This window comes from Streptomyces sp. NPDC101132 (genome assembly GCF_044759225.1).
GTDB lineage: Bacteria > Actinomycetota > Actinomycetes > Streptomycetales > Streptomycetaceae > Streptomyces.
This window is the reverse complement of the sequence record NZ_JBIVYX010000005.1, coordinates 221,473-272,826: the sequence shown is the minus strand read 5'-3', so window position 1 is coordinate 272,826 and position 51,354 is coordinate 221,473. Positions and strand designations below refer to the sequence as shown.

Annotated in this window: 37 protein-coding genes; 26 read left to right on the top strand and 11 right to left on the bottom strand. The window is 73.8% G+C overall.

Annotation, left to right across the window (positions count from 1 at the left end; all coding sequences use genetic code 11):
* Positions 1-212 precede the first annotated feature (212 nt).
* Positions 213-536 (bottom strand): WhiB family transcriptional regulator, encoded by a 324-nt coding sequence (locus tag ACIQUR_RS14075; RefSeq protein WP_399946158.1) that lies wholly within the window; start codon positions 534-536, stop codon positions 213-215.
* Positions 537-915: 379 nt separating this feature from the next.
* Between ACIQUR_RS14075 and ACIQUR_RS14070 the strand changes: the two genes are divergently transcribed.
* From ACIQUR_RS14070 to ACIQUR_RS14055, 4 genes are all read left to right on the top strand, one after another.
* Positions 916-1,527: a response regulator transcription factor gene (locus tag ACIQUR_RS14070; RefSeq protein WP_003948568.1), complete on the top strand. Its 612-nt coding sequence runs from the start codon at positions 916-918 to the stop codon at positions 1,525-1,527.
* A gap of 310 nt (positions 1,528-1,837) precedes the next feature.
* Entirely contained in the window at positions 1,838-2,467 is a 630-nt protein-coding gene (locus tag ACIQUR_RS14065) for a sigma-70 family RNA polymerase sigma factor (protein WP_399946161.1), read from the top strand.
* Between the two features lie 194 nt (positions 2,468-2,661).
* Positions 2,662-4,167: an IMP dehydrogenase gene (guaB, locus tag ACIQUR_RS14060; protein ID WP_403663368.1), complete on the top strand. Its 1,506-nt coding sequence runs from the start codon at positions 2,662-2,664 to the stop codon at positions 4,165-4,167.
* A gap of 197 nt (positions 4,168-4,364) precedes the next feature.
* Entirely contained in the window at positions 4,365-5,489 is a 1,125-nt protein-coding gene (locus tag ACIQUR_RS14055; RefSeq protein ID WP_403663365.1) for a GuaB3 family IMP dehydrogenase-related protein, read from the top strand.
* 112 nt (positions 5,490-5,601) lie between these two features.
* Here the strand turns inward: ACIQUR_RS14055 and ACIQUR_RS14050 are convergent, their stop codons facing one another.
* Both ACIQUR_RS14050 and ACIQUR_RS14045 read right to left on the bottom strand, forming a co-directional pair.
* Positions 5,602-6,171, bottom strand: a complete 570-nt coding sequence (locus ACIQUR_RS14050; protein WP_403663362.1) for a hypothetical protein — start codon at positions 6,169-6,171, stop codon at positions 5,602-5,604.
* A 130-nt stretch (positions 6,172-6,301) separates the two neighbouring features.
* Complete coding sequence (locus tag ACIQUR_RS14045; RefSeq protein ID WP_403663359.1) at positions 6,302-7,531, bottom strand: nucleotide sugar dehydrogenase; 1,230 nt, start codon at positions 7,529-7,531, stop codon at positions 6,302-6,304.
* A gap of 221 nt (positions 7,532-7,752) precedes the next feature.
* Here ACIQUR_RS14045 and ACIQUR_RS14040 point away from each other — a divergent pair, with 221 nt between their 5' ends.
* From ACIQUR_RS14040 to ACIQUR_RS14010, 7 genes are all read left to right on the top strand, one after another.
* Positions 7,753-9,459: a glycerol-3-phosphate dehydrogenase/oxidase gene (locus tag ACIQUR_RS14040; RefSeq protein WP_403663356.1), complete on the top strand. Its 1,707-nt coding sequence runs from the start codon at positions 7,753-7,755 to the stop codon at positions 9,457-9,459.
* A gap of 159 nt (positions 9,460-9,618) precedes the next feature.
* A complete protein-coding gene (locus tag ACIQUR_RS14035; RefSeq protein WP_403663353.1) occupies positions 9,619-12,387 on the top strand; it encodes a protein kinase in 2,769 nt (922 codons plus the stop codon).
* A gap of 147 nt (positions 12,388-12,534) precedes the next feature.
* Positions 12,535-15,150 (top strand): protein kinase, encoded by a 2,616-nt coding sequence (locus tag ACIQUR_RS14030; protein WP_403663350.1) that lies wholly within the window; start codon positions 12,535-12,537, stop codon positions 15,148-15,150.
* A gap of 103 nt (positions 15,151-15,253) precedes the next feature.
* A complete protein-coding gene (locus ACIQUR_RS14025; protein ID WP_403663347.1) occupies positions 15,254-16,828 on the top strand; it encodes a serine/threonine-protein kinase in 1,575 nt (524 codons plus the stop codon).
* A 114-nt stretch (positions 16,829-16,942) separates the two neighbouring features.
* Positions 16,943-18,556, top strand: a complete 1,614-nt coding sequence (locus ACIQUR_RS14020; protein ID WP_403663344.1) for a succinic semialdehyde dehydrogenase — start codon at positions 16,943-16,945, stop codon at positions 18,554-18,556.
* A gap of 122 nt (positions 18,557-18,678) precedes the next feature.
* Positions 18,679-20,430, top strand: coding sequence for a GMC family oxidoreductase N-terminal domain-containing protein (locus ACIQUR_RS14015; RefSeq protein WP_403663930.1), 1,752 nt, complete (start codon positions 18,679-18,681; stop codon positions 20,428-20,430).
* Positions 20,431-20,650: 220 nt separating this feature from the next.
* Positions 20,651-22,267 (top strand): peptidase, encoded by a 1,617-nt coding sequence (locus tag ACIQUR_RS14010; protein WP_403663341.1) that lies wholly within the window; start codon positions 20,651-20,653, stop codon positions 22,265-22,267.
* A gap of 570 nt (positions 22,268-22,837) precedes the next feature.
* Here ACIQUR_RS14010 and ACIQUR_RS14005 read toward each other — a convergent pair.
* Positions 22,838-23,143 carry a chorismate mutase gene (locus ACIQUR_RS14005; RefSeq protein ID WP_399946193.1) on the bottom strand — a complete coding sequence of 102 codons (306 nt, stop codon included), beginning with the start codon at positions 23,141-23,143 and terminating at the stop codon, positions 22,838-22,840.
* Positions 23,144-23,478: 335 nt separating this feature from the next.
* Between ACIQUR_RS14005 and guaA the strand changes: the two genes are divergently transcribed.
* From guaA to ACIQUR_RS13985, 4 genes are all read left to right on the top strand, one after another.
* On the top strand, positions 23,479-25,065 hold the full coding sequence (guaA, locus tag ACIQUR_RS14000) for a glutamine-hydrolyzing GMP synthase (protein WP_403663337.1): 1,587 nt from the start codon (positions 23,479-23,481) through the stop codon (positions 25,063-25,065).
* A 222-nt stretch (positions 25,066-25,287) separates the two neighbouring features.
* Positions 25,288-26,082, top strand: coding sequence for a class II aldolase/adducin family protein (locus ACIQUR_RS13995; protein WP_403663334.1), 795 nt, complete (start codon positions 25,288-25,290; stop codon positions 26,080-26,082).
* Positions 26,083-26,162: 80 nt separating this feature from the next.
* Positions 26,163-27,431, top strand: a complete 1,269-nt coding sequence (locus ACIQUR_RS13990) for a hypothetical protein (protein WP_399946200.1) — start codon at positions 26,163-26,165, stop codon at positions 27,429-27,431.
* A 19-nt stretch (positions 27,432-27,450) separates the two neighbouring features.
* Positions 27,451-27,987 carry a DoxX family protein gene (locus ACIQUR_RS13985; protein WP_403663331.1) on the top strand — a complete coding sequence of 179 codons (537 nt, stop codon included), beginning with the start codon at positions 27,451-27,453 and terminating at the stop codon, positions 27,985-27,987.
* Here ACIQUR_RS13985 and ACIQUR_RS13980 read toward each other — a convergent pair.
* Entirely contained in the window at positions 27,981-28,226 is a 246-nt protein-coding gene (locus ACIQUR_RS13980) for a hypothetical protein (RefSeq protein WP_403663328.1), read from the bottom strand. The two genes, ACIQUR_RS13985 and ACIQUR_RS13980, sit on opposite strands and share 7 nt — an antisense overlap.
* The gene (locus ACIQUR_RS13975) at positions 28,213-29,562 is read right to left on the bottom strand and encodes a PspC domain-containing protein (RefSeq protein WP_403663325.1); all 1,350 of its coding nucleotides are present in this window, start codon (positions 29,560-29,562) and stop codon (positions 28,213-28,215) included. Before ACIQUR_RS13975 ends, ACIQUR_RS13980 begins: the two co-directional genes overlap by 14 nt.
* Positions 29,563-29,693: 131 nt before the next feature.
* On the opposite strand from ACIQUR_RS13975, the gene ACIQUR_RS13970 reads away from it, so the two are divergent.
* The 3 genes from ACIQUR_RS13970 (at position 29,694) to ACIQUR_RS13960 (ending at position 32,499) form a co-directional block, all read left to right on the top strand.
* Positions 29,694-30,986, top strand: coding sequence for a PspC domain-containing protein (locus ACIQUR_RS13970; RefSeq protein WP_403663322.1), 1,293 nt, complete (start codon positions 29,694-29,696; stop codon positions 30,984-30,986).
* Positions 30,987-31,000: 14 nt separating this feature from the next.
* Positions 31,001-31,696, top strand: coding sequence for a LuxR C-terminal-related transcriptional regulator (locus ACIQUR_RS13965; protein ID WP_403663927.1), 696 nt, complete (start codon positions 31,001-31,003; stop codon positions 31,694-31,696).
* A gap of 206 nt (positions 31,697-31,902) precedes the next feature.
* Positions 31,903-32,499, top strand: coding sequence for an NADPH-dependent FMN reductase (locus ACIQUR_RS13960; protein WP_403663319.1), 597 nt, complete (start codon positions 31,903-31,905; stop codon positions 32,497-32,499).
* Positions 32,500-32,534: 35 nt separating this feature from the next.
* Here ACIQUR_RS13960 and ACIQUR_RS13955 read toward each other — a convergent pair whose 3' ends face one another.
* The gene (locus ACIQUR_RS13955) at positions 32,535-33,584 is read right to left on the bottom strand and encodes an NlpC/P60 family protein (protein ID WP_403663316.1); all 1,050 of its coding nucleotides are present in this window, start codon (positions 33,582-33,584) and stop codon (positions 32,535-32,537) included.
* Between the two features lie 192 nt (positions 33,585-33,776).
* Here ACIQUR_RS13955 and ACIQUR_RS13950 point away from each other — a divergent pair, with 192 nt between their 5' ends.
* Together ACIQUR_RS13950 and pcrA are read left to right on the top strand one after the other, a co-directional pair.
* Positions 33,777-34,130 (top strand): hypothetical protein, encoded by a 354-nt coding sequence (locus tag ACIQUR_RS13950; RefSeq protein WP_403663313.1) that lies wholly within the window; start codon positions 33,777-33,779, stop codon positions 34,128-34,130.
* Between the two features lie 170 nt (positions 34,131-34,300).
* Positions 34,301-36,811, top strand: a complete 2,511-nt coding sequence (gene pcrA / locus ACIQUR_RS13945; RefSeq protein ID WP_403663310.1) for a DNA helicase PcrA — start codon at positions 34,301-34,303, stop codon at positions 36,809-36,811.
* A gap of 84 nt (positions 36,812-36,895) precedes the next feature.
* Here pcrA and ACIQUR_RS13940 read toward each other — a convergent pair whose 3' ends face one another.
* Positions 36,896-38,518, bottom strand: a complete 1,623-nt coding sequence (locus ACIQUR_RS13940; protein ID WP_403663307.1) for a M23 family metallopeptidase — start codon at positions 38,516-38,518, stop codon at positions 36,896-36,898.
* A 264-nt stretch (positions 38,519-38,782) separates the two neighbouring features.
* The gene (locus ACIQUR_RS13935) at positions 38,783-39,598 is read right to left on the bottom strand and encodes an esterase/lipase family protein (RefSeq protein WP_403663304.1); all 816 of its coding nucleotides are present in this window, start codon (positions 39,596-39,598) and stop codon (positions 38,783-38,785) included.
* A gap of 222 nt (positions 39,599-39,820) precedes the next feature.
* On the opposite strand from ACIQUR_RS13935, the gene ACIQUR_RS13930 reads away from it, so the two are divergent.
* Complete coding sequence (locus tag ACIQUR_RS13930) at positions 39,821-40,234, top strand: cobalamin B12-binding domain-containing protein (protein WP_403663301.1); 414 nt, start codon at positions 39,821-39,823, stop codon at positions 40,232-40,234.
* 170 nt (positions 40,235-40,404) lie between these two features.
* On the opposite strand, the gene ACIQUR_RS13925 is transcribed toward ACIQUR_RS13930, so the two are convergent.
* Positions 40,405-41,973, bottom strand: a complete 1,569-nt coding sequence (locus tag ACIQUR_RS13925; protein WP_403663298.1) for a DUF5691 domain-containing protein — start codon at positions 41,971-41,973, stop codon at positions 40,405-40,407.
* Positions 41,974-42,063: 90 nt separating this feature from the next.
* The gene (locus ACIQUR_RS13920; RefSeq protein WP_403663295.1) at positions 42,064-43,419 is read right to left on the bottom strand and encodes an SWIM zinc finger domain-containing protein; all 1,356 of its coding nucleotides are present in this window, start codon (positions 43,417-43,419) and stop codon (positions 42,064-42,066) included.
* Between the two features lie 124 nt (positions 43,420-43,543).
* Here ACIQUR_RS13920 and ACIQUR_RS13915 point away from each other — a divergent pair, with 124 nt between their 5' ends.
* From ACIQUR_RS13915 to sucD, 5 genes are all read left to right on the top strand, one after another.
* Positions 43,544-44,650 carry an AAA family ATPase gene (locus tag ACIQUR_RS13915; protein ID WP_403663292.1) on the top strand — a complete coding sequence of 369 codons (1,107 nt, stop codon included), beginning with the start codon at positions 43,544-43,546 and terminating at the stop codon, positions 44,648-44,650.
* Positions 44,647-46,932: a DUF5682 family protein gene (locus ACIQUR_RS13910; RefSeq protein ID WP_403663289.1), complete on the top strand. Its 2,286-nt coding sequence runs from the start codon at positions 44,647-44,649 to the stop codon at positions 46,930-46,932. The genes ACIQUR_RS13915 and ACIQUR_RS13910 overlap by 4 nt, the downstream gene beginning before the upstream one ends.
* A gap of 644 nt (positions 46,933-47,576) precedes the next feature.
* Entirely contained in the window at positions 47,577-48,746 is a 1,170-nt protein-coding gene (locus ACIQUR_RS13905; RefSeq protein WP_403663924.1) for a VWA domain-containing protein, read from the top strand.
* A gap of 351 nt (positions 48,747-49,097) precedes the next feature.
* Positions 49,098-50,276 (top strand): ADP-forming succinate--CoA ligase subunit beta, encoded by a 1,179-nt coding sequence (gene sucC / locus ACIQUR_RS13900; protein WP_403663286.1) that lies wholly within the window; start codon positions 49,098-49,100, stop codon positions 50,274-50,276.
* Positions 50,277-50,297: 21 nt separating this feature from the next.
* A complete protein-coding gene (gene sucD / locus ACIQUR_RS13895; RefSeq protein WP_403663283.1) occupies positions 50,298-51,185 on the top strand; it encodes a succinate--CoA ligase subunit alpha in 888 nt (295 codons plus the stop codon).
* Positions 51,186-51,354: the final 169 nt, after the last annotated feature.

The following is a 51,354-nucleotide window of genomic DNA, read 5'->3' as shown; positions in this document are numbered from 1 at the left end:
CCAACCCGCGGCCTTATATACAACACTCCCCCGGGGCGGGGGGGGCCCCCGGGGGGGGGGGCCCCCCCCCCCCCCCGCGGGGGGGGGGGGGGGGGGGGGGGGGGGGGGCGGGGGGCGCCCCCCCCCCCCGCGACACGCCCGGGGGCGTTCGCGGATGCCCGCCCCCGGCAGGGTGTGCGGAATCGTTCCTTCAGCGCCTTTCGAACACTGGTTCAGTGGGCAGCCGTGCCACCCGCTCCCGATGCGGAGATGAGCCGGTGCCGGGCGCGGCCCATCAGCTCCTCGCGCTCGTCCTCGGTCAGCCCTCCCCACACGCCATAGGGCTCACGTACGGCGAGGGCGTGCGCGGCGCATTCGGCACGCACCGGGCATCGCATGCAGACCTCTTTAGCCGAGGCCTCGCGCGCGCTCCGGGCCGCGCCCCGCTCGCCCTCCGGGTGGAAGAAGAGGGAGCTGTCGACCCCCCGGCAGGCGGCCAGCAGCTGCCAGTCCCAGAGGTCGGCGTTCGGTCCGGGGAGGCGGGAGAAATCTGCCATGGGTAGTCCTCTTGAAGCCGGTACTGAGGCGGATACGGTCCATGTCTCCACATCTACTATCCGAGTAGATGTAAATATGACTCATTGGGAATCTAGCCTCAGACACGTGCCGAACGGAAGAAAAGCCGCCAAATAGGGCATAGGTCCAGATGGAGGACAGATGGCCTGTCATGCCAGCGCTGTGTTCGCTTCCTCACGTAGAGTGCCGAAGGTGTCCGTCCGACCCGTAACTCTTTCGAGTGACCATCGTTGAGAGTGCGAAGGCGGTTGAAAGAACAAGTTCCCGGACAGGTGTCCGAGGGCATCGACCGCACAGGTGACGATACGTACCAGCCTGGAGGCTCAAGGTGACGTGCATCAGCAGCTGCGGAGGGCGGCCATGACTTCCGTCCTCGTCTGCGACGACTCCCCGCTCGCCCGAGAGGCGCTCCGCCGCGCGGTTGCCACCGTGCCCGGCGTCGAGCGCGTGACGACGGCCGCCAACGGCGAGGAAGTCCTCCGCCGCTGGGGTGCCGACCGGTCCGACCTGATCCTCATGGACGTACGGATGCCCGGCCTCGGCGGCGTCGAGACCGTGCGCCGCCTGCTCTCGGCCGACCCCGGGGCCCGCATCATCATGCTGACGGTCGCCGAGGACCTCGACGGCGTGGCCCTCGCGGTCGCCGCGGGCGCCCGCGGGTACCTCCACAAGGACGCCTCCCGCGCCGAGCTGCGTGCGACGGTCACCCAGGCGCTGGCCGACCCGACCTGGCGGCTCGCCCCGCGGCGGCTGCGGTCGGCCGAGATGGGTGCCGCGCCCACGCTCACCGCACGCGAGATCCAGGTGCTGGAGGGCATGAGCCACGGCCGGTCCAACGCGGAGATCGGGCGCGAGCTCTTCCTCTCCGAGGACACCGTCAAGACCCACGCGCGCCGGCTCTTCAAGAAGCTCGGCGCCTCGGACCGCGCCCACGCCGTGGCACTCGGGTTCCGCTGGGGCCTCGTCCGCTGAGGCCTCCGCCGCATCCGATCTGACCACAGCCCCCTCGACTCGGCCGGAACCGGTGTGCGCGAGGGGGTTGGCGGGGCAGAATCGGGTGGGGGAACCTCCCGGCGCTGGCTGGGGGAGTGTCGCTTCGGACGCGATGCCGCATGCTTGAGGAATACCGCATTCTTGAGATGTGGCGGTCCTCGGGGACCATTCGGCCGAGCGGGAGGGGAGGGCGCAGACGATGACATCAGGCGCGCCCGCTCATAACGCTTCGATGCACAACACGGGCCAGGGTGCCGCAGAAGGCCCGGCGTCGGGGCACCATGGATCGATGCGCGACGACGAGGCCCTGGGGTCCCCCACGGCCACCGGCCCTGCGGGGCCCCCCAAGGAGGGCGGCCAGGGGGCCGTCGGCGCACTGGTACGCCGGGCCGTCGAGGGGGACGAGCAGGCCACCCACGACCTGCTCGCCCACGTGCACCCGCTCGCGCTGCGCTACTGCCGCACCCGGCTGTCCCGGCTGCCCGGGGACGCGCGGCACTTCGTGGAGGACCTGGCGCAGGAGGTCTGCGTCGCCGTCCTGATGGCCCTGCCCCGGTACCGCGACACGGGCCGGCCCTTCGAGGCCTTCGTCTTCGCCATCGCCGCGCACAAGGTCGCCGACCTCCAGCGGGCCGCCATGCGGCACCCCGGGAGCACGGCCGTGCCGTCGGACGAGATGCCCGAGCGGCCGGACGACTCGCTGGGGCCTGAGGAGCGCGCGCTGCTCAGCAGCGACGCCGCCTGGGCCAAGAAGCTGCTGGCCAACCTGCCCGAGAACCAGCGCGAGCTGCTCGTACTGCGGGTGGCCGTCGGTCTGACCGCGGAGGAGACCGGCCAGATGCTCGGCATGTCGCCGGGGGCCGTCCGGGTGGCGCAGCACCGCGCGCTCAGCCGACTGCGGGCGCTCGCGGAGCAGTGAGGGCCCGCCGGGCGGTGAGCGCGCCGGGAGCCCGCGGGCCGCGCACGCGGGCGAATACCACAAGACGGCAATTTCTGCGCCCAAACTTGTAGCAAGGTACGAAAATTGCGGTCGATCTTCATCGTGGAATGAGACGCGCCGCGATCCCGTTAGCATGGACATCTGCGCTGAGCAAGACCATCTGGGAAGGTGTCATGACTGTCAACGTCGACGGAGTGCCCGACAAATTCGCCTCGCTCGGGCTGACTTACGACGACGTCCTGCTGCTGCCGGGCGCGTCCGACATGGCCCCGGACGAGATCGACACCTCCTCCCTCATCTCCCGGAACGTCCGCGTGAACGTCCCGCTGCTCTCCGCGGCGATGGACAAGGTCACCGAGGCGCGCATGGCCATCGCGATGGCCCGCCAGGGCGGCGTCGGCGTCCTGCACCGCAACCTCTCGATCGCCGACCAGGCCAACCAGGTGGACCTGGTCAAGCGGTCCGAGTCGGGCATGGTCACCGACCCGATCACCGTCCACCCCGACGCGACCCTGCGCGAGGCGGACGAGCTCTGCGCGAAGTTCCGCATCTCCGGCGTGCCGGTCACCGACCCCGCGGGCAAGCTGCTCGGCATCGTCACCAACCGCGACATGGCCTTCGAGTCGGACCGCAGCCGCCAGGTGCGCGAGGTCATGACCCCGATGCCGCTGGTCACGGGCAAGGTCGGCATCTCCGGCGTCGACGCCATGGAGCTGCTGCGCCGCCACAAGATCGAGAAGCTGCCGCTGGTCGACGAGTCCGGCATCCTCAAGGGCCTCATCACGGTCAAGGACTTCGTCAAGGCGGAGAAGTACCCGAACGCCGCGAAGGACAAAGACGGCCGCCTGCTGGTCGGCGCCGCCGTCGGCGTCGCCGGCGACGCGTACGAGCGCGCCCAGGCCCTGATCGAGGCGGGCGCCGACTTCATCGTCGTCGACACCGCCCACGGCCACTCCCGCCTGGTCGGCGACATGGTCTCCAAGATCAAGTCGAACTCCTCCGTCGACGTCATCGGCGGCAACGTCGCCACCCGCGACGGCGCCCAGGCGCTCGTCGACGCCGGTTGCGACGGCATCAAGGTCGGCGTCGGCCCCGGCTCCATCTGCACCACCCGCGTGGTCGCCGGCATCGGCGTCCCGCAGGTCACCGCGATCTACGAGGCCTCGCTGGCCGCCAAGGCCGCGGGCGTCCCGGTCATCGGCGACGGCGGCCTCCAGTACTCCGGCGACATCGCCAAGGCGCTCGTCGCCGGCGCGGACACGGTCATGCTGGGCTCGCTGCTCGCGGGCTGCGAGGAGTCCCCGGGCGAGCTGCTCTTCATCAACGGCAAGCAGTTCAAGTCGTACCGCGGCATGGGCTCCCTGGGCGCCATGCAGTCCCGCGGCGACCGCAAGTCGTTCTCCAAGGACCGCTACTTCCAGGAGGGCGTCGGCGGTGACGACAAGCTGATCCCCGAGGGCATCGAGGGCCAGGTGCCCTACCGCGGCCCGCTCGCGGCGGTCGTCCACCAGTTGGTCGGCGGCCTGCGCCAGTCGATGTTCTACGTCGGCGGCCGCACGGTGCCGGAGCTCCAGGACCGCGGCCGGTTCGTCCGCATCACCTCGGCGGGTCTCAAGGAGAGCCACCCGCACGACATCCAGATGACGGTCGAGGCGCCGAACTACTCCCGCAAGGGCTGAGCAGGCACGGAGGGGGCGGACCCGGGTGACGGGTCCGCCCCCTCCTGCGTGCCCGGGTCCGTGCGGCCGGCGTGCCGGGCACCGCGCGCCGGCCCCGGGCCGGGCGCGCGTGCGTCCGTACAGCGGTCACGGGAACGCGACCGTCCGCCCTTCGGGGATACTGGACGGGCAGAGTCAAGAGGGAAAGGCCACCACACGTGACTGAGATCGAGATCGGGCGCGGCAAGCGCGGCCGCAGGGCGTACGCGTTCGACGACATCGCCATCGTCCCGAGCCGCCGTACGCGGGACCCGAAGGAGGTCTCGATCGCCTGGCAGATCGACGCCTACCGCTTCGAGCTCCCCTTCCTGGCCGCCCCGATGGACTCGGTCGTCTCCCCGCAGACCGCGATCCGCATCGGCGAGCTCGGTGGCCTGGGCGTCCTCAACCTCGAGGGCCTGTGGACCCGGTACGAGGACCCGCAGCCGCTGCTCGACGAGATCGCCACGCTGGACGAGGAGACCGCCACCCGCCGCCTCCAGGAGATCTACGCCGCCCCGATCCAGGCGGACCTGATCGGCCAGCGCATCAAGGAGGTGCGCGACTCCGGCGTCGTGACCGCCGCCGCGCTCTCGCCGCAGCGCACCGCGCAGTTCTCCAAGGCCGTCGTCGACGCGGGCGTGGACATCTTCGTGATCCGCGGCACCACCGTCTCCGCCGAGCACGTCTCCGGCGCGGCCGAGCCGCTGAACCTGAAGCAGTTCATCTACGAGCTCGACGTCCCGGTCATCGTGGGCGGCTGCGCCACCTACACCGCGGCCCTGCACCTGATGCGCACCGGCGCGGCGGGCGTCCTGGTCGGCTTCGGCGGCGGCGCGGCGCACACCACCCGCAACGTCCTGGGCATCCAGGTCCCGATGGCGACCGCGGTCGCCGACGTGGCCGCCGCCCGCCGCGACTACATGGACGAGTCCGGCGGCCGGTACGTCCACGTCATCGCCGACGGCGGCGTGGGCTGGTCCGGCGACCTGCCCAAGGCCATCGCCTGCGGTGCGGACGCCGTGATGATGGGCTCCCCGCTCGCCCGCGCCACCGACGCGCCCGGCCGCGGCCACCACTGGGGCATGGAGGCCGTCCACGAGGACGTGCCGCGCGGCAAGAAGGTGGACCTGGGCACGGTCGGCACCACCGAGGAGATCCTCACCGGCCCGTCCCACAGCCCCGACGGCTCGATGAACCTCTTCGGCGCCCTGCGCCGCTCGATGGCGACCACGGGCTACAGCGAGCTCAAGGAGTTCCAGCGCGTCGAGGTGACGGTCGCGGACTCCCAGCACCGCCGCTGACCCGTCCCGCACGCGAGGAGGCCCGGCACCCCACACGGGGCACCGGGCCTCCGGCACGTCCGGACCCGCCGCCGGATCCCTCGGGACAGCGGCGCGCCGCAGCCCCCGGCCGTCAGGCCGAGGTCTTGCGGGTGGTCTGGTAGGCGACGACCGCACCGATGGCGAAGAAGAGGAAGTCCATCGGGCCGATGGCCTCCTTCCACGCCGCGTGCAGCGTGGAGAGGCCCAGCGAGGAGACCAGGTCCAGCGTGGTGGTGTGGAGCTCCTCGGCGCCGAGCATGGCGACGCCGTACAGCTGGCCCGCGTAGACGGCGCCGAGCGCGAGGACCGCGCTGAGGACCGGGGTGACCGGGTTCGGGCCGCCGAGCTTGCCCGCGGCCAGGCCGATCAGCAGGCCGACGCCGACCGCCGCGTAGCCGACCTGGTACTCGGTGGTGCCGATGATCAGGCCGTAGAGCGCGGCGGTGACCAGGGCCGCCAGCACCGCGGCGGCGATGCCGAGCCCGGCGTTCCCCTTGCGGGCGGGCGCGGCCGGGGCGTAGCCCCAGCCCTCCATGCCCGGGGCCGGCGCCTGGCCGGGTACCGGTGCCGCGGGCGCGGTGGCGGTGGTGACGGCCTCGGCGGTGACGGCCTGGGCCGGAGCCGCGTCGGGCGCGGCGGGCTGCGGAGCGGTGTCGCTCATGGGTGAAATCCCCCCCAGGGATTTGCGGCACGGCCGTCCCTGGGAACAGGCGTGCGGAGAAAATGTCGCCGAAGGCCAGCAGTACCGGCCCGGTGGGCAAGAGGGGATTTCTCCGGGGGGACCGGTGCGGTCAGAGGCGGTGGGCCGTGCCCACGGGGGTGGCTCCGCGGGTGTCGAGGAGCAGTTGTGCCTTCACCGCGAGGCCCTGGAGGTCGTACGTGCGGTGGTGCTGGAGGAGGATCGTCAGGTCCGCGTTGGCCGCCGCCTCGTAGAGGGAGTCGGCGCGCGCGACCGGCTGGTCCCGGACGCGCCAGCCCGCCACGTACGGGTCGTGGTAGCTGATCAGCGCCCCGAGGTCGAGCAGCCGGGAGGCGATCTCGCGGGCGGGGGAGCCCTCCTGGTCGGCCAGGTCCGGCTTGTAGGTGACGCCCAGGAGCAGGACGCGGGCGCCGCGGGCCGACTTGCCGTGCTCGTTGAGGAGGGTGGCGCAGCGCTGGATGACGTACTGCGGCATGCGGTTGTTGACCTCCTGGGCGAGGCCGACCATGCGCAGGGGGTGGCCGGGGGTGCGGGTGGGCACGGCCAGGTAGCCGGGGTCGAGGGGGACGCCGTGGCCGCCGACGCCGGGGCCCGGCCGGAAGGCCTGGAAGCCGTACGGCTTGGTCTCCGCGCACCGGATGACGTCCCAGAGGTCGACGCCGAGGTCGTGGCAGAGCACCGCCATCTCGTTCACCAGCGCGATGTTGACGTGCCGGTAGTTGGTCTCCAGCAGCTGGACGGTCTCGGCCTCGCGCAGTCCCCGGGCGCGCACCACCTTGTCGGTGAGCCGGGCGTAGAAGGCGGCGGCCGACTCCGTGCAGGCGGGGGTGAGGCCGCCGATCACCTTGGGGGTGTTGGCGATCCCGTGGGTGCGGTTGCCGGGGTCGAGGCGGCTGGGGGAATAGGCCAGGTGGAAGTCGCGGCCGGCCCGCAGCCGGGAGCCGGATTCGAGCAGGGGCCTGAGGTAGTCCTCGGTCACGCCGGGGTACGCGGCGGACTCCAGGATCACGGTGGTGTGCGGCCGCAGCCGCGCGGCCAGGGCGCGGGCCGCGTCGCCCACGGCGGACAGGTCGAGGGCCCGGTCGGCGCCCAGCGGGGTGGGCGCGCAGATGACGGCGGTACGCACCCTCCCGAGCTCCGCCGGGTCGGTGGCGATCCGGAATCCGGCCGCCGACATGCGGCGGATCTCGGCCGCGGTGAGGCTGCTGTCGGTCGCTGGGCCGGTGTCGTAGCCGACGGTCTCGATCCCGGCGGCGACGGCGGCCTGGGCGAGGGGCAGGCCGAGGTGGCCGAGGCCGATGACGGCGAGATCTGCGGGCATGGGGGTGGCCGTCCTTCCCTAACCGGAGGTGGCTGGGTGCGCAAGTCCTGTGGATGAGGGGAGCTGGCGCTATGTCAGACTAGGCGTATATATGACCGATCTGCGGCATTGTGGGACGGCGGCCACCTTGTGTTGTCCACAGGCGGTGGCCGGCCGGGGAGCGTGCGGTCAGAATCGAGGTGGGTCATGTGGGCGACCACCCCGACCAACGGGAGGCAGCGGTGAGGACGGCGACACTCGGACCCGCGCAGCGCACCGAGGCGCTCGCTCGGATGGCCGAGCGGGAACTGGACGTGCTGGTCGTGGGCGCGGGCGTGGTGGGCGCGGGCACCGCCCTCGACGCGGCCACCAGAGGCCTCGCGACCGGTCTGGTGGAGGCGCGGGACTGGGCCTCGGGCACCTCCAGCCGGTCCAGCAAACTGATCCACGGCGGGCTGCGCTACCTGGAGATGCTCGACTTCGCGCTCGTACGGGAGGCGCTGAAGGAGCGCGGGCTGCTGCTGGAGCGGCTCGCGCCGCACCTGGTGAAGCCGGTGCCGTTCCTGTACCCCCTCCAGCACAAGGGCTGGGAGCGGTTCTACGCCGGCTCCGGCGTCGCGCTGTACGACGCGATGTCGGTGTCCAGCGGCCACGGGCGCGGACTGCCCGTACACCGCCACCTGACCCGCAAGCGGGCGCTGCGGGTCGCGCCCTGCCTGCGCAAGGACGCCCTGGTGGGCGCCCTGCAGTACTACGACGCCCAGATGGACGACGCGCGGTTCGTCGCCACCCTGGTGCGCACCGCCGCCGCGTACGGCACCCTCGCGGCGAACCGCGCCCGGGTGACCGGCTTCCTCCGGGAGGGCGAGCGGGTGGTCGGCGCCCGGGTGAAGGACGTCGAGGCCGGCGGGGAGTACGAGATCCGCGCCAAGCAGATCGTGAACGCCACGGGGGTGTGGACGGACGACACCCAGGCGCTCATCGGCGAGCGCGGCCAGTTCCACGTGCGGGCGTCCAAGGGCATCCACCTGGTGGTGCCGAAGGACCGCATCCATTCGTCCACCGGGCTGATCCTGCGGACCGAGAAGTCGGTGCTCTTCGTCATCCCGTGGGGCCGGCACTGGATCGTCGGGACCACGGACACGGACTGGGACCTGGACAAGGCGCACCCGGCGGCGTCGAGCGCGGACATCGACTACCTCCTGGAGCACGTGAACTCGGTGCTGGCCGTGCCGCTCACCCGGGAGGACGTGCAGGGCGTGTACGCGGGCCTGCGGCCCCTCCTGGCCGGCGAGTCGGACGCGACCAGCAAGCTCTCGCGGGAGCACACCGTGGCGCACCCGGCGCCGGGGCTCGTGGTGGTCGCGGGCGGCAAGTACACGACGTACCGGGTGATGGCCAAGGACGCGGTGGACGAGGCGGTGCACGGGCTGGACCAGCGGGTCGCGGAGTGCGTCACGGAGGACGTCCCGCTGGTGGGCGCGGAGGGCTACCGCGCGCTGTGGAACGCGCGGGCGCGGATCGCCGCCCGTACCGGACTCCACGTGGCGCGGGTCGAGCACCTGCTGAACCGCTACGGCTCGCTGGCGGAGGAGGTGCTGGACATGATCGAGCGGGACCCGGGGCTCGCCGCGCCGCTGGGCGGCGCGGACGACTACCTCCGGGCGGAGGTGGTGTACGCGGCCTCGCACGAGGGGGCCCGGCACCTGGACGACGTACTGACCCGGCGGACCCGGATCTCGATCGAGACCTTCGACCGCGGGACCCGGTCGGCGCGCGAGTGCGCGGAGTTGATGGCTCCGGTGCTGGGGTGGGACGAGGGTCAGGTGGAGCGGGAGGTCGAGCACTACGAGAAGCGCGTGGAGGCGGAGCGGGAGTCGCAGCGGCAGCCGGACGACCAGACCGCCGACGCGGCCAGGCTGGGGGCGCCGGAGATCGTTCCGCTCTAGCGGGAGTGCCGTATCACGGGTGTTCCGGGGAACCGCGGACCCGGGACACCCGTCCGTGCCGGAGTGAGGAACAATAAGGTTCCTGCCGGGGCGGGTTGCCGTGGTCTCCGGCGGACGCCGGTCAACCCGGAGCAGGCGGCACGATCGTTGAGGGGACGCATGTCGAAGCCGGAGCACACCACTTCCGCTGGCGCGGATGCCGCCGGTTCCGAGGGTTCCGCCCGCGCGGACGGCGGTGCCGCCCGCACGGAGGCAGCCTCCCCCGGGACGGGTGCCGCGAAGTCCGCCACCGCGAACTCCGCTTCCGCCGAAGGGCGTTCCACCGGTGAGGCCCCCGCGGCCGGGCGGAACGGCTCCGGGAGCGCCGGCGCGGCCTCCGGTTCCGGGTCCGGGCAGCAGGACGCGCGTTCCCCCGCGACGGAAGGCGAGGCGGTGCCCGGTTCCTCCGGCGCCGGCCCGGCCGACGCCTCCGCAGGTTCCGCCGACCCGGCTTCCGGTGCCGCGGCCACGGCCGCCGATCTGGTGGACGCGGCCTTCGGGCCGGCCGACGCGGCCGCGGGTGCGGACGCCGCCGGCTCCGGGACGGCTGACGCTCCCGCAGGTGCCGAGGCCACCGGTTCCGGCGCGGCTGACGATGCCGCAGCTGCCCCCAAGCGGGACCCGAGGCCCGCCGCCGCGGCGGCCGCTTCCGCTTCCGCTTCCGGCTCCGGTACGGGCTCCGGCCGCGCGGCCAAGGCGGCCGCGCCCGAGTCCGGTTCGCCGGCGCCCGAGCCCGTACGGTTCGGCAAGGCGGCCCGTGACACCTCGGCACCCGCGAAGCCCGCGGCACTTCCCGCGGACCGGGCGGGCGCCGCCGGCGCTCCGGCGGCCGCCAAGGCCGTGGCTCTGGGCAAGGACACGAAGGACTCCAAGGACTCCAAGGACTCCAAGGACGCCGAGAACGCCGACGGCGTCGTCCGGCCCGCCACCGCCGATCCGGCACCGCGCGGCGGCTCGGCCGCGGCCGGCAGCGTCGCGCGCGAGGCGCGGGACAAGGGCCCGGTCGGGACCGGCGGCGGGACCGAGGACCAGGAAGGCCGGCTGCTCGCCGGCCGGTACCGCCTCGGCCGCGTGCTCGGCAAGGGCGGCATGGGCACCGTCTGGCGGGCCGTCGACGAGACGCTCGGCCGTACGGTCGCCATCAAGGAACTCCGGTTCTCCTCCGGCGTCGACGAGGACGAGAAGCGCCGCCTGGTCACCCGTACCCTGCGCGAGGCCAAGGCCATCGCCCGGATCCGGAACGACGGCGCGGTCACCGTCTTCGACGTGGTCGACGAGGACGGCCGTCCCTGGATCGTCATGGAGCTCATCGAGGGCCCGTCCCTCGCCGAGTTCGTCCGCGAGCGAGGCACCCTGACGCCCCGCCGGGCGGCCGAGGTCGGCCTCGCCGTGCTCGACGTGCTGCGCGCCGCGCACGGCCAGGGCATCCTGCACCGCGACGTGAAGCCGTCCAACGTGCTCATCGCCGAGACCGGCCGCGTCGTGCTCACCGACTTCGGCATCGCGCAGGTCGAGGGCGACCCGTCGGTCACCTCGACCGGCATGCTCGTCGGGGCGCCCTCCTACATCTCGCCCGAGCGCGCCCGCGGCCAGAAGCCCGGCCCGCCGGCCGACATGTGGTCGCTCGGCGGCCTGCTCTACGCCGCCGTCGAGGGCGTGCCCCCGTACGACAAGGGCTCCGCCCTGGCCACGCTCACCGCGGTGATGACCGAGCCCGTGGACCCGCCGAAGAACGCGGGCCCGCTGGCGGAGGTCATCTACGGCCTGCTGGTGAAGGACCCCGAGCACCGCCTCGACGACGCGGGCGCGCGCGCCCTGCTCAACGAGGTCATCGCGATGCCCGAGCCCGAGCCGGAGCCCCCGGCCGACGAGACCCGGGTCATCGCGCTGCCCGTCGTACCCGAGGACAAGCCGAAGGCGGCCGTCCAGGAGGCGGGTCCCGCGCCCAAGCCGAAGGCGAAGCCCAAGCTCAAGACGCCCAAGGCCAAGAAGCCCAAGGCCAAGCCGAAGCCCGTCCCGCCCCCGCCCGGGCCGAAGTCCCCGGTGGCCGCCCCGCTCACGGACGTCGTGCCGCGCCAGACCATCGCGCTGGCCGTCGTCGCCGTCGTGGCCGTCCTCGCGCTCATCGGCGGGGCGATCGGCTGGGCGCTGAGCGGCGACGACAAGCCGGACGAGAACAAGAACGGCAAGAACGGGCGGGCCGCCTCCCCGGGCGCGTCCCGGCCGGCCGGTTCCGCGGGCGCCTCCGCGTCGGGCGGCAACAGCAGCGGCGCCAACGGCCAGGGCAGCCAGACGAGCCAGGGCCAGGGCGCCAAGCCCTCGGCCGGCCCGGGCGGCAAGGGCACGGACGCGACCGGCGGCAACGGCAGCGACACCGGCGGCACCGGCGCGACCGGCTCCACCACGGCCGGCCAGGGCACCGGCACCGCCCTGCCCGCCGGCTACGTCAAGGTCAGCGACGCGCGCTTCCACTTCTCGATGGCGATGCCGGCCGACTTCAAGCGCAACGCCATAGCGGGCAGCAACTCGGGCGGCATCTACAACCGCGACGGCGGCTACCCCCGGGTCCAGGTCGACTACAACGACAGCCCCACCGACGACGCCCGCCTGGCCTGGCTGCAGCTCGCCGGCGCCGTCGCGGGCAGCAGCGACGGCTACCGCCTGCTGGGCATCGCCGAGAAGGAGTACCGCGGGTACCCGACCGTGGCCGACTGGCAGTTCGAGCGCGAGGAGAACGGCCGGACCGTCCGCGTCCTCAACCGCGGCTTCAAGGTCGACGCCACCCACGGCTACGCGATCATGATCACCTGCGCGAAGGACGAGTGGGACGGCGCCGCGTGCAAGACGCTGCGCGACACGGCCTTCGCCACCTTCCAGCCCCTGGACTGACCCCGGCGGCGCCGCGGGTGGACCGCGGCGCCAATTCCCCTGACCAGCACGGTGCGTGAGCTCGCCGGACCCGGCGACGCGAGTGGGTGCTGCGACGTATCGTGAGGGTGCGGTGACGGGGGAACGGCACGCTAGGGGGTAGGCGTCGTGGAGGAGTACGCGGGCAGGGTGCTGGCCGACCGCTATCGCCTGCCCCTGCCTCCCTCCGACGAGTACGAACTCGTCGAGACGCGCGCCTTCGACACCCACAGCGGGCAGGAAGTGCTGGTCCGGCAGGTCCCGTTGCCGGAGATCGTGGACGCGGAACTGCTGGAGGCGGACGGGCGTACGGCGCCGCCCGCGCCCCGCCGGGCCGCCGGCGGCGCCACCCGGCGCCCCACCGATCCGGCCGTGCGCCGGGCGATCGAGGCGGCCCAGGCCGCCGCCCGCATCCCCGACCACCCACGGCTGGACCAGGTCTTCGACGTGTTCGCCGAGGCCGGGTCCCTCTGGATAGTGAGTGAACTCGTCGCCGCCCGGCCGCTGGCGGCGCTCCTGGCGGACCGCCCGCTCAACGCCTACCGCGCCGCCGAGGTCGCCTCGGACGTGCTGACCGCCCTGCGCGTGCTGCACGCGCACGGCTGGACCCACCGCAACATCACCGTGCGGACGGTGCTGGTCTGCGACGACGGCCGGGTGGTCCTCACCGGCCTGGCCGCCGGCGCCGCCGAGGAGGCGCTGTGCGGGTACGACCCGGTCCCGCCGGCCGACTCCGGGGATACGGGGCTCCCCGCGCCCACACCCGGCTCCGCCCCGCCGCCCGCGGGCCCGACGACCAGCACCACGGCAGCCGTTCCCGCCCCGGGCACCCCGCCCCCGCCCTCCCGTACGGCCCCGGCCGCCCCGGCACCCGACCCGCGGCCCCCCGTCGCCCCCGGCTACGGCACGCCCGGCGGCGCCGACCTCAAGGCGGCCGCCCGCGCCGGGGCCATCGCCGCCTACCGCGCCGGCGCCCAGGCCGCCGCCACCCGCCGCGTACCCGAGCCCGAACCGCCGCGCCCCCAGGGCTCCAACCTCCCCCAGGGCTACTCGTACCCGTACGGCGGCCCGGAGACGGCGAACCGGCGCCTGCCCGCCCGCCCGGCACTCCCGCAGGGCTACACCCCGGCCACGGCCCCGCCCACGGGAGCCGAGCCGCCGGCACCCCGGCCCGCTGCCCCCGAGCCACCCCACCTCCCGGCCCCGCACCAGCCCCGGCAGCCGGACCGCACGCCGCAGCCGGACCGCACGCCTCAGCCGGACCCGCGGCCGGACCCGCCCCTCGCCACGGGCCCCGCCACCGGCCCCGCACCCGGCCCAGCCGCCCCCTCGGGCTGGGACGCCCCGGCCCCCGCGGCGGGCCGCGGCCCCGGCACCCCGCTGGCCGCCGAGCGCGCCCGGCAGACCCGGATCGCCGTGGTGGGCCCGGTCACCGAGCGCTGGGCGCCCGAACAGGCCCACCCCGTACACGAGAACTGGCAGCTGGCGGCACCCGTCGGTCCCGCCACCGACCTGTGGGCGCTCGGCGCGCTCCTCTACCGCGCGGTCCAGGGCCACGCCCCCTACCCGGAGGACAGCGGGGCCGAACTGGTCGAGCTGGTCTGCTCCGAGCCCCCGGCGTTCGCCGAGGAGTGCGGCCCGCTGCGCCCGGTGGTCGAGTCCCTGCTGCGCCAGGACCCCACCGAGCGACCGGACTTCGAGGAGCTGCGCGGCTGGCTGCGCTCCCTGGTCCGGTCCGCCCCCGAGCCCGAGGCCGGCACCCGCGCGGTGCCGCTGCCCGCGCCCGACGCCACGAAGCTGCCGATCGTGCGGCGCCGCGGCGAACTGGTGCGCAAGCGGCGTCCGGGGCGCGAGGGTTCGGGCCACGGCAGGCACCGCCAGCCCGCCCCGCCCCGGCGCGGGAGCGCCGCCCGGGGCAGCTCCAAGGGCACCTTCGAAGGCGCTTCCGGGAAACCCAGGGCGGCCCGGTCCGGCTACCGCAGCACCTCCGCCGGCACCGCGTCGGCCGCCGCTCCCCGTACCTCCGGGACCGGTTCGGCCCGTCCCGCCCGGGCGCTGGGCCGCACCCTGCTGCTGGTGATCCTGCTGGCGCTGGCGGCCTGTGTGGCGTACGCGATGGTGTTCCTGCCCAAGGCGGAACCCACCGCGCAGAACGTCCCGCAGCGCCCCGGCGCCACGTCCGCCGACCCCGGCACGCCCACCACCCGGGCGCCGAGCCCCGCGCGGAGCAACTCCCGTCCGCAGCCGCAGACCACGGCCCCGGCCACGGCTCCCGCCCCGACCGGCGGTGCCGTGCCGGCGGGCTACACGCTCGCCAAGGACACCGAGGGCTTCGAGGTCGCCGTACCGCAGGGCTGGCAGCGGCGGCCGCTGAACGACAGCGGCCAGGTCCGGTACTCCAACGGGGACTTCGAGCTGATCCTGGTGCCCGGCCGGGACCCGGCGCCCGGTGCGGGCGACCCGCTCGGCTACCAGCGGGACAGGGAACGCGAACTGGAGCCGGTCCGCAGCAGCAGCTGGGGCACCCAGACCGGGGTCCGCGAGATCACCGTGGGTAACCGGAAGATGGCCGAAGGGCAGTACACCTGGACCGACGGGAGCGGCCGTTCGGTCTACGTCCGCAACCGTGTGTACGCGCTCGGCGGCGGGTACCACGTGCTGATGGTGATCGGTCCGGATTCCGGACGCGACAAGGTCACCGAGATCTACGAGCGTGCCACGGCCAGTTACCGCAGTACGCGTTAAACCGACAGTTGCGTCACAGTGCGGTCTCGCAGGCCGCTCGTGGTACCTGGACGGTGACTTCGCTCCGTAACCTGGCTCAAGTTGCACAGAGTGGCGGGAATTCGTGAATCAGAGGACAGGCGCGGGCTCGGTACTCGCGGGCCGGTACCGGCTCGGCGAGCCCATCGGCAGCGGCGGCATGGGCAAGGTGTGGCGCGCGCACGACGAGCTCCTGCACAGGATCGTGGCCGTCAAGGAACTGACGGCGGGTCTGTACGTCGCCGAGGCCGACCGGGCGGTCCTCGTGGAGCGGACCCGCAAGGAGGCCCGCGCGGCCGCCCGCATCCAGCACCCGGCCGTGGTGACCGTGCACGACGTGCTGGAGCACGACGACCGGCCGTGGATCGTGATGGAGTACATCGACGGCCCCTCGCTCGCCGACGCGGTGAAGGAGACCGGGCACATCGACCCGCGCGAGGCGGCCAGGATCGGGCTGCACGTGCTGGGCGCGCTGCGGGCCGCGCACGCCGTCGGCGTCCTGCACCGGGACGTGAAGCCGGGCAACGTGCTGCTGGCCAAGGACGGCCGCGTGCTGCTGACGGACTTCGGGATCGCGGCGATCGAGGGCGACTCCTCCATCACGCGGACCGGTGAACTCGTCGGCTCCATCGACTACCTGGCTCCCGAGCGGGTCACCGGCGGCGCCCCCGACCCGGCCTCCGACCTGTGGGCGCTGGGCGCGACGCTGTACACGGCGGTCGAGAACCGGTCGCCCTTCCGCCGTACCTCGCCGCTGTCCAGCCTGGCGGCCGTGGTCAACGACGAGCTGCCGCCGCCCCGTCAGGCCGGCGCGCTGGGGCCGGTGATCACGGCGCTGCTGTGCAAGGACCCGGCGCAGCGGCCGAACGCGGCCGAGGCCGAGCGGATGCTGCTGGAGGCGATGGAGGGCCGGGCGCCCAAGGCCGCGCACGCGTACGTGCCCACCCAGCGGATCACCGCCGACCAGGTGCCCGCCGGGGCGCCCGGGGGCACCGCGCGGCTGCCGGAGCAGCACCAGTTCGTCCGTACGGACGCCCGGCCCCCGGCCGGGCCGCTCCGGCGGGCCGTGCTGGTGGCCGTGGTGGCGGCGCTGCTGGGCGGCGGCATCGCCTTCGGGATCCTGCGGTACGCCGACGGCGGCGGTACGGACGACCCCTCGGGCAAGCCCACGGCGAGCGGGAGCGGGAAGACTGCCCAGGCCGGGGAGACGCTGCCGGCCGGGTGGGTCAGGGTCGACGACCCCGAGGGCTTCAGCCTGGCGGTGCCGAAGGGCTGGAAGCGGCAGACGGACGGCGACCAGATCGACTACACCCCGGACAACGGCCGGCACCGCATCCGGATCAGCCGGGACGCCACCCCGGACTTCGAGAACCCGTACATGCACCTGCTGGACGTGGAGAAGACGGTGCGGACCCGGCTGCCGAAGTACCACCGGGAGACGCTGCACGCGAACACCTTCCGGGGGCAGACCCAGGCCGGGATCTGGGAGTTCACCTGGACGGAGAAGAAGGACAGCCCCGGCCCGAAGCGGGCGATCGACCAGATGTACGTGGCGCCCGACGGGACCGAGTACGCGATCTACATGTCGTCCCCGGTCAAGGACTGGGACACCACCCGCCAGCAGTTCGACACGGTGCTCAGGACGTGGAAGACCACCTGAGCCCGGGGCGGTGAGCGCCTGAGCTGGGACGTTGCCAGTGGATGCTGGCAGTGATGGCAAAATATGGTTACCGGCGGGTACCCAAAGGCTTGCGTTCCGCATACCCTCACGGCCATGACGGACTCGCTGGCCCCGGCCACCGCCCCCACCAATCCCGTGGCTCCGACCCCGGCAGGCGTACGCACCGCAGCCGACGTCGTGACCCCCGACCTGGTAGCCCGCCTGACCCGCGGAGTGGCGGGCTCCGGCCGGACCGCCAACCACACCCCCTTCACCGGGGAGAAGCTGGCCGACATGCCCGAGTCCACCCCCGAGGACGTGGCCGCCGCCTTCGAGCGGGCCCGCGCCGCCCAGCAGGCCTGGGCGGCGGTGCCGGCCCGCCGCCGGGCCGCCGTCCTGCTGCGCTTCCACGACCTGGTCCTCTCCCGCCAGTCCGAGGTGCTCGACCTCATCCAGCTGGAGACCGGCAAGGCCCGCCTGCACGCCCACGAGGAGGTCCAGGCCGTCGCGGTCGCCGCCCGGCACTACGGCCGCAAGGCACCCGCCTACCTGCGCCCCAAGAGCCACACCGGCGCCATGCCCACCCTCACCAAGGTCACCGAACTGCGCCAGCCCCGCGGGGTCGTCGGCCAGATCGCGCCCTGGAACTACCCGCTGGAGCTGTCCGTCGGCGACGCCCTGCCCGCCTTCGTCGCGGGCAACGCGGTGGTGATGAAGCCCGACACCGAGACCGCGCTGACCGCCCTGTGGGCCCGCGACGTGCTCATCGAGGCCGGACTGCCGGCGGAGGTCTTCCAGATCGTGCTCGGCGAGGGCCCGGTCGTCGGCCCCGAGGTCGTCAAGCACGCCGACTACGTCTCCTTCACCGGCTCCACCCGCACCGGCCGCGAGGTCGCCCAGGGCGCCGCCGCCCGCCTGGTCGGCGTGTCCCTGGAGCTCGGCGGCAAGAACGCGATGCTCGTCCTGCACGACGCCGACGTCGAGAAGGCCGCCGCCGGCGCCGTCCGCGCCTGCTTCTCCTCCGCCGGCCAGCTCTGCATCTCCATCGAGCGGCTGTACGTCCACGCCTCCGTCGCCGACGAGTTCGTCGCCCGCTTCGCCGCCCGCACCAAGGCCATGCGCCTCGGCAGCGCCCTCGCGTACGGCGCGGACATGGGCTCGCTGGTCGGCGAGCGCCAGCTGGAGACCGTCAAGCGGCACGTCGAGGAGGCCGTCGAGAAGGGCGCCAGGCTCGTGGCCGGCGGCGTCCACCGCACCGACATCGGCCCGCTCTTCTACGAGCCCACGATCCTCGACGGCGTCGAGTCGCCCATGGCCGTCTGCGCCGAGGAGACCTTCGGCCCGGTCGTCTCGGTCTACCGCTTCACCGACGAGGACGAGGTCATCGCCCAGGCCAACGCCACCGCCTACGGCCTGAACTCCAGCGTCTGGACCAAGGACGCCCGGCGCGGCCACCAGGTCGCGGCCCGCCTGCGCACCGGCACGGTCAACATCAACGAGGGGTACGCGCCGGCCTACGGCAGCGTCCAGTCCCCGATGGGCGGCATGAAGGACTCCGGCCTCGGCCGCCGCCACGGCTCCGAGGGCATCCTCAAGTACACCGAGGCCCAGACGGTCGCCCACCAGCGACTGCTGCCGATGGCCCCCTCCCTCGGCATGGACGACGACCGCTACGCGGCCTTCATGACCCGCAGCCTGCGGGTCATGAAGGCCCTCCGGATGCGCTAGGAGTACCGGTGACCGACCAGCACGAGAACGGCACCCCCGCGGGCCCCGGCGGCACCCCGGCCGGCGGCACCCCGGCCGACGCCGACGCGGGCGACGCCGCGTACGACTACGACGTCCTCGTCATCGGCTCGGGCTTCGGCGGCTCCGTCTCCGCCCTGCGCCTGACCGAGAAGGGCTACCGCGTCGGCGTCCTGGAGGCGGGCCGCCGCTTCACCCGCGAGACCCTCCCGAAGAACTCCTGGGACCTGCGCAACTACCTGTGGGCGCCCGCCCTGGGCCTGTACGGCATCCAGCGCATCCACCTGCTCGGCAACGTGATGGTGCTGGCCGGCGCCGGCGTCGGCGGCGGCTCCCTCAACTACGCCAACACCCTCTACGTACCGCCGAAGGCCTTCTTCCAGGACCGGCAGTGGGCCGGGATCACCGACTGGCAGGAGGAGCTGGCCCCGTACTACGACCAGGCCAAGCGGATGCTCGGGGTGCGGCTGAACCCGACCATGACCCCCTCCGACGTCCACCTCAAGGCGGCCGCCGAGAAGATGGGCGTCGGCGACAGCTTCCACATGGCCCCGGTCGGCGTCTTCTTCGGCGACGGCGAGGACGCCGAGGGCGCGTCCCGTGCGAAGGCCGGCCAGGAGGTCCCCGATCCCTACTTCGGCGGGGCCGGACCCTCCCGCAAGGCCTGCACCGAGTGCGGCGAGTGCATGACCGGCTGCCGGCACGGCGCCAAGAACACCCTCAACGAGAACTACCTGCACCTCGCCGAGCGCGCCGGCGCCGTCATCCACCCGATGACCACCGTCACCGCGCTCTCCGAGCACCCCGAGGGCGGCTACCGCGTCCGCACCGTCCCCACCGACAGCCGCCGCAAGGGCAGGGCCACCGTGCTGCGCGCCCGGTACGTGGTCGTCGCCGCCGGCACGTACGGCACCCAGACCCTGCTGCACACGATGAAGGACCGGGGCGAACTGCCCCGCCTCTCGCCGCGGCTGGGCGAGCTGACCCGCACCAACTCCGAGGGCCTGGTCGGCGCCCAGACCGACGACCGCCGCTACCGCAGGCGGCACGGGAAGAAGGCCGACTTCACCAGGGGTGTCGCGATCACCTCCTCGGTGCACCCCGACGCCGACACGCACATCGAGCCGGTGCGCTACGGCAAGGGCTCCAACGCCATGGGCTTCATGACCGTGCTCCAGGTGCCCTACTCCAGGCACCGGGTCGCCGCCTGGTTCGCCAGGACCGCCCGGCATCCCGTCCAGCTGCTGCGCTCGATCTCCAACCGGCGCTGGTCCGAGCGGACCATCATCGGCCTGGTCATGCAGTCCCTGGACAACTCCCTCACCACCTACCGCAAGCCGGGCGGCATCGGGAAGGGCCTGCTCACCGCGCGCCAGGGCCACGGGGCGCCCAACCCGACGCAGATCGCCGAGGCCACCCGGGCCGCGACGCTGCTGGCCGAGGAGATCAACGGCTTCCCGGGCAGCAACGTGGGCGAGCTGATGGGCACCCCGCTCACCGCGCACTTCCTGGGCGGCTGCCCGATCGGCGGCTCCGCGGAGGAGGGCGTGGTCGACCCGTACCACCGGCTGTACGGCTACCCGGGCGTCTTCGTGGTGGACGGCGCGGCCGTCTCCGCGAACCTGGGCGTGAACCCCTCGCTGACCATCACCGCGCAGGCGGAGCGGGCCATGTCCTACTGGCCGAACAAGGGCGAGGCCGATCCGCGACCGGCGCAGGGCGAGGCGTACGTACGGCTCTCCGCGGTGGAACCCGTGAGCCCGGCCGTGCCCAAGGACGCCTTCGGGGCGCTGCGCCTGCCCTTCCTCGCCGTGCCCGAGGTGCCGAAGCGGCCCGCGGCCGGGGCGCGGGAGTAGCGACGGGAAAGCGAAAGGGGCTGCACCCCCCTCCTGGTGCAGCCCCTCACGCCGGAGCGTTGGTTCCGCATAGGTGACACGTGATCGGTGGGGATGGTTGTAGCCGGATCCCCGAAATCCCGTGTGACCCGGGTCACATGAGGGGGTCGCTCGGTGATCGTCCTCAATTCGTGACCTCCGGGTACGCAACTCTGTTCGGGCTTCGCCGGTCGAAGCGGTCATGAGACGAATCTCCCTGCTGGCTGCGGCGGGCCTCGTGGCCCTTGGGCTGACCACCCCCGCACAGGCCGCCGGCCCCGACTACACCCTGAGCGGCACGACCGAGGTCGGCCTCTCCCCGTACTCCGGAACCGGCGCGCCCAAGGCGTCCACCGCCGACATCTGGGTCACCAACCCGACGGAGAGGGACTACGAGGGCGAGTACACCGTCACGCTCGACCTGAGCGCGCTCAAGGGCGTGGCCGAGGTCAGCGTGAAGGAGGAGGGCAGCCGGGACTGCGAGCGCACCGGCGACCGGATCGTCTGCCGTGACGACCGCCTGTACGCTGGTTTGCAGGGCGTGGTGGAGCTGGAGCTCGAAGCCGCCGAGGGCAGCGAGCTCGGCGACCACGGCGCGATCAAGGTGACCGGCAAGGCCGCCGGCATCAACCTCACCTCCTTCTCCACCGAGGTCACCGTCGGCGGCCCGGACCTGGTGATGCAGCGGCTGAAGCTGAAGAGCGCGATGAAGGTCGGCGACAAGCAGGCCACCCCGGTCGCGTTCGTCAACCAGGGCACCCGCCCGGCCAACGGCGTGGTCCTGGAGCTGATGACCACCCGAGGCCTGGAGTTCGTCGAGAAGTACGACAACTGCGAGTTCCGCCCGGACGGCCCCCAGGCGCACGGCTGGGGCACCACCGTCTGCACCTTCGAGGGCTCCTTCGAGCCGCAGTACGTCTACCAGCTCGACCAGCCGCTGAACCTGCGGGCCACCAACCGGGCCTGGTACGACTCCTTCGTCTACCGCATCCACGAGACCCCCCGCGGGGCCGCCCCGCTGAAGGCCCCCGGCAAGGGCGCCAGGCTGGGCCTGAAGCCGGCCGCCTCGAAGTTCTCCGGCGACCTGAACCCGTGGGACAACCAGCAGGAGTTCGACTTCCGCACCGCCAACACGGCCGACTTCGCCGCCACCCCGGTCACCCTGAAGGCCGCGGCGGGCCAGACCGTCCGCGCCTCCTTCGGCTTCCGCAACCACGGTCCGGCGTGGATCGCCAACATCCGCTCGGGCGAGCCGGCCGCGACCGTCGACGTCAAGATCCCCACGGGCGCTCGGGTGACGAAGAAGCCCGAGGAGTGCTCGGCCCTCAACGCCGACTACAGCCGGCGCGAGCAGCCGCTCGGTGCCCCGCTCTACCGCTGCGGCACCGGCCACATCGTGGACGAGAACGAGAGCGTCTCCTTCCCCTTCGAGCTGAGGGTCGACGCGGTGGTCCCCGACGCCGCGGGCTCCGTGACCGCCGGCTCGTGGCGGGGCCCCGAGGCCCTCGGCAAGCTCCCGTTCGACCCGAACCACGCCAACAACGCGGCCGTCTTCCTGCTGAACCCCTCCGAGACCGACCCGACGACGGACCCGACCGCGTCCCCGACGCCGACCGCCTCCGCCTCGGCCTCCGCGAGCCCGTCGGCGAGCGCGTCCCCGTCCGGTTCCCCGACGCCGTCCGCGTCGGCCACGCCGGGCGGCCAGCTCGGCAACACCGGCAGCAACGCGGGTCTGCTCGCGGCCGGTGCGGCGGCCGCCGTGGCCGGCGGCGCGGCGATCTTCTTCGCGGCCCGCCGCCGCCAGGTGCAGCGTCACTGACGTCTCCCGCGCGGCGTGCGCCCGTACGCCGGTATGCCGAAGGGCCCCGCGGATCGTGTCCGCGGGGCCCTTCGTGCGTCGGCCCGGCGTCAGGGCAGCGCCGGAACCGATCCGCGGCGCCGGGGGGTGCGCCGCGTGGCAGGTGACTGCATGGTGCTCGACGGACCGGCGGCCCGCAACCATTTCCGCCGGGGTGACCGTTTGCGGCCAGCCGCGCCGGGCGCCGTGGTCACGGAGGGTGCCCGCGCCGGCCGGGGAGGGAAACGGAAGGGGAATCGGACCGGCCGGCTCCGGGCGTCCCCGGAACCGGCCGTCCTTTTGGGGTGACCGGGCTGCTGTCCCCTGCCGACCGGTCACGCGCTGGGGCGAGGTCCCACGACGTACGCTCCACGGGCCGTACGTCTCATCGCTCCAGCGGAGCCACGCGTGGTGTGTGCGGCCCGCGGCTGGCTGGCGCGGACTACCCACACCAACGAAGGGCCCCGGGGGCGGTCACGGTCCGGACGGGTGACAAACGCGTGGCCGCGTGGGCCGGCACGCGGCGCCTCCGCACCCGGCCCGGTACGCCCGTCACACCCGGCCGCGGCACAGCTCCAGCAGCGTCATCGCCAGCGCGGTGCCGGGCTTGCCCAGGGCCTCGCTGTAGTGCGACAGCACCTCCATCTCGCGCGAGAGGTTCACCCGGCGGCCGCCGGAGGTGATCCGGGCCTCCTGGATGACGGCCGAGACGGCCATCCGCTCCTGGATCAGGCCGATGATCCGGTCGTCGAGCGCGTCGATGCGGTCCCGCGCGCCGGTGATCAGCTCGGCGGCGTCGGCGGTCCGGGCGCCGGTGGCCTCGGCGCGGGTCTGCGTGGCGGTGGCGGTGATCGTCATGGGGTGTCTCCTGTCGGGGTGTGGTGGCCGACAGTCCGCGAACGACAGAGCGCCCCGGGCCTGTCGGCCGGGGGCGCTCTGGGGGTTCAGTGGCTCAAGCGGAGCATCACGAGGACCCATGGCGACCGGACCGGCCGGTGCCATAGGTAAAGAGGAAGCTCAGCTGCTTGCGCACGGCACGGATTATTGCCGCACGCGGCGCCCGGGGCCAAGCGGGTTCGGATGCTGAGACGAGAGCCGGCCCCCGCCCGCTTCGGATGGTGAGACGAAGACGCCCGCACCGCCCCCGTTAGAATCGACAAAACAACACCCTCTTTCCCGCCGGAAGGCCCGCCGTGCCAGAAGCACCCTCCGCCGCCCCGGACGTCGTCCTCGTTGTCGACTTCGGCGCGCAGTACGCCCAGCTCATCGCCCGCCGCGTCCGTGAGGCCCGGGTCTACAGCGAGATCGTGCCGAGCACGATGCCCGTCGCCGAGATGCTGGCCAAGAACCCGAAGGCGGTCATCCTCTCCGGCGGCCCGTCCTCCGTGTACGAGGAGGGTGCCCCCACCCTCGACGCCGCCGGTGACCTGTTCGACTCCGGTGTTCCGGTGTTCGGCATGTGCTACGGCTTCCAGCTGATGGCCACCACCCTCGGCGGCACCGTCGACAACACCGGCGCCCGCGAGTACGGCCGTACGCCGCTGTCCGTCAGCAAGACCGGCTCCACGCTCTTCGAGGGCACCCCGGAGCACCAGTCGGTGTGGATGTCGCACGGCGACGCCTGCTCCGCCGCGCCGGAGGGCTTCACCGTCACCGCCTCCACCAACGTGGTGCCGGTCGCGGCCTTCGAGAACGACGCCCGGAAGCTGTACGGCGTGCAGTACCACCCCGAGGTGATGCACTCCACGCACGGCCAGCAGATCCTGGAGCACTTCCTCTACCGCGGCGCCGGCCTGAAGCCCGACTGGACCACCGGCAACGTCATCGAGGAGCAGATCGCGGCCATCCGCGAGCAGGTCGGCGACAAGCGCGCCATCTGCGGCCTCTCCGGCGGCGTGGACTCCGCGGTCGCCGCGGCCCTGGTCCAGAAGGCCATCGGCTCGCAGCTCACCTGCGTCTACGTCGACCACGGTCTGATGCGCAAGGGCGAGACCGAGCAGGTCGAGAAGGACTTCGTGGCCGCCACCGGCGTGCAGCTGAAGGTCGTCGACGCGCAGGAGCGCTTCCTCGCCGCCCTCGCCGGGGTCTCCGACCCCGAGGAGAAGCGGAAGATCATCGGCCGCGAGTTCATCCGCGTCTTCGAGCAGGCCCAGGCCGAGATCATCGCCGAGGCCCCGGGCGACCAGCCCGTCGAGTTCCTGGTCCAGGGCACCCTGTACCCGGACGTGGTCGAGTCCGGCGGCGGCACCGGTACCGCGAACATCAAGTCGCACCACAACGTCGGCGGCCTCCCCGAGGACCTCGAGTTCCAGCTGATCGAGCCGCTGCGCAAGCTGTTCAAGGACGAGGTCCGGATGGTCGGCCAGGAGCTCGGCCTGCCCGAGGAGATCGTCCAGCGCCAGCCGTTCCCGGGCCCCGGCCTCGGCATCCGCATCGTCGGCGAGGTCACCCGGGAGCGCCTGGACCTGCTGCGCGAGGCCGACGCGATCGCCCGCGCCGAGCTGACCGCGGCCGGCCTCGACCGCGAGATCTGGCAGTGCCCGGTGGTCCTCCTCGCCGACGTCCGCAGCGTCGGCGTGCAGGGTGACGGCCGTACGTACGGCCACCCGATCGTGCTCCGCCCGGTCTCGTCCGAGGACGCCATGACCGCCGACTGGACCCGGATGCCGTACGAGGTGCTCGCCCGCATCTCGACCCGCATCACCAACGAGGTCAAGGACGTCAACCGGGTCGTCCTCGACTGCACCAGCAAGCCGCCGGGCACCATCGAGTGGGAGTAGGAAACAAGTGCCGGGAGGTGCCCACTCTCCGCCGACGCGGAGGTGTTCCGCCCCCGGGCACCATCGAGTGGGAGTGACCCCCCCCGGTACGCCGCCGAGGCCGCCGTCCGCCCTTCCGGGCGGGCGGCGGCCTCGCCGTTTCTCTGGTCACCTGCCGCAGCCGCCGGTACTTTGCGCCGCGAGCCGAGCCGTCTCGAAGGAGCGCCGATGCCAGGAGCGCCGATGCCAGAGCTGCCCCCGCCCGTGCCCGTCGACCGGCTCCGGTTCGCCCTGCCGCCCCGGCACGCGACCGCCGAGGCGGAGCGCGCGTACCGCAAGGAGCGGCTGGCCGGGGCGCTCCGGCTGTTCGGTGCGCTCGGCTTCGAGGACGGGGTGTCGGGGCACATCACCGCCCGGGACCCCGGCTTCACCGACTGCTACTGGGTCAACCCCTTCGGCACGGCCTTCTCCCTGATCCGCCCCGAGGACCTGCTGCTCGTCGACGGCGCAGGGCGGGTGCTCCAGGGGGAAGCGCGGGTCAACGAGGCCGCGTTCGCACTGCACGCCGCCGTGCACCGGGCGCGGCCCGAGGTGGTGGCCGTGGCCCACGCCCACTCCGACCACGGGCGGGCCTTCGCCGCGCTCGGCGCACCGCTCGACCCCCTCACCCAGGAGGCCTGCGCCTTCTACGAGGACCACGCCCTGCTGCACCGCTACACCGGGGTGTCGGCGGACGAGGCGGAGGGCCGGCTGATCGCGGAGGCGCTCGGGCCGCACAAGGCGCTGGTGCTGCGCAACCACGGGCTGCTGACGGTGGGCGACTCGGTGGACGCGGCCGCCTGGTGGTTCGTGTCCATGGACCGGTGCTGCGGGATCCAGCTGGCCGCCCGGGCCGCCGGGCGGCCGGTGCTCATCGACCACAAGAACGCGGTGCTCACCCGCGAGCAGCTGGGCTCCGACCTGGTCGCGTGGATCAGCTACCAGCCCCTGTGGCAGCGGCACGCGTCAACATCACGTACGCAAGCTCACCCGCTCTGACATCGCTCGCAATCCGGAGCACTCCCGGCGTGGTGCACAATTCGCAGGCACTGCACGGTAGTTAGAGAGGCGGCACGTACGTGGCTGTCCAAGAGATCCACCACCGAAGTACGCACGGCGGCGGCTGCACCTGCGACGACTGTCCGCACGGCGCCCGTGAGGGCCACCGCAGGGCCGTCGCCGCCTTCCTGGAACAGCGCGACGAGTTCGCCGCCGGCCAGGGGCTGCCCGCCGCCGTCGCCCGGTCCGCCGGGGCCTCCCGCCAGTGGGTCTCCGACGAGCTGACCCAGGCCGCGCGCACCGTGGCCGAGCGGGGCCGTGAGGCCGGGCACTCCTGGCTCTACCTGCTGTCGCGGCGCGCGGTGCTGGCCGTCTGGATCGCGGCCGGCGTGCTGCTCCTGGTCCAGGTCGGCACCGCCCTCGGGACGGGCTGGTCCACCGCGCGGACCGCCGGGCTGCTGTCGGCGCTGGTGCTGGCCGGGCTGCTGACGGTGGCCGCTCGGGCCCAGACCCTGCGGGGCGGGCTGCTCGCGCCGCTGGTCGGCGAGGACAACCGGCTGTCCACGTCCAAGGCGGTGCCCTGCGCCTGGGTGCTGGTGACGGCGTTCGCCGCGCTGCTGCCCGCGCTGCGGCTGGCCGCCAGCCCGCCCGGGCCCGAGCGGGACGCGCTGTACGCCGGGCTGGAGCTGCCGCGGGCGCTGCCGCTGCTCGCGGTGCTGGCGCTGACCTCGGCCGTCGCCGTGCTGGTGCGGCGGGTGGTCTCCGTACGGATCCTGTCGCAGCGGCTGCAGAAGCTGCCGGCCGACCGGCCGCGCGGTGCGGACCTGCTCACCGACGACGCCGGGCGGGGGAGCCTGCCCGACGCGCAGTACGTGCTGGTGGCCACCGTGACGCTGGGCTTCGTGGCCGTGTCCCTGGCCCGCTACCCCGACCGGCTGCCGCACCTGCCCTGGTCGCTGGCGGTGCTGACGGCCCTGTCCGCCGGGGTGTACCTGGCCGCCAAGTACGCCGAGGGCTCGCGGCCCATGGTGCTGTCCGTGGTGCGCACGCGGGAGCCCGGGGACCTGGACGCCGCGATCCGCACCGGCGACGACATCGAGATCCGCGGCGTCGGGTTCGTGCCGGCCGGGGCGCAGACGCCGGAGATGCTGGCCCGGCTGGTGGTGCGGATCGGCGCGGTGCACGTACACGTGCCGCTGGTGCCGGTGGCGGGCGGCTTCGCCAACCCCTCGGACCAGGTGCTGACCGTGCCGGTGCCCGCCGACGTGGAGCCCGGGCGGGTGGACGTGCAGGTGGTCACCGCGGCCGGGGTGGAATCCAACCGCTGCACCATCGACGTGGCCGAATAGAGCGGGTAGACATGGTGGCGTGACCGGATTCAAGCTCTCCGACCTCGCCGCACTCCGAGCGCGGGCCGCGCGCCACGCTCTGCTGCCGCTGCGTGTCTTCCTCGGCGTGACCTTCGTGTACGCCGGGCTGGACAAGCTGACGGACCCGGCCTTCCTGAAGGCCTCCGGCTCGGGCTCGATCGGCGAGCTGATGGACGCCGTGCGGGACAGCTCCGCCGTCCCGGCCCTGGTCGACCTGGCGCTCCGGTCGCCGGTGGGCTTCGCCGTGGTCCTCGCGATCGGCGAGATCCTGGTGGGCCTCGGCACCCTCGCAGGGCTGTTCGCCCGGGTGGCCGCCGCCGGCGGAGCGCTGATCTCGCTCAGCCTCTGGCTCACCGTGAGCTGGCAGTCCGACCCGTACTACTACGGCAACGACCTGATCTACCTGATGTCCTGGCTGCCGCTGGTGCTGGCCGGGGCGCCCACCTTCTCGCTCGACGCGCTGCGCGCCGCGCGCAAGGGGGAGAGGCCCCTGCCCCCGGCCGGGGAGGCCGCGGCCGGCCCCCGGCCTCAGTAGCCCCGGCCCGGTCCGGACGTCACGCCCTCGCCCGCCTCCTCCCGGCGGTGGCCGCGGCGCACGATGTACGCGGCCCAGCCGGCCAGCGCGGCCAGGGACAGGCCCGCGCCGATCATCGGCACCAGCACCCACCAGGGGATCTCCAGCCCGCCCCGGGCGTCCACGGCGAACAGCACACCGGCCACCAGCAGCACGATCCCGGCTATCAGCCGTCCCGGCTGGAACTCATGACGCCGCACGGGCCACCTCCACCTGTCCCACTCCTGCCTTCAGGTCCAGCTCGATGGTCCCGCCCGGCGGGCTCCCGGCCGCGGGCGCCAGGGTCACCGACTTCCGCTGGTCGGGGTGGACCTGGATGTCGTCGGCCCTCTCGCCGGGGAGCCGGATGTCCCCGAGGCCCAGGTCGATCTCGGTCTCGGCGGTCACCCCGGGCGGCAGGACGACCTTGAGCTTCCCCGCGCCGATCTCCGCCGACACGGCCCGGGTCTGGCCCTTCGGCACCTCGATCCGGCTCAGGTCCAGCGTGGCCACGCCGGTGTCCGCCTCGTACCGCGGCTGCACCTGCGCCGCCGTGGCCGGTCGCCAGTACGTCCGCATCCAGTCCGTGCCGATCTCGCGCGGCAGCACGATGGAGCCCATCAGCAGGCCGGCCGTGACGAGCGCCAGGAACATGCTCCCGAACCCGGTGCGGCCCTTGACGGAGCTGACCGCGATGCCGAGCCCGAAGACCGCCAGCGCACAGGCCAGACCCGTCTGGAGTGCGGTGCCCAGCGGGCTGGTGTCCCAGGTCAGGCCGGTGCCCAGACCGCCCGCGAGGAGGGCGAGCAGGAAGATCCGGCCGCCGATCCCGCCCCGCCGGGGCTCCGCCTCGCCCCGGGGGGCCGTCGAGGTCCCGCCCCAGGACGGCGTCGGCTCCCCGGTGCTGCGGTCCACCCCGGCCGCGTCCGGCGGCCCCCAGAGGTAGCCGACCCCCACGGGCCCGGTCGTGCCGTCCTTGACCAGCGGGTCCCGCCACCAGGACATGACGCCGCCCGGGACGGGCGGGGCCTGGGTCTCCGGCGGGGCCTCGGCGCGCACGTGGGCGGCGACCGACGCCTCCAGGCGGGTGTCCCCGGAGTCGTCGGGGCGCTTCTGCGACCAGTGGGCGGCGCCGGCCAGCGCGAGGATCACCAGCGCCGAGAAGACGCCCAGCCCGCCGTTGTCCAGCATCGACAGGAACACCGCGCAGCCCACCAGGGCGGCCAGCAGCGCGGCCAGCGTGGAGCCCTCGACCCGGCCGGTCAGCAGCCGGCGCGCCTCGTTCTCCTCCTCGCCCTCGGCGGGCAGCAGCAGCCAGGCGAAGCCGTAGAAGATGAGGCCCACGCCGCCGGTGACCGCCAGCACGCCCAGCACGACCCGGAAGACGACGGGGTCCATGTCGTAGTGGCGGCCCAGGCCGCCGCAGACACCCGCCAGCACGCGGTTGCCGCGCGACCGGCGCAGGGGGGCACGGCCGGCCGCCGCGCGGCCCGGTCCGCGGTCCGGCGACGGGGCACCGGCGGAACCCGGGGTCGGGGAGTCGGAAGGCTCGGTCATGGCTCCATGGTGACGGGCGCGCGAACCACGGGACATCAGGCCTGACCCTGGCGCAACCCTGATATCCCCCGGGGAGAACTGGGGGGATGCCCTGATGCCCCGGGCCGCGCGCACGTGTGACCATCGGTGCCATGCCAGCAGCAGCGCCGCGCGTCGCGCACCCCGTGCCCGAGCCCGAAGAGCAGCCACTGCGCAAGCTGTACCGCAGCGCCGACGGGCGGATGCTGGGCGGCGTCGCGCGGGGGCTCGCCGGGCACCTCGGGCTGCCCGTCCTGTGGGTGCGCCTGGCGTTCCTGGCCCTGTTCCTGTTCGGGGACGGGCTCGGGGTCCTGCTGTACGCCGCGTTCTGGGTGTTCGTACCGCTGGGGGTGGGCGGCTCCGCCGGGAAGGACCGGTCCCCGTTCGAGCGGCTGCCCGACGGCCGCCGCAGGCTCCGCCGGCCCGAGCGCGGTCAGGTCGCCGCACTGATAGCCCTGGCCGCCGGCGCCGCGATCTTCATCTCCAAGGTGCAGTTCGGCGGTCAGTCGGGCCGGTACGTCTGGCCCGCCCTGCTCGTCGCCGCGGGCGTCGTGCTGGTCTGGCGGCAGGCGGACAACGCGCGGCGGGCCCACTGGAGCGACGTGTCGCGCCGCCACAGCAGGCTGCTGCCGCTGGCCCGGGCGCTGGCCGGGGTGGCCCTCGTCGGGGTCGGCGTCACCGTGTTCATCGTGGTCCGCGGCTCCGCCGCCCAGCTGGGGAACGTCCTGACCGCTGCCCTCGCGGTCCTCGTCGGCATCGCGCTGCTGGCCGGCCCCTGGCTGATCAGGATGACCCAGGACCTCTCCGAGGAGCGGCTGATGCGCATCCGGGCCCAGGAGCGCGCCGAGGTGGCCGCCCACGTCCACGACTCGGTGCTGCACACGCTCACGCTCATCCAGCGGAACGCCGAGGACGCGGGCGAGGTGCGGCGGCTCGCCCGCGCCCAGGAGCGCGAGCTGCGCAACTGGCTCTACAAGCCGGAGGGCACCGGCAAGGACGAGACCGAGGCGCCGGAGACCCTGGCGGAGGCGGTCAAGAAGACGGCGGCCGAGGTCGAGGACCACCACGGCGTCCCGATCGAGGTCGTGGTGGTCGGCGACTGCCCGCTCGACGAGCGCCTGGGCGCCCAGGTCCAGGCCGCGCGCGAGGCGATGGTGAACGCCGCGAAGTACGGTGGCCAGGGCGGCCCGGTACAGGTGTACGCGGAGGTCGAGGGGGACACGGTCTTCGTGTCGGTCCGCGACCGGGGACCCGGGTTCGACCTCGACGCGGTACCGGACGACCGGATGGGCGTACGAGAATCGATCATCGGCCGGATGCAGCGGAACGGCGGGACCGCGCGGCTGCGGTCCGTGCCCGACGGCGGCACGGAAGTCGAGCTGGAGATGGAGAGGGCGCCGCAATGAGCGGGGTAGAGGGCATGAGCGAGGACGGCACGGCCGAGGGCGGGACCGACCGGAGGGTCCGGGTGGTGCTCGTCGACGACCACCGGATGTTCCGTGCGGGAGTCCAGGCGGAGATCGGCGAGACCGGGCGGACCGGGGTCGAGGTCGTCGGCGAGGCGGCCGACGTGGACCAGGCGGTCACGGTCATCACGGCCACCCGCCCCGAGGTGGTCCTGCTCGACGTCCACCTGCCGGGCGGCGGCGGCGTCGAGGTGCTGCGGCGGTGCGCCCCGCTGATGGCGGCGGCCGAGCGGCCCGTGCGCTTCCTGGCGCTCTCGGTCTCGGACGCGGCCGAGGACGTCATCGGCGTGATCCGGGGCGGCGCCCGCGGGTACGTCACCAAGACGATCACGGGCACCGACCTGGTCGACTCGATCTTCCGCGTGCAGGACGGGGACGCGGTGTTCTCGCCCCGCTTGGCGGGCTTCGTGCTGGACGCCTTCGCGTCTACGGACGCGCCGCCGGTGGACGAGGACCTGGACCGGCTGACGCAGCGGGAGCGCGAGGTGCTCAGGCTGATCGCGCGCGGGTACGCCTACAAGGAGATCGCCAAGCAGCTGTTCATCTCGGTGAAGACGGTCGAGTCGCACGTCTCCGCGGTGCTGCGCAAGCTCCAGCTCTCCAACCGGCACGAGCTGACCCGCTGGGCCACCGCCCGCCGGCTGGTCTGACCGGGAGGCCCGGACCGGCCGGGCCCCCGGGGCTTCCCTTCCCCGGCGCTCCGGCCGTCCCCCGCGACCTCCTCGCGGCGGCCGGCCCGCGCTGCTCCATCCGGGTGAGGTGGTGGGGCAGCCGGTTCCGGGACCACCGCCTCGGGGTTGCATGGGTGCCACCCATGGGTGACACGTCAACGATCTTCCGTACCCGGAGGGCTTCCATGCCGCGCCTGCTCGTCCTGTCCGCCAGCACCCGCACCGCCTCCAACGGCCGCCCGTTCGCCCGCTGGATCGCCGGCACCGCCCGCGCCCACGCCGGCTTCCAGGTGGAGTTCGCGGATCTCGGCGAGCTGGCCCTGCCGCTCCTCGACGAGCCCGAGTACGCCTCCACGGGCATCTACCACCACCAGCACACCCGCGACTGGAGCGCGGTCGTCGGCGCGGCCGACGCGTTCGTCTTCGTCCTGCCGATGTACAACGGCGGCTTCACCGCGCCCCTGAAGAACGCCCTCGACCACCTCTACGCGGAGTGGCGGGGCAAGCCGGTCGGCCTCGTCAGCTACACCGCCGGCCCCACGGGCGGCACCCCGGCCGTCGACATGATCCTCCCGGTCCTCGGCAACCTCGGCCTCAAGGCGGCCGACCGCCGGATCGCCGTGCCCGCCATCCACGAGCACGTCACCGGGGGCTCCTTCACCGCTCCCGAGGGCCTCGCCGACGAACTCGGCGCCCTGCTCGACGAGCTGGCCAAGCGGACCGTCAGCGAGACCGTCGAGAGCGTCGAGGCATCCGAGGCCGCGGCGACCGGGGCCGAGTAGCACCCGCGCGGGCGGGGCGGCCGGGCCGGGGCCCGTCAGACGGGCCGGGCCGCCCCCGCCCAGGGCATGTCGTCGATCGACGCCACCCGCACCGTGCTGCCCGGGCGCGGGGCGTGGATCATCTTGCCGCCGCCGATGTACAGCCCCACGTGGCTCACCCCGGAGTAGAAGAACACCAGGTCGCCGGGCGCGAGTTGGCTGCGCGAGACCCGGCTCCCCGCATTGATCTGCGTGTACGTCGTCCTCGGCAGCGCCACCCCGGCCGACCGCCAGGCGGCCTGGGTCAGCCCGGAGCAGTCGTACGCGTTCGGGCCGGTCGCCCCCCACACGTACGGCTTGCCGATCGCCCCGTACGCGAAGGACACCGCCCGGGCGGCGCGCGAGCTGGGCGCCGTGACCGCCCTGGCCGGCGGCGGTGCCACCTGGCGGCCGGCCGGGCCGCCGTGGCCGTCCTCGGCCTCGATCCGGGCCCGCTGCTCGGCGGTGAGCCGGTTCAGCAGTCGCTTGGCCTCGGCCAGTTTGCCCTCGATGGTGGCCTTGTGGCGGGCGAGCCGGCTCTGCTGGGTGCGGAGGTCGGCCAGCGTGGCGGCGGCCTTGTCCTGGAGGGCGCGCACCTCGTCCACCTGGCGGCGTACGGCGGCGATCTCGGCGGCGTTCCGGTCGCCCGCGCGCTCCATCAGCGCGGCCCGGGCCAGGTACTCCTCGGGGTCGTCCGCGAGGGCCAGCTGCATGGCGGGGCCGAGACTCCCGCTGCGGTACTGCGAGGCGGCGAGCGAACCGAGCGCGTTGCGCGCGGTGTTGAGCTTCGCGGTCTTCCGGGCGGCCTCGTCGCGCAGCGCGTCGAGCGAGCGCTGGGCCCTGCCGGTCTTCTCCCTCGCCCCGTTGTACTGCTCGGTGGCCGCTTCGGCCTCCTCGTACAGGCGGTCCACCTTGGCCTTGACCTGGGCCGGGGTGAGGCCGGGCTCCGCCTGGGAGGAGCCGTCGAACAGGGTGGCGGTCGCAGCGCCCGCGAGGGCGAGGGTGGCGGCGGTCCGTACGGTGCCGCCGGTCAGCGGGCGCTGCCTGGGCTTTCGATGACTGGCCACGAGGGCTTTCACGTCCTTCCGTAGGCGCGGCGCCCCGAGGGGCACGGCTTCTTGGGGGAGGACGCTAAACCTCCAGGTAACGGCCGGATGACGAGATGACCGGAAGTGATCCAGTCCTAGGGCTCGATGACCGGAACTGACGGAACCGACCCCTGCGCGGGCCCGGAAACGCCCGGACCGTAGGCTCGCCGCATGGACGTACTCACCAATGTCTTCGTCGGGCTCCACATCGTCGGCATCGCCTCGCTCCTGGGCGGGTTCCTCACCCAGATGAAGGCGATGGGCGCCGGCACGGCCAGGTTCGTCCCCGCGATGCTGCACGGCGCGCTGACGATGCTGGTGACGGGCGTGGCCCTGGTCGGCTTCAACGAGATGCAGGACCACGGCCTCAACAACATCAAGATCGGTGTGAAGCTGGCGATCCTGTTCGTCATCCTCGCGCTGGTCTACGTCAAGCGGGACGAGGAGAGCGTGCCGAAGGGCGTGTTCGGTGCCGTCGGCGGCCTGACCCTGGCCAACGTGTTCATCGCCGTCCTCTGGACCTGAGCCGCCCGGGACCCTCAGGCGGGGCGGCCGGACGTGGCGGGTGCGCGGCTTGCGGCGGGCCCACTGAGGGTCACGGACTCGCCCCGCACCGTCACCGGCCGTGTGGGACGCGTCTCCCCTCCCGGAAGACGGGTCACGCTGTCGGTGCGGGCCCCTAGACTCGGAAGGCGATGAGCAGCCTCTTTGACGACAGCTTCCTGGCGGACCTGAGCCCCTCCGGCGAGGAGCCCCCGCCGCCCCCCGAGGAATACGGCCCGGAGGAGCCCGCGGACGACCTGTTCGGCGGGAAGTTCGACGTGCCCATGACCGGTGACGCGTACTACCGCGATGGCGCCCCCAAGCCCGTCATCGACCCGGCCGCGCTGCTCGACGGGCTGAACGAACAGCAGCGCGCCGCCGTCGTGCACGCGGGATCGCCGCTGCTCATCGTGGCCGGCGCCGGCTCCGGCAAGACGCGCGTGCTCACCCACCGGATCGGCCACCTGCTGGCCGCGCGCAACGTCCACCCCGGCCAGATCCTCGCGATCACCTTCACCAACAAGGCCGCCGGTGAGATGAAGGAGCGCGTCGAGGGCCTGGTCGGCCCCCGGGCGAACGCGATGTGGGTGTCCACCTTCCACAGCGCCTGCGTCCGCATCCTGCGCCGCGAGTCCAAGCGGCTCGGCTTCACCTCGTCCTTCTCGATCTACGACGCCGCCGACTCCAAGCGCCTGATGGCCCTGGTCTGCCGCGACCTGGACCTGGACCCGAAGAAGTTCCCGCCCAAGTCCTTCAACGCGAAGATCTCCAACCTCAAGAACGAGCTGATCGACGAGGAAGCCTTCGCCGACCAGGCGGCCGACGGATTCGAGAAGACGCTGGCCCAGGCGTACGCGATGTACCAGGCCCGGCTGCGCGAGGCCAACGCCCTCGACTTCGACGACATCATCATGACCACGGTCCACCTCCTCCAGGCCTTCCCGGACGTGGCCGAGCACTACCGCCGCCGCTTCCGGCACGTCCTGGTCGACGAGTACCAGGACACCAACCACGCCCAGTACACGCTCGTACGCGAACTGGTCGGCGCGGGCTACGACGACCTGCCCCCGGCCGAGCTGTGCGTGGTGGGTGACGCGGACCAGTCCATCTACGCCTTCCGCGGCGCGACCATCCGCAACATCCTCCAGTTCGAGGAGGACTACCCCGAGGCCACGACGATCCTGCTGGAGCAGAACTACCGCTCCACCCAGACGATCCTCTCGGCGGCCAACGCCGTCATCGAGCGGAACGAGAACCGCCGCCCGAAGAACCTGTGGACCGACGCCGGCACCGGCGCGAACATCACCGGCTACGTCGCGGACACCGAGCACGACGAGGCGCAGTTCGTCGCGGACGAGATCGACCGCCTCACGGACGCGGGCCACGCGAAGGCCGGCGACGTGGCGGTCTTCTACCGCACCAACGCCCAGTCCCGTGTGTTCGAGGAGATCTTCATCCGGGTCGGCCTGCCGTACAAGGTCGTCGGCGGCGTGCGGTTCTACGAGCGCAAGGAGGTCCGGGACATCCTGGCCTACCTGCGGGTCCTCGCGAACCCCGAGGACAACGTCCCGCTCCGCCGGATCCTGAACGTCCCCAAGCGCGGCATCGGCGAGCGCGCCGAGGCGATGATCGACGCCCTCGCCCACCGCGAGCGGATCACCTTCCCGCAGGCCCTGCGGCGCGTGGACGAGGCGTACGGCATGGCCGCGCGCTCGGCCAACGCCGTCAAGCGCTTCAACGTGCTGATGGAGGAGCTGCGCACCATCGTCGAGTCCGGCGCGGGCCCCGCCACGGTGCTGGAGGCGGTCCTGGAGCGTACGGGCTACCTCGCCGAGCTGCAGGCCTCCACCGACCCGCAGGACGAGACCCGGATCGAGAACCTCCAGGAACTCGCGGCGGTGGCGCTGGAGTTTGAGCAGGAGCGCGGGGCCGCCGCGGAGGCGGCGGAAGCCGACGGCGCCGCGGCCGGAGCGGCGACGACCGGGACCCTGGCCGAGTTCCTGGAGCAGGTGGCCCTGGTCGCCGACTCCGACCAGATCCCCGACGAGGACGAGGACGGCAGCGGGGTCATCACGCTGATGACCCTGCACACCGCCAAGGGCCTCGAGTTCCCGGTGGTCTTCCTGACCGGCATGGAGGACGGCGTCTTCCCGCACATGCGCGCCCTCGGGCAGGTCAAGGAGCTGGAGGAGGAGCGGCGGCTGGCGTACGTCGGCATCACGCGCGCCCGCGAGCGGCTGTACCTCACGCGCTCGTCGATGCGCAGCGCGTGGGGCACGCCCTCGTACAACCCGCCCTCGCGCTTCCTGGAGGAGATTCCGGAGAAGTACCTGGAGTGGAAGCGCACCGGCGCGCAGAAGCCGGCCGGTCCCGTGTCGGGGCTGGGCTCCCGCGGCGGCCGGTCTTCCTTCGGGACCTCGCCGGAGGCCTTCCTGTCCGGCTCGCGGACCAAGGCCGGGCCCTCCGGCTTCGCCACGCGCCGGGCGGCCGACAAGCCGGTGATCTCGCTGTCGGTGGGGGACCGGGTCACCCACGACCAGTTCGGGCTGGGGACCGTCATGGAGGTCAAGGGGGCGGGCGCGGACGCGCAGGCCACCATCGACTTCGGGGACGCCAAGCCCAAGCGGCTGCTGCTGCGGTATGCGCCGGTGCAGAAGCTCTGACGCCCAGGCCGCGAAAAGAGCAAAGAGGGAGGGTCCGGGCGGGAAGCCCGGGCCCTCCCTCTTCTTCGAGGTCGGTGGTCCGTCCTACGTCGGGTCGAGACCGTGGCTGCGCAGCCACGTCAGCGGGTTGATCGACGCGCCGCCGCCCGGACGCACCTCGAAGTGGAGGTGCGGGCCGGTGGAGTTGCCGGAGTTGCCCGAGTACGCGATGACGTCGCCGGCCTTGACGGTGCCGGACCGGAAGCGCGTGCTGCTCAGGTGGCAGTACCAGGTCTCGGTGCCGTCGGGGGCGGTGACTATGGCCATGTTGCCGTAGGCGCTGTTCCACTGGGTGCGCACGGTGCCGTCGGTGGCGGCCATGACCGGGGTGCCGTAGGAGACCGGGAAGTCGATGCCGGTGTGCAGCGACATCCAGTTGACGCCGGACTGGCCGTACATGGCGCTCAGGCCGTGGCGGGCCACCGGCAGCGCGAACTTGGGACGCAGCGCCTCCTTGCGGGCCGCCTCCTCGGCGCGCTTCTTGCGCTCCTGCTCGGCGCGTTCCCGCAGGTCGATACGTTCCTGTGTGCGGCTCGCGCGGTCCGCGAAGTCACCCGCGTCGGCGCTCAGCGCGGCGAGCTGGGTGTCGAGCTTGCTGTTGGCGGCGACCGGCTTGACCGAGGCCGGGTCGGGCGCGGAGAGGGTCTTGGTCTCCTCGGCGGGGGCCTGGCCGGTCAGTCCGCCGACCGAGGCGGCGGCCACGCCGGCCACGCCCATCACGCAGGCCGAGGGCACGGCGACGGTCAGCAGCGCGGAGCGCTTGGCGGGGGTGCGGCGCCGGCCGCGGCTGCCGTTCTGGGCGGCGGCCGTGCGGCGGGCGGCGCGGGGCGCCGGGGTGACGATCTCGGGGGCGGTGTCCGCGGCCTCGGGGGCCGGGTCCTCCGCGTCGACGTCGAAGTCCAGCTCGATCTCGCCGACCATCGTGGCGGCGGCCGCGAAGGCGACCTCGTCGGCGGACGGGCCCTCGACCGCGGGGCCCTCGGACTCGGGGGCAGGCGGTGCGGGGGGCGTCGGCTCGGAGTAGTCGGCGTACTCGGAGTACGTGGACGTGGAGAGGTCGACGTAGGTCTGCGTGGCGTCGTACTGCTGGGCGGGCTGGTGCTCCGGGTAGGGCTGCTGCGCGTACGGGTCGGCCGCGGTGTCGTAGGCCGTCGCGGTCGTGTCGTAGGCGGCGGTCGTCGTGTCGTACGCCGGCTCGTAGCCGCCGTTCCAGGCGGTGGCGTCGTACGCGCCGGTCTCGCTGCCCGGCGTCGCCCAGTGGCCGGAGTGCTGGCCCGAGGGGTCGTACGCGAAGGGCTCGGGCTGCTGCTGGTGCGCGGTCTGCCAGGCGTTCGCGTCCCACTGGCCGGTGGTGTCGTCCGGGATCAGCTGGGCCGGGATGGCGCCGAGGTGGTGCTCCTGCGAGGACCAGGCGGTGGCGTCGTAGTGGCCCGACTGCCCGGCGTCGTAGCCGGTCGCGTAGGCCGTGTCCTGGGTGCCGTAGGCCTCGTGCGGCTGCTGCGCGCCGTACGTCCCGTAGGGGTCGTACTCGTACGAGGGGTAGGCCGCCTGCTGCGTTCCGTAGCCGCTGTCGAGGGACCCGAAGAGCGGGTCACCGGCGAAGGTGCTGGTGGAAAGGCCGTCGTACCCGGCATGCGGGTAGTGGCCCGACGATGGGCGGTCGTTCACCAACTTCTCTTTCGCCTCGGCGGTGGGGGCCTGGGTGGCCGGGGAGGAGGGGGGTTCCCCGGAGGAGAGCAGTGGCGTGACTGTACCCGGCGGTTACAGGCATCGACAATCTTCGGCAGGTTTTGGGCATTCAGGAACCGGGCATTCAGCCGCCTTTCGGCCGACCCCAAGCCGAGGCTTGGCCTGAGGTTCGAATTGCGTTCGAACGATTTTCGCGCGGTGCTGGCCGAAAAGAGCCGGATGGTCCCGGGTCGGCAAGGGGAATCAGGCGACCGAGAACGAGCCGGACGCCGAACCCGACTCCAGGAGCGTCCCGGGCGCGTCGCCGGACAGGATCCGCCGGATGCGCGCCGCGACGGCGGGGTGGGCCGGCAGGGCGAGGTGTCCGATGCCGGTGACCCGGATGTTCTCGGTGACCAGGTCGGGGTGGTCGAGACGGGCGGTCGTCACCGGCACCATCAACTGGTCCAGATCGGTCCAGAAGCAGGCGAACCGGGTGTGGCAGCCGGGAGCCGGGGCCGCCAGTTCCGTGAGGATCGGTGAGTCCGGGCGCATCTGACGCACCAGCGGGTGGGCGTCCATCAGGGGCGCTATCCGGGTGCCGTGGTGGGGCGTGCCCAAGGTGACCACCGTGCGGACCCGGGCGTCCCCGCCGAGCCGCTGGACGTAGTACCGGGCGACCAGGCCGCCGAGGCTGTGGCCGACCAGGTCCACACGGCCCTGCCCGGTGTGGGCGAGCACCTCCTCGACCTGGCGGGCCAGCCGGCGGGCGGCGGCGCGCAGGTCGGTGGTGAGCGGCGAGTAGTTCAGCGTCTCGACGTGGTGCCGGCCGCCCTCGGCGAGGGTGCGGCGCAGCAGGAGGAAGACGGAGCGGTTGTCCGTGAAGCCGTGCAGCAGGATCACCGGCGGGCGGGGGGCGCCGCGCAGCGGCACCTCGTCCGGCCGCGGGGGCCGGGGTGCGGCGGGTCGGCGCTCCGCGAGCACGCCCGTGGGGTACACCAGCAGGTGGGCGGTGAGGATGGCCAGTTCCAGCACGGTGGCGCGGAGTGCGGTCGTCGGCAGCTTGTGTGCCAGGCCCATGGTCGACCTCCCGAAATGATCTCCGGAGTTCGGCATCGGCATGCCACGCCACCGCGCCGCGCGGCTGACGGCACGGTGGCGTGGCGACCTCGTCGCGGCTCCCCTTGCGATCGTGTCCCACCGTGTGATTTCCCCCTCGGGGAGTGCCGCGAAACGGTGGTGTGCGGGATGCTGTCCTTAACGTTCGTTTACTTCGACAGCGCAGTCGGCATGGAGGCAGTGATGGGTGTGACCGGTCCGATCCGTGTGGTGGTGGCCAAGCCGGGTCTCGACGGCCACGACCGCGGCGCGAAGGTGATCGCCCGTGCGCTCCGTGACGCGGGCATGGAGGTCATCTACACGGGCCTCCACCAGACCCCCGAGCAGATCGTCGACACCGCGATCCAGGAGGACGCGGACGCGATCGGCCTGTCGATCCTGTCCGGGGCGCACAACACGCTCTTCGTGAAGGTGATCGACCTGCTGAAGGAGCGCGACGCGGAGGACATCCTGGTCTTCGGCGGCGGCATCATCCCGGACGACGACATCCCGCCGCTGAAGGCCAAGGGCGTGGCCGAGATCTTCACCCCGGGCGCCACCACGACGTCGATCGTCGACTGGGTCCGCGCGAACGTCCGCCACCCGGCCGAGGCGTAACCCCTCCGGGGCGGTCCGAGTTCCACGGCAGGCCGGAGCCGTGCCGCCGCCCCGGCCCGGGAACGCCGGGCCATGCCGGTGCACCCGCCGCCGCCGGGGGCGCCGTGCCGTCCCGGCCGGGAGCGGGTGCGTTGCCGTGTGGGGCGGGTGCGGGGCGGCTTCGGGTGGGGTCAGGAGAGCTCGGCCAGCATCGTGGCGCGGAGGCGCAGGGTCGAGACGAGGCGCTGGAAGGCTTCGGTCCAGTAGCCGCCGGCGCCGGGGGCCGTGTCGGCGGGCTCCTCCGCGGCCGCCGTCAGCGCCTCCAGGCGCACCGCTTCCGCGGGGTCCAGGCAGCGCTCCGCCAGGCCCATCACCCCGCTGAAGCTCCACGGGTAACTCCCCGCGTCCCGCGCGATGTCCAGCGCGTCCACCACCGCCCGGCCCAGCGGCGGAGCCCACGGCACCGCACACACCCCCAGCAGCTGGAACGCCTCCGACAGCCCGTGGGCCGCCACGAACTCGGCCACCCACCCGGCGCGTTCCTCCCCCGGCAGCGCCTCCAGCAGCTTCGCCCGCTCCGCCAGCGACGCGGTGCCGGGGCCGGCCGCCGGCGGCGCCGCCGGGGATCCCAGCAGCGCCCGGGACCAGTCGGCGTCCCGCTGCCGCACCGCGGCCCGGCACCAGGCCGCGTGCACGTCCTCCGCCCAGCCGTCGGCTATCGGAAGCGCCACGATCTCCGCGGGGCCCAGCCCCCCGAACCGCTCGCTCCAGCAGTCCAGCGGCGCCGCCTCGACCAGCTGTCCCAGCCACCAGGACCGCTCCCCGCGCCCCGCCGGCGGACGCTCCACGACACCGTCCTTCCGCATCCCCGCATCGCACTCCGCCGGCGCCGACACCCCCTCGGGCCCCACGCAGGCCAGTGCCCGCTCCGCCATCCGCGCGGCCAGCGCCGACCGCGGCAGCGCGGACAGCAGCTCCGCGGCCGTGGCCCGGACGTTCCGGCTGCGGTCGCCCAACGCCCGCTCCAGGAAGGGCTCGTCCGCATCCGAGAGGCCCGCCCGCAGCGAGTCCAGGAACATCAGCCGGTCCTCGGCGCGCTCGGCGCCCCACGTCGTCTCCAGCAGCCTCCGCGCCGCCGCCGCGTCGTACGCCCGGACCGACGCCAGCAGCGCCACCCGCTCCGCGAACAGCCCCTCCTCCCACAGCTGCGCCACCGCCGCCGTGTCCGACGGCTCCGGCAGCCCCGTGCCGCCCGCCCCGCTGCGCAGCGCGAACCGCCAGTCGGAGTTCAGCCGGGCCAGCCAACGCCCCCGCGCACCCGCCAGCTCCAGCGCCGCCGGCCGCAGGTCCGTACGGGCCCGGGCCGCGTCCAGCAGCGCCGGCAGCAGCGCCGCGGGCGCCCGGTAGCCCCGCGCGTTCGCCGTGGCGAGCCACTGCGGCAGCAGCTCCGTCAGGTCCGGCAGCACCCCCCGCCCGGACCCGCCCGTCCGGCCCGCGAGCAGCTGCCCCAGCCGCCGTCGCGCGGCCTCGGGCAGTTCCGGTCGCGGATCCTCCGCCGCGGGCTCGGGCCGCGGCCGGGCCGGCGCGGGCCGCAGCCCGGCCCTCCGCCGCACCGTCTGCAGGGCCGCCGCGTCCAGCAGCGCCTCGGGCGAGCCCCCGCCCGCCCCCTCGCGCCTCCGCTCGGTGCCCAGCAGCGCCGCCGTGACCAGGCCCTCCCAGTCCGTCGCCCGCCATCCGTCCACGACCGCGTCCGCCGCCATCGCGTCCTCCCCTCGTCGTCCCTGCGTATCCGTCCGCCCCCGGCCCCGCCCCGGTCCGGCCCCCTCCTCCGGGCCGGGGCGGGAGCCCCCTCACACCAGCGCCACGGCCTCGGCCGAACCCGGCGGCCACGCCGTCAGCGGGGTGAACCCCTGGTGCCCGCACTCGCCGAACACCGTCAGCGGCCCGCCCCCCGACAGCGCCGCCAGCTGCCACTGCCCGGTCCGCGAGCGCACGTCCCGGCTCAGCGGCAGCGCCGACTCCCCGTCCGCGTCGGCCAGTTGCCAGGCCGGCTCACCCGGCACGGGGATGACCCCCGCCAGCACCACCGGCCAGGCGTCCAGCCAGGGGTCCTCGCGCAGCGCCGCGCCGTACAGGTCGAGCGCCGCCCCCGTGCCCACCCCCGGCGGCGCCCCCGCCCCGGGTTCCGGCGCGCCCGACCGCTCGCCCAGGTCCACCCGCAGCTGCCCGGCCCCCGCGTGGTACGTCGCCTCCGCGTCCAGCACCAGCCCCACCGGCAGCGACAGCTGCGGCGGCCGGCCCGCCGGCCCGAAGTCCAGCACCATCGCGGCCCGCCCCGACGTCACCCCCCGCAGCCACACGCGCCGCGTCGTCAGCCGCCCGTCCGGCGAGACCGAGTCGTACTGGGACAGCACCTGCCACCGGTCCCGGACCGCCGGGCCCGTCGCCGCCCCCGGCAGCCCCACCCGCGTCCGCACCGTGGCCGCCAGCGGCTCCGGCAGCGCGGACACCCCCATCCAGGCCCGGTCCAGCAGGTGCAGCAGCGCGCACTCCTCCAGCATCCGCACCGGCCAGCCCGGCCCGGACGCCGGCAGCGTGCCCAACTCCCGCACCCGCGAGGCCAGTCCGGGGGCCTGGGCGTCCACCATGCGGGCCGCCGTCTCCTCCCACAGCGCGTACCCCGCCCGCTCCTGGCCGGCCAGGCCGCCCCGCAGCAGGTCGGCGAGCCGCTGCTCCAGCTCCGCGACGCCCGCCCCGATGCGCTCCGCGCGCCGCTCGGCCCGGCGCCTGGCCGCCTCCGGGTCGGCCGGCCCGTCCCCCGTGCCGCCCTCCTTCCGCTTCACCGCCCGCCCGGCCCGGTCCGCCCGCGCGGCGAGCCACTCGCCCGCCCAGTCCGGCGCCTCCTCCGATTCCGGCACGGCGCCCCCGTCCGCCGCCCAGAGCAGCAGCAGCCCTATCGCGTGCTTGCACGGGAACTTCCGGCTCGGGCACGAGCACGAGTACGCGGGCCCGGTGAGGTCCACCACCGTGCGGTACGGCTTGCTGCCGCTGCCCTTGCACTGCCCCCATACGGCACCGGAAGCGGAACCTCCGGTCTCGGACCACGGCCCCGCTCCGCCGAGCTTGCTCCCCGCCTTGCGCGACGCCTCGTCAGGAGCCAGAGACAGCACCTGTTCCGACGTCCAGCGCACCCCCTGCTGAGTCATGCCAACGACCGTAGGCCCGGCCACTGACAATCGCCCTGACCTGCAACGACGCCTGGAAGAACGGGTGTTGTCAGTGGGGTGGTGCACCGTGGAAACCACAGCGGCACGACTTGGAGGGGGACCCATGACCACGCCCGAGAACAGCACCGGGGCACAGGCGCTGCGACCGCACGCCGAGGACGCCTTCGCGGCGGAACTGAAGGCCCTCGCGGCCGCCGACGACCGGCCCCGGCCGGCCCGCTGGAAGCTGTCCCCGTGGGCCGTCGCGACGTACCTGCTCGGCGGCACGCTGCCCGACGGCACGGTCATCACGCCCAAGTACGTCGGACCGCGCCGCACCGTCGAGGTCGCCGTCACCACCCTGGCCACCGACCGGGCCCTGCTGCTCCTCGGCGTGCCCGGCACCGCCAAGACCTGGGTGTCGGAGCACCTCGCGGCCGCCGTCAGCGGCGACTCCACCCTGCTCGTCCAGGGCACCGCGGGCACCCCCGAGGAGGCCATCAGGTACGGCTGGAACTACGCCCGGCTCCTCGCGCACGGCCCCAGCCGCGAGGCACTCGTGCCCAGCCCCGTCATGCGGGCCATGGCCGAGGGCATGACCGCGCGCGTCGAAGAGCTGACCCGCATCCCCGCCGACGTCCAGGACACCCTGATCACGGTCCTGTCCGAGAAGACCCTGCCCATCCCCGAACTCGGCGAAGAGGTACAGGCCGTACGCGGGTTCAACCTCATCGCCACCGCCAACGACCGCGACCGCGGGGTCAACGAACTGTCCAGCGCGCTGCGCCGCCGCTTCAACACGGTCGTGCTGCCGCTGCCCGCCACCCCCGAGGCCGAGGTCGACATCGTCGCCCGCCGCGTCGACCAGATGGGGCGGGCGCTCGACCTCCCCGCCGGACCCGACGGCATCGACGAGATCCGGCGCGTCGTCACCGTCTTCCGCGAGCTGCGGGACGGCGTCACCGCCGACGGCCGCACCAAGGTCAAGACCCCCAGCGGCACCCTGTCCACCGCCGAGGCCATCTCCGTCGTCACCAACGGACTCGCCCTGGCGGCCCACTTCGGGGACGGCGTGCTGCGCCCCTCGGACGTGGCCGCCGGCATCCTCGGCGCCGTCGTCCGCGACCCGGCGGCCGACACGGTCGTCTGGCAGGAGTACCTGGAGGCGGTCGTCCGCGAGCGCGAGGGCTGGAAGGACTTCTACCGCGCCTGCCGGGAGGTGACGGCATGACCGGCCCCGCCCTGCTGGGGGTGCGGCACCACGGCCCCGGATCGGCCCGGGCGGTGCGGGCCGCGCTGGACGCCGTACGGCCCGCGGCCGTGCTCATCGAGGGCCCGCCCGAGGCCGACGTCCTGCTGCCGCTGGCCGCCGACCCCGGGATGCGGCCGCCCGTCGCGCTGCTCGCCCACGTCGTGGACGACCCCGCCCGGGCCGCCTTCTGGCCGCTGGCCGAGTTCTCGCCCGAGTGGGTCGCCATCCGCTGGGCGCTCGACGCCGGCGTGCCCGTCCGCTTCGTCGACCTGCCCGCCGCCCACACGCTGGCCGCCGCGCCGGGCGGGGGCGCGGGTGCCGGCCCGGACGCGGAGGAGGCGGAGGCGGCGGCCGGGCGGGGGGAGGCCGAGGGGGCGGCGCTGCGGCTCGACCCGCTGGCCGTGCTCGCCGACGCCGCCGGTTACGACGACCCCGAGCGCTGGTGGGAGGACGCCGTCGAGCACCGCACGGGAGCCGGGCTCGCCGCCTTCGAGGCCGTGGGCGACGCCATGGCCGCCCTGCGCGAGGAGTACGGCCACGGCGGCGACCCGCGCGACCTGGTCCGCGAGGCGTACATGCGCCAGCGGATGCGGGCCGCCCGCCGCGAGTTCGGCGACGACTACGCCGTCGTCTGCGGCGCGTGGCACGTGCCCGCCCTGCGCGCGAAGACCACGGCCACGGCCGACCGGGCGCTGCTCACCGGCCTGCCCAAGGCCAAGGTCGAGCTGGCCTGGGTGCCGTGGACGCACCGCCGGCTCGCCCGGTCCTCCGGGTACGGCGCGGGGATCGCCTCCCCGGGCTGGTACGGACACCTCTTCGCGGCCCCCGACCGGCCGGTCGAGCGCTGGCTGACGAAGGTCGCGGGGCTGCTGCGGGAGGAGGACAGGCAGGTCTCCTCGGCGCACGTCATCGAGGCGGTGCGGCTGGCCGGGACCCTGGCCGCCGTGCGGGACCGGCCGCTGCCGGGGCTCTCCGAGACCATGGACGCGGTGCGCGCGGTGATGTGCGAGGGCTCCGACGTCCCGCTCGCGCTGGTCGAGGACCGGCTGGTCGTCGGCGACGCGCTGGGCGAGGTCCCGGACAGCGCACCCGTGGTGCCCCTCCAGCGGGACCTGACCAGGCGCCAGCGGACGCTGCGCCTCAAGCCCGAGGCGCGCGACCGCGAGCTGGAGCTGGACCTCCGCGGGGAGACCGACGCGGCCCGCAGCCTGCTGCTGCACCGGCTCCGGCTGCTGGGCGTCCACTGGGGCGAGCCGGCCGCCTCGCGGGGCAGCACCGGCACGTTCCGGGAGACCTGGCGGCTGCGGTGGGAGCCGGAGCTGTCGGTGCGGGTGGCGGAGGCCGGCATCTGGGGCACCACCGTGCAGGCCGCCGCCGTGGCCAGGGCCGAGGCGGACGCGGCGGCGGCGAAGGAGCTGGGCGAGGTCACCGCCCTCGCCGAGCGGTGCCTGCTGGCCGGGCTCGGCGAGGCGCTGCCGGCCGTGCTGAGGGTGCTCGCGGACCTCGCCGCCCTCGACACCGACGTCGCGGGGCTCGCCAAGGCGCTGCCCGCACTGGCCCGTTCGCTCAGGTACGGCGACGTACGGGGCACCGACACGGCGGCGCTGGGCACGGTGGCGGCGGGCCTCGCCGAGCGGATCTGCGTGGCCCTGCCCCCGGCCTGCGCGGCCGGACCGGACGCCGACGCGGCGGAGGCGCTGCGGGGACACGTGGACGCCGTGCACGGCGCGGTGGCCCTGCTGGAGGACGACGGGCTGCGGGAGCGGTGGGCCGCCGTGCTGAAGGGGCTCGCCGCGCGGGACGCGATACCCGGGGTGATCCGCGGCCGGGCGGCACGGCTGCTGCTCGACGAGGGGCGGCTGGAGCCGGAGGAGACGGCCCGGCTGATGGGACTGGCGCTCTCCCCGGCCACCGCGCCGGCCGACGCCGCGGGCTGGATCGAGGGCTTCGCCGGTGGCGCGGCGGGCGGCGGCACGCTGCTGGTCCACGACGAGCGGCTGCTCGGCCTGATCGACGGGTGGCTGACCTCCGTGCCGGCGGGCGCGTTCACCGACGTACTGCCGCTGCTGCGGCGGACGTTCGGCGCGTACGAGCCGGGGGTGCGGCGCACGCTGGGCGAACTGGTGCGCCGGGGACCGGGCGCGGCCCCGGCCGCCACCGGAGCGGGCGCCGAGGGCTTCGCCGCCGACCTCGACCAGACCCGCGCCGACGCGGTGGTCCCGCTGATCACGCTGCTGCTGGGCGCGGGGGCGGCGGCCTGACACGGGGCCCTGCGGCGCTGCGGGGGCCTGCGGGGGTGTGGGGGAGGAGTACGGGGCCGGACGGCCCGCCGGGGCGGCCGGGCAGGCCACCGCCCGGCGCCGGTGCCGGGCAGGGCGCGGCCGTCTCCGGAGCGGACGGCCGGATACGAGCACGCACGCGGAACACGCGACGAACACGAGGCAGGACGGCGCACGGTGGACGTGCGGACGATCTGGAGGGGGACGAGCGGATGAAGCACGCCGAGAACCACGCGGGCCTGTGGAGCGAGCTGCCGACGGTGAGCCCCGCGGGCGCGGGGGCGGCCACCGCCGGGGCGGGCACCCCGGCGTTCGCGGGGCCGCCGGCCGGCCCGGCGGGGGCGGGCGACGCCGGGGACGCCCCGGTGGCCGGACCCGGGACGGCGCTGCCGGAGCCGGCGGGAAGACCGCTCGTCGGCGGCAGTGGCGGCGGTGGCGGCACCGTCCCGGAGCCGGAGGCCGGCTCGGGTGCCGGTGTGGGGGGAGACGTGGGCGTGGCGGTTGGTGCCCGTGCCGGCGGGGGTGCGGCCGTGCCGGGTGGTGCTGGTGTTGATGGAGGTGCTGCCGTGTCGGGCGGTGCCGGTGCCGGCGGATCTGGTGGTGCTGGTGTTGATAGGGGTGTTGCTGTGTCGGGTGGTGTTGGTGGGGATGTGGGCGGTGGTGTCGTCGGGGAGCGGTTGCGGCGGTGGCGGCTCGTGCTCGGCGCGGAGGGCGGGGACGGGACCGGGTGCCGGCTGGACGGGCGGGACGCCGGGATGGACGCGGCGCTGAGCGCCCTCTACGGCGGTGGCGGCGGGCGCAAGCGGGCCGGCGACCGCTCGGCCGGGCTCGGCGGCTCCGCGCCGTCCGTGGCCCGCTGGCTCGGGGACATCCGTACGTACTTCCCCGCATCCGTCGTCCAGGTGATGCAGCGGGACGCCATCGACCGCCTCGGCCTGTCCACCCTGCTCCTGGAGCCGGAGATGCTGGAGGCCGTCGAGGCGGACGTCCACCTCGTCGGCACGCTGCTCTCCCTCAACAAGGCGATGCCGGAGACCACCCGGGAGACCGCCCGGGCGGTGGTCCGCAAGGTGGTCGAGCAGCTGGAGAAGCGCCTGGCCACCCGGACCCGCGCCACCCTCACCGGCGCGCTCGACCGGTCCGCCCGGGTCAGCCGGCCCCGCCACCGGGACATCGACTGGGACCGCACCATCCGGGCGAACCTCAAGAACTACCTGCCCGAGCACGGCACGGTCGTGCCCGAGCGGCTGGTGGGGTACGGCCGGGCGGCGCAGGGGGTGAAGAAGGACGTGATCCTCTGCATCGACCAGTCCGGTTCGATGGCCGCGTCCGTCGTCTACGCGTCCGTCTTCGGCGCGGTGCTCGCCTCCATGCGGTCCATCGCCACCCGGCTCGTCGTCTTCGACACCGCGGTGGTGGACCTGACCGACCAGCTCGACGACCCGGTGGACGTCCTCTTCGGCACCCAGCTCGGCGGCGGCACCGACATCAACCGCGCCCTCGCCTACTGCCAGTCGAAGATCACCCGGCCCGCCGACACCGTCGTCGTCCTCATCAGTGACCTCTACGAGGGCGGGATACGCAACGAGATGCTCAAGCGGGTCGCCGCGATGAAGGCGGCCGGCACGCAGTTCGTCACCCTGCTGGCCCTGTCCGACGAGGGCGCGCCCGCCTACGACCACGAGCACGCGGCGGCGCTGGCCGCCCTCGGCGCACCCGCCTTCGCCTGTACGCCCGACCTGTTCCCGGAGGTGATGGCCGCCGCGATCGAGAAGCGACCGCTCCCGATGCCGTGACCGGCCGTGCGCGCCGGAACGCCCCGCGTGGTGACCGACCGTGGTCGCCGGGCCCTCCGGTCGGCCGGCCGGAGGGGGCGTGAGCGCGCGGCACGGCCTACCGTAAATGGTGAGATCACACGAAGTCGCAGCTCAGATGTGAGGCGATCTGTGAGGGGAATCACCGCTCCGTTGTGACATGCGATTTAGGGACCTGTGTCCCACGGGGATAACCTGCCGGACGGACATGCCGCGTCCACGGTCACCGTGTGCGCTTCCCTTGTGACAGCGCCGTCACGTTGCCCTTCGCGGCACGCCCACGCAGACAACCGCGATCACTGCGAAATCTTTGAAGACAAGGGACGGACGCGCGTGGACCTGTTCGAGTACCAGGCGAGGGACCTCTTCGCCAAGCACGGTGTACCGGTGCTGGCCGGTGAAGTCATCGACACGCCTGAGGCGGCGCGCGAGGCGACCGAGCGACTGGGCGGCAAGTCGGTCGTCAAGGCGCAGGTGAAGGTCGGCGGCCGCGGCAAGGCCGGTGGCGTCAAGCTGGCCGCTACCCCGGACGAGGCCGTCGCCCGCGCGACGGACATCCTGGGCATGGACATCAAGGGCCACACGGTCCACAAGGTGATGATCGCGGAGACCGCTCCGGAGATCCTCGAGGAGTACTACGTCTCCTACCTGCTCGACCGCACCAACCGCACCTTCCTGGCCATGGCCTCGGTCGCGGGTGGCATGGACATCGAGGAGGTCGCCGCGACGACCCCCGAGAAGCTCGCCAAGGTCCCGGTCGACGCCAACGAGGGCGTCTCCATCGAGAAGGCCCGCGAGATCGTCGCCCAGGCGCAGTTCCCGGCCGAGGTCGCCGAGAAGGTCGCCGAGGTCCTGGTGACCCTGTGGAAGACCTTCGTCGCCGAGGACGCGCTCCTCGTCGAGGTCAACCCGCTGGCCAAGGTCGCCTCCGGTGACGTCATCGCCCTCGACGGCAAGGTCTCGCTCGACGAGAACGCCGAGTTCCGCCAGCCGTCCCACGAGGAGCTCGTGGACAAGGCCGCCGCGAACCCGCTGGAGGCCGCGGCCAAGGCCAAGGGCCTCAACTACGTCAAGCTCGACGGCGAGGTCGGCATCATCGGCAACGGCGCGGGTCTCGTCATGAGCACCCTCGACGTCGTCGCGTACGCCGGTGAGAACCACGGTGGCGTCAAGCCCGCCAACTTCCTCGACATCGGTGGCGGCGCGTCCGCCGAGGTGATGGCGAACGGTCTCGAGATCATCCTCGGCGACCCGGACGTCAAGTCGGTCTTCGTCAACGTCTTCGGTGGCATCACCGCGTGCGACGAGGTCGCCAACGGCATCGTCCAGGCCCTCGCCCTGCTGGAGAAGAAGGGCGAGGAGGTCACCAAGCCGCTCGTCGTCCGTCTCGACGGCAACAACGCGGAGCTGGGTCGCAAGATCCTGTCGGACGCCAACCACCCGCTGGTCCAGCGCGTGGACACCATGGACGGCGCGGCCGACAAGGCCGCCGAGCTCGCGGCTGCGAAGTAAGGAAGAGGGGAACACAAAGCCATGGCTATCTTCCTCACCAAGGACAGCAAGGTCATCGTCCAGGGCATGACCGGCGCCACCGGCATGAAGCACACCAAGCTCATGCTCGGTGACGGCACCAACATCGTCGGCGGCGTGAACCCGCGCAAGGCCGGCACCTCCGTCGACTTCGACGGCACCGAGGTCCCGGTCTTCGGCTCCGTCGCCGAGGCCATGGAGAAGACCGGCGCCGACGTCTCCGTCCTCTTCGTGCCGCCGGCGTTCGCCAAGGCCGCCGTGGTCGAGGCCATCGACGCCGAGATCCCGCTGGCCGTCGTCATCACCGAGGGCATCGCGGTGCACGACTCCGCCGCCTTCTGGGCGTACGCGAAGTCCAAGGGCAACAAGACCCGCATCGTCGGCCCGAACTGCCCCGGCCTGATCACCCCCGGCCAGTCCAACGCCGGCATCATCCCGGGCGACATCACCAAGCCCGGCAAGATCGGTCTCGTGTCGAAGTCCGGCACGCTGACCTACCAGATGATGTACGAGCTCCGTGACATCGGCTTCACCTCCGCCGTCGGCATCGGTGGCGACCCGGTCATCGGCACCACGCACATCGACGCCCTGGAGGCCTTCGAGGCCGACCCGGAGACCGAGCTGATCGTCATGATCGGTGAGATCGGCGGCGACGCCGAGGAGCGTGCGGCCGACTTCATCAAGGCCAACGTCACCAAGCCGGTCGTCGGTTACGTCGCGGGCTTCACCGCCCCCGAGGGCAAGACCATGGGCCACGCCGGCGCCATCGTCTCCGGCTCCTCCGGCACCGCCCAGGCGAAGAAGGAGGCCCTCGAGGCCGCCGGTGTCAAGGTCGGCAAGACCCCGACCGAGACCGCGAAGCTGGCGCGCGAGATCCTCGCGGGTGCCTGATCCGCTCGGGTGCCCGATGCTTTGACGCCCTGAGGCCCTCGGCCTCGGAGCACAGCGCGGCCGCGGGCCCCCACCCCGGGCGGGGGGGGGGGCGCCGGCCCCGTTCCGATGGGGGCGGGGGGGGGGGGGGGGCCGGGGGGGGGGCGGGGGGGGCCCCCGCGCCCCCCGC

Excerpts from the sequence above, each read along its gene's own strand:
- sucD (WP_403663283.1), top strand. The coding sequence starts at position 50,298 with ATGGCTATCTTCCTCACCAAGGACAGCAAGGTCATCGTCCAGGGCATG.
- ACIQUR_RS13995 (WP_403663334.1), top strand. The coding sequence starts at position 25,288 with ATGCCAGAGCTGCCCCCGCCCGTGCCCGTCGACCGGCTCCGGTTCGCC.
- ACIQUR_RS14020 (WP_403663344.1), top strand. The coding sequence starts at position 16,943 with ATGACGGACTCGCTGGCCCCGGCCACCGCCCCCACCAATCCCGTGGCT.
- ACIQUR_RS13915 (WP_403663292.1), top strand. The coding sequence starts at position 43,544 with ATGACCACGCCCGAGAACAGCACCGGGGCACAGGCGCTGCGACCGCAC.
- ACIQUR_RS13960 (WP_403663319.1), top strand. The coding sequence starts at position 31,903 with ATGCCGCGCCTGCTCGTCCTGTCCGCCAGCACCCGCACCGCCTCCAAC.
- ACIQUR_RS14010 (WP_403663341.1), top strand. The coding sequence starts at position 20,651 with ATGAGACGAATCTCCCTGCTGGCTGCGGCGGGCCTCGTGGCCCTTGGG.
- ACIQUR_RS13950 (WP_403663313.1), top strand. The coding sequence starts at position 33,777 with ATGGACGTACTCACCAATGTCTTCGTCGGGCTCCACATCGTCGGCATC.
- ACIQUR_RS14050 (WP_403663362.1), bottom strand. The coding sequence starts at position 6,171 with ATGAGCGACACCGCTCCGCAGCCCGCCGCGCCCGACGCGGCTCCGGCC.
- ACIQUR_RS13975 (WP_403663325.1), bottom strand. The coding sequence starts at position 29,562 with ATGACCGAGCCTTCCGACTCCCCGACCCCGGGTTCCGCCGGTGCCCCG.
- ACIQUR_RS13935 (WP_403663304.1), bottom strand. The coding sequence starts at position 39,598 with ATGGGCCTGGCACACAAGCTGCCGACGACCGCACTCCGCGCCACCGTG.
- ACIQUR_RS14035 (WP_403663353.1), top strand. The coding sequence starts at position 9,619 with ATGTCGAAGCCGGAGCACACCACTTCCGCTGGCGCGGATGCCGCCGGT.
- ACIQUR_RS13930 (WP_403663301.1), top strand. The coding sequence starts at position 39,821 with ATGGGTGTGACCGGTCCGATCCGTGTGGTGGTGGCCAAGCCGGGTCTC.
- ACIQUR_RS14045 (WP_403663359.1), bottom strand. The coding sequence starts at position 7,531 with ATGCCCGCAGATCTCGCCGTCATCGGCCTCGGCCACCTCGGCCTGCCC.
- ACIQUR_RS14070 (WP_003948568.1), top strand. The coding sequence starts at position 916 with ATGACTTCCGTCCTCGTCTGCGACGACTCCCCGCTCGCCCGAGAGGCG.
- guaB (WP_403663368.1), top strand. The coding sequence starts at position 2,662 with ATGACTGTCAACGTCGACGGAGTGCCCGACAAATTCGCCTCGCTCGGG.
- ACIQUR_RS13925 (WP_403663298.1), bottom strand. The coding sequence starts at position 41,973 with ATGGCGGCGGACGCGGTCGTGGACGGATGGCGGGCGACGGACTGGGAG.
- ACIQUR_RS14005 (WP_399946193.1), bottom strand. The coding sequence starts at position 23,143 with ATGACGATCACCGCCACCGCCACGCAGACCCGCGCCGAGGCCACCGGC.
- pcrA (WP_403663310.1), top strand. The coding sequence starts at position 34,301 with ATGAGCAGCCTCTTTGACGACAGCTTCCTGGCGGACCTGAGCCCCTCC.
- ACIQUR_RS13970 (WP_403663322.1), top strand. The coding sequence starts at position 29,694 with ATGCCAGCAGCAGCGCCGCGCGTCGCGCACCCCGTGCCCGAGCCCGAA.
- ACIQUR_RS13910 (WP_403663289.1), top strand. The coding sequence starts at position 44,647 with ATGACCGGCCCCGCCCTGCTGGGGGTGCGGCACCACGGCCCCGGATCG.
- ACIQUR_RS13965 (WP_403663927.1), top strand. The coding sequence starts at position 31,001 with ATGAGCGAGGACGGCACGGCCGAGGGCGGGACCGACCGGAGGGTCCGG.
- ACIQUR_RS14065 (WP_399946161.1), top strand. The coding sequence starts at position 1,838 with ATGCGCGACGACGAGGCCCTGGGGTCCCCCACGGCCACCGGCCCTGCG.
- ACIQUR_RS14075 (WP_399946158.1), bottom strand. The coding sequence starts at position 536 with ATGGCAGATTTCTCCCGCCTCCCCGGACCGAACGCCGACCTCTGGGAC.
- ACIQUR_RS13920 (WP_403663295.1), bottom strand. The coding sequence starts at position 43,419 with ATGACTCAGCAGGGGGTGCGCTGGACGTCGGAACAGGTGCTGTCTCTG.